Origin of the sequence: Rhizobium sophorae (assembly GCF_013087515.1) — a bacterium.
Lineage (GTDB): Bacteria > Pseudomonadota > Alphaproteobacteria > Rhizobiales > Rhizobiaceae > Rhizobium > Rhizobium sophorae.
The window spans coordinates 1-53641 of record NZ_JABFCN010000031.1; the positions used below are offsets into that span (position 1 = coordinate 1).

The 53641-nt window shown below is 59.0% G+C and carries 61 protein-coding genes and 8 pseudogenes (1 of these 69 cut by a window edge); 31 read left to right on the top strand and 38 right to left on the bottom strand.

Features of this window, described 5'->3' with window-relative positions; all coding sequences use genetic code 11:
• Window positions 1-231: 231 nt before the first annotated feature.
• On the top strand, window positions 232-633 hold the full coding sequence (locus tag G9X64_RS18960) for a carboxymuconolactone decarboxylase family protein (protein WP_171377182.1): 402 nt from the start codon (window positions 232-234) through the stop codon (window positions 631-633).
• A gap of 132 nt (window positions 634-765) precedes the next feature.
• Here G9X64_RS18960 and G9X64_RS36605 read toward each other — a convergent pair whose 3' ends face one another.
• The 3 genes from G9X64_RS36605 to G9X64_RS18975 all read right to left on the bottom strand — a co-directional run bounded on the left by G9X64_RS36605 (window position 766) and on the right by G9X64_RS18975 (window position 2421).
• Entirely contained in the window at window positions 766-1173 is a 408-nt protein-coding gene (locus tag G9X64_RS36605; protein ID WP_171377181.1) for a hypothetical protein, read from the bottom strand.
• Between the two features lie 319 nt (window positions 1174-1492).
• Window positions 1493-1981 carry a GNAT family N-acetyltransferase gene (locus G9X64_RS18970; RefSeq protein WP_171377183.1) on the bottom strand — a complete coding sequence of 163 codons (489 nt, stop codon included), beginning with the start codon at window positions 1979-1981 and terminating at the stop codon, window positions 1493-1495.
• Window positions 1982-2067: 86 nt separating this feature from the next.
• Window positions 2068-2421, bottom strand: coding sequence for a MarR family transcriptional regulator (locus G9X64_RS18975; protein WP_171377184.1), 354 nt, complete (start codon window positions 2419-2421; stop codon window positions 2068-2070).
• Between the two features lie 91 nt (window positions 2422-2512).
• Between G9X64_RS18975 and G9X64_RS18980 the strand changes: the two genes are divergently transcribed.
• From G9X64_RS18980 to G9X64_RS19000, 5 genes and pseudogenes are all read left to right on the top strand, one after another.
• Entirely contained in the window at window positions 2513-3049 is a 537-nt protein-coding gene (locus tag G9X64_RS18980; protein WP_171377185.1) for a hypothetical protein, read from the top strand.
• A 6-nt stretch (window positions 3050-3055) separates the two neighbouring features.
• Window positions 3056-3718, top strand: coding sequence for a transglycosylase SLT domain-containing protein (locus G9X64_RS18985; RefSeq protein ID WP_171377186.1), 663 nt, complete (start codon window positions 3056-3058; stop codon window positions 3716-3718).
• Window positions 3715-4014: a TrbC/VirB2 family protein gene (locus G9X64_RS18990; protein ID WP_129421155.1), complete on the top strand. Its 300-nt coding sequence runs from the start codon at window positions 3715-3717 to the stop codon at window positions 4012-4014. The genes G9X64_RS18985 and G9X64_RS18990 overlap by 4 nt, the downstream gene beginning before the upstream one ends.
• A gap of 5 nt (window positions 4015-4019) precedes the next feature.
• Window positions 4020-4358, top strand: a complete 339-nt coding sequence (locus G9X64_RS18995) for a VirB3 family type IV secretion system protein (RefSeq protein ID WP_171377187.1) — start codon at window positions 4020-4022, stop codon at window positions 4356-4358.
• Window positions 4351-4692 (top strand): annotated as a pseudogene (locus tag G9X64_RS19000) (transporter); the annotation flags it as partial. The gene G9X64_RS18995 and the pseudogene G9X64_RS19000, both read left to right, overlap by 8 nt.
• 54 nt (window positions 4693-4746) lie before the next feature.
• Here the strand turns inward: G9X64_RS19000 and G9X64_RS19005 are convergent.
• The gene (locus G9X64_RS19005) at window positions 4747-5082 is read right to left on the bottom strand and encodes a helix-turn-helix domain-containing protein (protein WP_130750940.1); all 336 of its coding nucleotides are present in this window, start codon (window positions 5080-5082) and stop codon (window positions 4747-4749) included.
• 342 nt (window positions 5083-5424) lie between these two features.
• Between G9X64_RS19005 and G9X64_RS19010 the strand changes: the two genes are divergently transcribed.
• The 3 genes from G9X64_RS19010 (at window position 5425) to G9X64_RS19020 (ending at window position 7541) form a co-directional block, all read left to right on the top strand.
• Entirely contained in the window at window positions 5425-5721 is a 297-nt protein-coding gene (locus tag G9X64_RS19010; protein WP_246270979.1) for a hypothetical protein, read from the top strand.
• A 352-nt stretch (window positions 5722-6073) separates the two neighbouring features.
• On the top strand, window positions 6074-6679 hold the full coding sequence (locus G9X64_RS19015) for a type IV toxin-antitoxin system AbiEi family antitoxin domain-containing protein (protein WP_171377188.1): 606 nt from the start codon (window positions 6074-6076) through the stop codon (window positions 6677-6679).
• Complete coding sequence (locus G9X64_RS19020) at window positions 6672-7541, top strand: nucleotidyl transferase AbiEii/AbiGii toxin family protein (RefSeq protein ID WP_171377189.1); 870 nt, start codon at window positions 6672-6674, stop codon at window positions 7539-7541. The genes G9X64_RS19015 and G9X64_RS19020 overlap by 8 nt, the downstream gene beginning before the upstream one ends.
• Window positions 7542-7667: 126 nt before the next feature.
• Here G9X64_RS19020 and G9X64_RS19025 read toward each other — a convergent pair.
• A pseudogene (locus G9X64_RS19025) lies at window positions 7668-7934 on the bottom strand (HEPN domain-containing protein); the annotation flags it as partial.
• Window positions 7935-7999: 65 nt separating this feature from the next.
• Between G9X64_RS19025 and G9X64_RS19030 the strand changes: the two are divergent.
• Window positions 8000-8644, top strand: coding sequence for a histidinol-phosphatase HisJ family protein (locus tag G9X64_RS19030; RefSeq protein ID WP_171377190.1), 645 nt, complete (start codon window positions 8000-8002; stop codon window positions 8642-8644).
• Between the two features lie 259 nt (window positions 8645-8903).
• Window positions 8904-9185 (top strand): GNAT family N-acetyltransferase, encoded by a 282-nt coding sequence (locus tag G9X64_RS37300; RefSeq protein ID WP_168311768.1) that lies wholly within the window; start codon window positions 8904-8906, stop codon window positions 9183-9185.
• Window positions 9186-9320: 135 nt separating this feature from the next.
• On the opposite strand, the pseudogene G9X64_RS19040 reads toward G9X64_RS37300, so the two are convergent.
• The 3 genes and pseudogenes from G9X64_RS19040 to G9X64_RS19050 form a co-directional block, all read right to left on the bottom strand.
• A pseudogene (locus tag G9X64_RS19040) lies at window positions 9321-10158 on the bottom strand (SDR family NAD(P)-dependent oxidoreductase).
• Window positions 10159-10198: 40 nt separating this feature from the next.
• Window positions 10199-11158: an SDR family NAD(P)-dependent oxidoreductase gene (locus G9X64_RS19045; RefSeq protein ID WP_246270981.1), complete on the bottom strand. Its 960-nt coding sequence runs from the start codon at window positions 11156-11158 to the stop codon at window positions 10199-10201.
• Window positions 11159-11220: 62 nt separating this feature from the next.
• Window positions 11221-11682, bottom strand: a complete 462-nt coding sequence (locus G9X64_RS19050) for a VOC family protein (RefSeq protein WP_171377191.1) — start codon at window positions 11680-11682, stop codon at window positions 11221-11223.
• 117 nt (window positions 11683-11799) lie between these two features.
• Between G9X64_RS19050 and G9X64_RS19055 the strand changes: the two genes are divergently transcribed.
• Complete coding sequence (locus G9X64_RS19055) at window positions 11800-12684, top strand: LysR family transcriptional regulator (protein ID WP_171377192.1); 885 nt, start codon at window positions 11800-11802, stop codon at window positions 12682-12684.
• Window positions 12685-12827: 143 nt separating this feature from the next.
• Here the strand turns inward: G9X64_RS19055 and G9X64_RS19060 are convergent, their stop codons facing one another.
• The gene (locus tag G9X64_RS19060; protein WP_246270982.1) at window positions 12828-13193 is read right to left on the bottom strand and encodes a winged helix-turn-helix transcriptional regulator; all 366 of its coding nucleotides are present in this window, start codon (window positions 13191-13193) and stop codon (window positions 12828-12830) included.
• Between the two features lie 96 nt (window positions 13194-13289).
• On the opposite strand from G9X64_RS19060, the gene G9X64_RS19065 reads away from it, so the two are divergent.
• A complete protein-coding gene (locus G9X64_RS19065; RefSeq protein ID WP_171377193.1) occupies window positions 13290-14132 on the top strand; it encodes an enoyl-CoA hydratase/isomerase family protein in 843 nt (280 codons plus the stop codon).
• A 277-nt stretch (window positions 14133-14409) separates the two neighbouring features.
• Here the strand turns inward: G9X64_RS19065 and G9X64_RS19070 are convergent, their stop codons facing one another.
• Window positions 14410-14808 carry a VOC family protein gene (locus G9X64_RS19070; RefSeq protein WP_168312809.1) on the bottom strand — a complete coding sequence of 133 codons (399 nt, stop codon included), beginning with the start codon at window positions 14806-14808 and terminating at the stop codon, window positions 14410-14412.
• Window positions 14809-14895: 87 nt separating this feature from the next.
• On the opposite strand from G9X64_RS19070, the gene G9X64_RS19075 reads away from it, so the two are divergent.
• The 4 genes from G9X64_RS19075 to G9X64_RS19090 all read left to right on the top strand — a co-directional run bounded on the left by G9X64_RS19075 (window position 14896) and on the right by G9X64_RS19090 (window position 16939).
• Window positions 14896-15603 carry a helix-turn-helix transcriptional regulator gene (locus tag G9X64_RS19075; protein WP_171377194.1) on the top strand — a complete coding sequence of 236 codons (708 nt, stop codon included), beginning with the start codon at window positions 14896-14898 and terminating at the stop codon, window positions 15601-15603.
• Between the two features lie 53 nt (window positions 15604-15656).
• Window positions 15657-16169, top strand: a complete 513-nt coding sequence (locus G9X64_RS19080; RefSeq protein ID WP_312864076.1) for a nucleoside hydrolase — start codon at window positions 15657-15659, stop codon at window positions 16167-16169.
• Between the two features lie 210 nt (window positions 16170-16379).
• The gene (locus G9X64_RS19085) at window positions 16380-16646 is read left to right on the top strand and encodes a type II toxin-antitoxin system ParD family antitoxin (RefSeq protein ID WP_168312807.1); all 267 of its coding nucleotides are present in this window, start codon (window positions 16380-16382) and stop codon (window positions 16644-16646) included.
• Window positions 16643-16939, top strand: a complete 297-nt coding sequence (locus G9X64_RS19090) for a type II toxin-antitoxin system RelE/ParE family toxin (protein ID WP_171377196.1) — start codon at window positions 16643-16645, stop codon at window positions 16937-16939. The genes G9X64_RS19085 and G9X64_RS19090 overlap by 4 nt, the downstream gene beginning before the upstream one ends.
• Here the strand turns inward: G9X64_RS19090 and G9X64_RS19095 are convergent.
• Together G9X64_RS19095 and G9X64_RS19100 are read right to left on the bottom strand one after the other, a co-directional pair.
• Window positions 16936-17719 (bottom strand): annotated as a pseudogene (locus G9X64_RS19095) (IS6 family transposase). The gene G9X64_RS19090 and the pseudogene G9X64_RS19095 overlap by 4 nt on opposite strands.
• 495 nt (window positions 17720-18214) lie before the next feature.
• Window positions 18215-18418 carry a cold-shock protein gene (locus tag G9X64_RS19100; RefSeq protein WP_060637425.1) on the bottom strand — a complete coding sequence of 68 codons (204 nt, stop codon included), beginning with the start codon at window positions 18416-18418 and terminating at the stop codon, window positions 18215-18217.
• A 136-nt stretch (window positions 18419-18554) separates the two neighbouring features.
• On the opposite strand from G9X64_RS19100, the gene G9X64_RS19105 reads away from it, so the two are divergent.
• From G9X64_RS19105 to G9X64_RS19125, 5 genes are all read left to right on the top strand, one after another.
• On the top strand, window positions 18555-18974 hold the full coding sequence (locus tag G9X64_RS19105; RefSeq protein WP_168316532.1) for a GNAT family N-acetyltransferase: 420 nt from the start codon (window positions 18555-18557) through the stop codon (window positions 18972-18974).
• 464 nt (window positions 18975-19438) lie between these two features.
• Entirely contained in the window at window positions 19439-19975 is a 537-nt protein-coding gene (locus G9X64_RS19110; RefSeq protein WP_171377197.1) for a SixA phosphatase family protein, read from the top strand.
• 677 nt (window positions 19976-20652) lie between these two features.
• On the top strand, window positions 20653-21057 hold the full coding sequence (locus tag G9X64_RS19115) for a transcriptional regulator (protein ID WP_171377198.1): 405 nt from the start codon (window positions 20653-20655) through the stop codon (window positions 21055-21057).
• Between the two features lie 122 nt (window positions 21058-21179).
• Window positions 21180-21791 carry a hypothetical protein gene (locus tag G9X64_RS19120; protein ID WP_171377199.1) on the top strand — a complete coding sequence of 204 codons (612 nt, stop codon included), beginning with the start codon at window positions 21180-21182 and terminating at the stop codon, window positions 21789-21791.
• 32 nt (window positions 21792-21823) lie between these two features.
• Complete coding sequence (locus tag G9X64_RS19125) at window positions 21824-22405, top strand: hypothetical protein (RefSeq protein WP_171377200.1); 582 nt, start codon at window positions 21824-21826, stop codon at window positions 22403-22405.
• Window positions 22406-22441: 36 nt separating this feature from the next.
• Here G9X64_RS19125 and G9X64_RS36615 read toward each other — a convergent pair.
• The 6 genes and pseudogenes from G9X64_RS36615 to G9X64_RS36620 all read right to left on the bottom strand — a co-directional run bounded on the left by G9X64_RS36615 (window position 22442) and on the right by G9X64_RS36620 (window position 26815).
• Window positions 22442-22629: pseudogene (locus G9X64_RS36615) on the bottom strand (BrnA antitoxin family protein).
• A gap of 274 nt (window positions 22630-22903) precedes the next feature.
• The gene (locus G9X64_RS19130) at window positions 22904-23671 is read right to left on the bottom strand and encodes an anti-sigma factor family protein (protein WP_171377201.1); all 768 of its coding nucleotides are present in this window, start codon (window positions 23669-23671) and stop codon (window positions 22904-22906) included.
• Window positions 23668-24195: an RNA polymerase sigma factor gene (locus G9X64_RS19135; RefSeq protein WP_171377202.1), complete on the bottom strand. Its 528-nt coding sequence runs from the start codon at window positions 24193-24195 to the stop codon at window positions 23668-23670. The genes G9X64_RS19130 and G9X64_RS19135 overlap by 4 nt, the downstream gene beginning before the upstream one ends.
• A 55-nt stretch (window positions 24196-24250) precedes the next feature.
• Window positions 24251-25708: a YncE family protein gene (locus G9X64_RS19140; RefSeq protein WP_171377203.1), complete on the bottom strand. Its 1458-nt coding sequence runs from the start codon at window positions 25706-25708 to the stop codon at window positions 24251-24253.
• Window positions 25709-25724: 16 nt separating this feature from the next.
• Window positions 25725-26201, bottom strand: a complete 477-nt coding sequence (locus G9X64_RS19145; RefSeq protein WP_171377204.1) for a DUF305 domain-containing protein — start codon at window positions 26199-26201, stop codon at window positions 25725-25727.
• A 71-nt stretch (window positions 26202-26272) separates the two neighbouring features.
• Complete coding sequence (locus G9X64_RS36620) at window positions 26273-26815, bottom strand: hypothetical protein (RefSeq protein ID WP_246270983.1); 543 nt, start codon at window positions 26813-26815, stop codon at window positions 26273-26275.
• Between G9X64_RS36620 and G9X64_RS36625 the strand changes: the two genes are divergently transcribed.
• A complete protein-coding gene (locus G9X64_RS36625; RefSeq protein WP_246270984.1) occupies window positions 26814-26993 on the top strand; it encodes a hypothetical protein in 180 nt (59 codons plus the stop codon). The two genes, G9X64_RS36620 and G9X64_RS36625, sit on opposite strands and share 2 nt — an antisense overlap.
• Before the next feature lie 39 nt (window positions 26994-27032).
• Complete coding sequence (locus G9X64_RS36630) at window positions 27033-27314, top strand: hypothetical protein (protein ID WP_246270985.1); 282 nt, start codon at window positions 27033-27035, stop codon at window positions 27312-27314.
• 293 nt (window positions 27315-27607) lie between these two features.
• Here G9X64_RS36630 and G9X64_RS19155 read toward each other — a convergent pair whose 3' ends face one another.
• Window positions 27608-28372: a slipin family protein gene (locus G9X64_RS19155; protein ID WP_003550345.1), complete on the bottom strand. Its 765-nt coding sequence runs from the start codon at window positions 28370-28372 to the stop codon at window positions 27608-27610.
• A gap of 28 nt (window positions 28373-28400) precedes the next feature.
• Window positions 28401-29750 (bottom strand): NfeD family protein, encoded by a 1350-nt coding sequence (locus tag G9X64_RS19160; RefSeq protein WP_171377205.1) that lies wholly within the window; start codon window positions 29748-29750, stop codon window positions 28401-28403.
• Window positions 29751-29971: 221 nt separating this feature from the next.
• Here G9X64_RS19160 and G9X64_RS19165 point away from each other — a divergent pair.
• Window positions 29972-30754 (top strand): annotated as a pseudogene (locus tag G9X64_RS19165) (IS6 family transposase).
• Window positions 30755-31044: 290 nt separating this feature from the next.
• Here G9X64_RS19165 and G9X64_RS19170 read toward each other — a convergent pair.
• Window positions 31045-32601 (bottom strand): phospholipase D family protein, encoded by a 1557-nt coding sequence (locus tag G9X64_RS19170; protein ID WP_171377206.1) that lies wholly within the window; start codon window positions 32599-32601, stop codon window positions 31045-31047.
• Window positions 32602-32789: 188 nt separating this feature from the next.
• Here G9X64_RS19170 and G9X64_RS19175 point away from each other — a divergent pair, with 188 nt between their 5' ends.
• Together G9X64_RS19175 and G9X64_RS36635 are read left to right on the top strand one after the other, a co-directional pair.
• Window positions 32790-33008, top strand: a complete 219-nt coding sequence (locus tag G9X64_RS19175) for a type II toxin-antitoxin system ParD family antitoxin (RefSeq protein ID WP_246270986.1) — start codon at window positions 32790-32792, stop codon at window positions 33006-33008.
• Window positions 33005-33274 (top strand): annotated as a pseudogene (locus G9X64_RS36635) (type II toxin-antitoxin system RelE/ParE family toxin). Before G9X64_RS19175 ends, G9X64_RS36635 begins: the two are co-directional and overlap by 4 nt.
• 92 nt (window positions 33275-33366) lie before the next feature.
• Here G9X64_RS36635 and G9X64_RS36640 read toward each other — a convergent pair.
• The 7 genes and pseudogenes from G9X64_RS36640 to G9X64_RS36650 form a co-directional block, all read right to left on the bottom strand.
• Window positions 33367-33735 carry a helix-turn-helix domain-containing protein gene (locus G9X64_RS36640; RefSeq protein ID WP_246270987.1) on the bottom strand — a complete coding sequence of 123 codons (369 nt, stop codon included), beginning with the start codon at window positions 33733-33735 and terminating at the stop codon, window positions 33367-33369.
• A complete protein-coding gene (locus G9X64_RS36645) occupies window positions 33638-34069 on the bottom strand; it encodes an AraC family transcriptional regulator N-terminal domain-containing protein (RefSeq protein ID WP_312864077.1) in 432 nt (143 codons plus the stop codon). Before G9X64_RS36645 ends, G9X64_RS36640 begins: the two co-directional genes overlap by 98 nt.
• Window positions 34070-34224: 155 nt before the next feature.
• A complete protein-coding gene (locus tag G9X64_RS19185) occupies window positions 34225-34608 on the bottom strand; it encodes a type II toxin-antitoxin system VapC family toxin (protein WP_168316424.1) in 384 nt (127 codons plus the stop codon).
• Entirely contained in the window at window positions 34605-34805 is a 201-nt protein-coding gene (locus G9X64_RS19190) for a type II toxin-antitoxin system VapB family antitoxin (protein WP_168316423.1), read from the bottom strand. The genes G9X64_RS19185 and G9X64_RS19190 overlap by 4 nt, the downstream gene beginning before the upstream one ends.
• Window positions 34806-35046: 241 nt before the next feature.
• Window positions 35047-35448: pseudogene (locus G9X64_RS19195) on the bottom strand (LysR substrate-binding domain-containing protein); the annotation flags it as partial.
• Entirely contained in the window at window positions 35393-35749 is a 357-nt protein-coding gene (locus tag G9X64_RS19200; RefSeq protein WP_312864078.1) for a helix-turn-helix domain-containing protein, read from the bottom strand. The gene G9X64_RS19200 and the pseudogene G9X64_RS19195, both read right to left, overlap by 56 nt.
• Before the next feature lie 3 nt (window positions 35750-35752).
• Window positions 35753-37066 carry an MFS transporter gene (locus G9X64_RS36650; protein WP_376766403.1) on the bottom strand — a complete coding sequence of 438 codons (1314 nt, stop codon included), beginning with the start codon at window positions 37064-37066 and terminating at the stop codon, window positions 35753-35755.
• A 162-nt stretch (window positions 37067-37228) separates the two neighbouring features.
• On the opposite strand from G9X64_RS36650, the gene G9X64_RS19210 reads away from it, so the two are divergent.
• Entirely contained in the window at window positions 37229-38152 is a 924-nt protein-coding gene (locus G9X64_RS19210; protein WP_171377238.1) for an AraC family transcriptional regulator, read from the top strand.
• 33 nt (window positions 38153-38185) lie between these two features.
• Here G9X64_RS19210 and G9X64_RS19215 read toward each other — a convergent pair whose 3' ends face one another.
• From G9X64_RS19215 to G9X64_RS19260, 10 genes are all read right to left on the bottom strand, one after another.
• A complete protein-coding gene (locus G9X64_RS19215; RefSeq protein ID WP_168311964.1) occupies window positions 38186-39343 on the bottom strand; it encodes an iron-containing alcohol dehydrogenase in 1158 nt (385 codons plus the stop codon).
• Window positions 39344-39355: 12 nt separating this feature from the next.
• Window positions 39356-41107, bottom strand: coding sequence for a nitrilase-related carbon-nitrogen hydrolase (locus G9X64_RS19220; protein WP_171377208.1), 1752 nt, complete (start codon window positions 41105-41107; stop codon window positions 39356-39358).
• Between the two features lie 27 nt (window positions 41108-41134).
• Entirely contained in the window at window positions 41135-41830 is a 696-nt protein-coding gene (gene urtE, locus G9X64_RS19225) for an urea ABC transporter ATP-binding subunit UrtE (RefSeq protein WP_168311966.1), read from the bottom strand.
• Window positions 41830-42579 carry an urea ABC transporter ATP-binding protein UrtD gene (urtD, locus tag G9X64_RS19230; protein WP_168311967.1) on the bottom strand — a complete coding sequence of 250 codons (750 nt, stop codon included), beginning with the start codon at window positions 42577-42579 and terminating at the stop codon, window positions 41830-41832. Before urtD ends, urtE begins: the two co-directional genes overlap by 1 nt.
• Window position 42580: 1 nt before the next feature.
• On the bottom strand, window positions 42581-43720 hold the full coding sequence (urtC, locus tag G9X64_RS19235; RefSeq protein WP_171377209.1) for an urea ABC transporter permease subunit UrtC: 1140 nt from the start codon (window positions 43718-43720) through the stop codon (window positions 42581-42583).
• 1 nt (window position 43721) lies between these two features.
• The gene (gene urtB / locus G9X64_RS19240; RefSeq protein WP_171377210.1) at window positions 43722-44615 is read right to left on the bottom strand and encodes an urea ABC transporter permease subunit UrtB; all 894 of its coding nucleotides are present in this window, start codon (window positions 44613-44615) and stop codon (window positions 43722-43724) included.
• Between the two features lie 150 nt (window positions 44616-44765).
• Window positions 44766-46016, bottom strand: coding sequence for a transporter substrate-binding domain-containing protein (locus G9X64_RS19245; RefSeq protein ID WP_168311970.1), 1251 nt, complete (start codon window positions 46014-46016; stop codon window positions 44766-44768).
• 248 nt (window positions 46017-46264) lie between these two features.
• Window positions 46265-46873, bottom strand: a complete 609-nt coding sequence (locus G9X64_RS19250) for an ANTAR domain-containing response regulator (RefSeq protein ID WP_168311971.1) — start codon at window positions 46871-46873, stop codon at window positions 46265-46267.
• A gap of 12 nt (window positions 46874-46885) precedes the next feature.
• Complete coding sequence (locus tag G9X64_RS19255) at window positions 46886-48037, bottom strand: transporter substrate-binding domain-containing protein (protein WP_171377211.1); 1152 nt, start codon at window positions 48035-48037, stop codon at window positions 46886-46888.
• Window positions 48038-48184: 147 nt separating this feature from the next.
• Complete coding sequence (locus tag G9X64_RS19260) at window positions 48185-49795, bottom strand: GMC family oxidoreductase (RefSeq protein WP_171377212.1); 1611 nt, start codon at window positions 49793-49795, stop codon at window positions 48185-48187.
• Window positions 49796-49902: 107 nt separating this feature from the next.
• Between G9X64_RS19260 and G9X64_RS19265 the strand changes: the two genes are divergently transcribed.
• From G9X64_RS19265 to G9X64_RS19275, 3 genes are all read left to right on the top strand, one after another.
• A complete protein-coding gene (locus G9X64_RS19265; RefSeq protein WP_171377213.1) occupies window positions 49903-50823 on the top strand; it encodes a LysR family transcriptional regulator in 921 nt (306 codons plus the stop codon).
• A 559-nt stretch (window positions 50824-51382) separates the two neighbouring features.
• Entirely contained in the window at window positions 51383-52966 is a 1584-nt protein-coding gene (locus G9X64_RS19270; protein WP_168311975.1) for an ABC transporter substrate-binding protein, read from the top strand.
• Window positions 52967-53095: 129 nt separating this feature from the next.
• Window positions 53096-53641 carry the 5' portion of an ABC transporter permease gene (locus G9X64_RS19275; protein ID WP_171377214.1) on the top strand. The gene runs 435 nt beyond the window's last position, so the window shows 546 of its 981 coding nt (coding positions 1-546); its start codon is at window positions 53096-53098; the stop codon falls past the right edge of the window.

Consider the following 53641-nt stretch of genomic DNA (forward strand, 5'->3'; position numbering starts at 1 on the left):
TGCGATCAAACTCGCCGCAACACGCATCTGGATCAGGTCGTTATGAGTCTGTGCCCTAGGGAATAGGATAATCTATGAAGTCTATAAACAAAAAATTCTAATTTTGACTGCTTCCCCGAAACGGCTACCTTCGATATTTCCCTGTTGTCGGTGGATTCTCGCTTACGGACACAACCGAAGAGAAGATCATGTTTGCGGCCGTTCGTTGAGGCCGCCGGGAAGGAACTTTCGATGGTCAAGCTCCTGTCGGACCAAGAGGCTGCGGCCAATCCGGCCGTTCAAGCCGTGTTCGACGACATCAGGGCGACGCGCAAGACCGACTTCATCAACAACTTCTGGCGTGCGCTTGCGAACGATCCCGCAAACCTCAAGCGGGTATGGGAAACGCTTAAATCGGTCATGACCGTGGAAGGGGCGATCGATCCATTGACACGCGAAATGATCTACATAGCGGTGTCGACGGCGAATGCTTGCCAGTACTGCATTCAATCCCATACCGCGGCGGCCCGTTCGCGCGGCATGACGGATGCACAGCATGGCGAACTTCTAACGATCATCGGACTTGCTGCGCAGACAAATCATCTTGCGCTGGCCATGCAGGTTCCGCCGGATCCGGAATTTGAGGTGCGGTAAAACCCGGCTCGGGATTGGGTCGCAACGCCAGCCGATCGATAATGGAAGCGGTCCACATGTCGATGATGGTGTTGATTGTCCCTTCTTGAGGGCTGACGGCGCTGTTTCATGGCATAAGGAGCGGAAGCGCTTTTAATGGCGGGGCCTATACTGTCGCGACGAGACTTCGATGGTGAGCTCCGCGCATGTCGATTGAAGTTCCCTATCCGTGCCGTCTTCGAAATAGTCGTCGAGAAGCAGGCAGCGATAGTCTTGAGCAAGCAACCTCGTTTCGAGATCGTCGCGGAGCGCAGAGAGCCGGAAGAATTGGCGCAGCCTGCCCATGGTGTCTCTCCGATCAGGCGGCGAACGAATGCTGGCTTGTGATGGCGACATCAATTTGTGGATTGCCCGCAGCACGTCCGATGGCGCGGCGAAGTGCTGGCCGTCGAGGTCATGCACAAGAAACTTCACGGCGATGGACTTCAGCAGGTCCTTGTCTGGAACGACGATGCCGACCGGAACGCCGGCGAAGGGGATGACCATTCCGATTGATTTCAAATAACTCCGATAATCGGAGAAAATAATGCTAGAGCCGCGGGGACGGGCGCTACCGAAAGCGAATCACGTCGACCCCCGGGCTCAGCCGGATCGTGCTAAAAGCGCGTTCAGATCCTTATTCCCCGCGCCAATCAAGGCGTCGGGAGCGCGACGGATGCAAGAATACAGGCATGGGCGCCTGATCGGCGCCGGCGGAGAGCTAAAGCCGTGCTGTGTCCAGCGCCTCGTGAGTCGGCTTTCTAAGCCTGTCCCGGGTCGGATGGCGACGCTGTAAAGAAGGTCTGCTACGCGGACACAGCTGCCGTGGATTGCCAGCCGCTTAGCGCCTGGCAATCATTGGCAAGATCAGGCCCCACCGAGTTTCCTGAGGCGGTCCGACCGGTTCGAAACCCAGTTTTTTGTAGACGGCAATCGCCCGTTCGTTGCCAGGGTGAGGATCGGTTGCAATCACGGGCGCTTTCTCATCAAAGAGAGCCTGCATTCTGGCGCCGATAAACGCTGAACCGTGCCCAACACCGATCATTTCGGGGTCTCCAATGTATTGGTCAATTCCCCGCGAACCCTTGGGGAGTTTGGCAAAATGGTGATCTTCCCAGCCATGGACTGTGTAGTCCTGCATGAACGCGAAGGGACGTCCGAAGGATGAGACAATCCAGCGCGCTACCCGAGGATCAGTTAATTCCTCTTCATCGTATGGCTCATCCGAGTCCCACCATTTACGGACATGAGGCTTCGATTGCCATTCCATGAGCAAATCAAGGTCATCCAGTGTCGCTCTGCGAAAACTGTATTGATCGGGTGTCATCATGAGATCAGTTTAGCAGATCATCCGCCGGGAGGTATGCCAGCCGAATGCTGGACGAAAATCTAGAAATCGTCACTTAAATCCGCTGCTCATCCGGTTCCGAACGAACTTAGCTTCCCTAGAAGGGCTTCCGAAATCTCGAACTGACGCGCCGTTCCACGACCCATCGAGTTCTTGACGATCGTCTCGGTCAACATTCCTCGCCTCACCAGAAGGTCGACAGTCTCCTTGACGCCGCTGCGCGTCAGAGCCGTGATTTCCATGATGCTGGAGAGAGTTAGCTTCTGGTGCGCTTGGTTCATGCTGTAGAGGACGGTCATCATGCCGACCTGCTTCAGCCTTGCCTGAGGCGTCTCGTCTTCGAGGGGGTGATCGAGGATCTCGTGCAGGATAAGACCTGAGAAAGCCAGATTACGCCAATGGGTTGCAATTGCTCTTGTCATGTCATTTTAATGTGTTGTATAAATCAGTATAATTCGCTTTACAGGCAACCTACCTCTTCCGCAATGGGATGTCCTTCGAAGGGTCGTGCTCATGAAAAACCTTCTGTTCAACACGGTTGTCGCGGCCTGCTGCATGTTGCCACCCTATCTTAATTCACCTGGCAGGGCGCTAGCAAATGAGTGGGGTTGTGAGGTTATTCTGTGCCTTTCCAACCCCGGAGGCCCGACGCAGTTTGCAGAATGCCGCCCGCCGATCGAGAAGCTCTGGCGCGAACTTGCCGAGGGGCATTCGTTCCCGACCTGTAGCGGCGCCACCTTCCACAGTTCGCGCCCGGGCTATGAGCCGTATTACTGCGAAACCGGATACCGGCTGGAAAGCGATCATGGTCCGCGCGGGCAGGAAATAACCTGCGTTTCGATCTCTCTCCAGCCGGTAAGCGACGCGTTCTGCCCCCATCTCGGAGGGAGCAACAGTTCCAGCAACCATTCGGTTCTGTCCCCGCGATGGCAGCTGCTCGATGGTCGGCGCCAATGCATGGGCTATCCGACCGACCGCCCGATGGTGAGATCGCAGCCCCACTATGTCGACGTCACCATCGATGGGATGGGCACGCAACGGGTCTGGTAATGATCAATGGCGGTGGCATTCGTTGATCTCGCCCAGAACTGCGCACCCATGGTGGAAATCAGAACGCTCGCCGCTGTCGTCAGTCTCGAGAGCGGCTTTAAACCACTCGCCATTGCTATCAACAACGGTCCGCCGCTTGAGCGCCAACCCGCGACGAAGGCGGAGGCGATTGAACGCGCGACCTCCCTTGTTGCCGATCGGCAGGACGTCCGGATCGGCCTGGGCGGCATTGGCGAGAAGGAGTTGCGCAGGCTCAAGCTTTCGATCTCGGATGCGTTCGATCCTTGCCTGAACCTCAAGGCGACGGCCACTCTGCTCGACGGCTATTATCGTCTGGCCTTGCGCGCCGGCGCCGATGCGATCCGAGCCGAAAACGTCATGCTTCAGTCCTACTACGGGCGTGACGATCCGTCCGTTGGCGAAATGATCAAATATGACCAGCAGGTCCGCCAGGAAATGGTCCGTCTGCCTTCCGACCTTGCGTCTCTCACTATCGCCGAGCCGCGTGAAGAAGCCCCTCGCGCGGACCCGTCAGCCAGCCGGGAGACATCGCCGGCTGCGCAATTCCTTTCCCAATTCGGCGGAGCTGCATCGTGGGACGTCTTCAACGTCCGGCGGTCATCCCAGGTTCTCGTGTTTCAAGACGAACGATCGGAGCAAAGAAAATGATCTCAAGAGCAGACTTTCGCCCTGTCGCAGCCTCACTTCTGATGGCCGCCGTCATCAGCGCCTGCCTGGCGGAGCCGGCCTTCGCGCAAGCGGCCGGCGTCGAAACCGTCCTGCAGAACATCGTCGACATGCTGACCGGCAATATCGCCCGGCTGCTTGCGGTCATCGCCGTCATCATCATCTGCATCGCCTGGATGTTCGGCTACATGGATCTGCGCCGCGCCGGTTTCTGGATTATCGGCATCGGCGGAATTTTCGGTGCGACGGAACTCGTCAATACGATCGTCGGAAGCTGATCATCATGCAAACAGCCGCCGCTAGCGAGGAAGATACCTTGTTTCTTGCCTGCACGCGCCCGGCGATGATCGCCGGCGTGACGATGGAGGCGATGGGCGTCAACGTCATGCTGACGACCATCCTCTATATCACCGCGGGATCGATCGCCTACGCCCTTGTCGGCGTCGTCTTCCATTTCATATTCCGCACGCTCGTCAAGCACGATCACAACATGTTCCGGATCCTGATCTCCTGGATCGAGACCCGCGGCCGGTCGCGCAACGCCGCCTATTGGGGCGGTGCCAGCTTGTCGCCCCTGAGGCTCATCCGGCGCTATGACGAAAAGGATTTGAGCCTTGCCTAGCATCGCAACGCTTCGCTCGCGCGAACTCGGGCCGGAAACCTTCATTCCACACGTCCGTCACGTCGACGAGACGACGATCGCGCTCGAATCCAGAGCGTTGATGGTAATGGTCGCGCTTGAAGGCATATCCTTCGAAACCGCCGATGTCCTGGACCTCAACAGCCTGCATGGCGACCTCAATACGCTCTATCGCAACATCGCCGACGACCATCTGGCGCTCTGGACTCATGTCATCCGCCGCCGCGACAATGCCTACCCGGACGGAGCCTTCGCCAATCGTTTCTCGCAGGGGCTGAATGCAAGATACCGCGACCGCATGATCGGAGAGGATCTCCGGGCCAGTCCGATCGGACGTGCGCGGCCGTGTAGGTCGAGATGAACTTCGAAATCAGCCATTACGCGACGATCCCGGCGATCGTTTCGGGTGCGCGTGCTTAGGTAGTTCCGCACTGGCGAGCGACTGACCGACGCTGTCGTTACTGATGTCGGCGACTTGGCTCAGTCCCTCTAGCAAACCGAGTGCCTGTAGAACACCTGCATAGATGCCGATGCTGACATTGGTGTCTCCGGCTTCGATCTTCTGAAGCGTTGAGCGTGAGGTAAAGGCGCGTTCGGCCACTACAGCCATAGGCAGGCGGCGACGTCGACGAGCGTCGCGAATGTCTGCGCCCAGTTTGCGCAGCGCGCGCCGCACAGCGGCGGGAGGATTATGAGGTGTTGGCATTTGCCACCTTCGCACTACAGATTTGAGGGATATGTATCACGAAGCTTACAATTATTCCAGAGGGAGGCGTTTAGTGAACCTCGGGCGTCGCTCACTGCTACCCAACCTTGTGGTCGGTCCGCCGGGGATCTGAGCTCTAGCCTATAGCCTTGATCTTGGAAGGCGGGAGGCCATCCGAATTTGGTGGCCCCCAGAGCCCCGGCAACCTTTGACGGCATCGCATGGACGTCAAGGACATGGTGAGCTGGGTTCCCGGACAATGGAACTATTGCCGTTTGCCGAGGTTGGCCATGTCGCCGGGCATGGCCTGCGATAACCATCTGGCAGGGCATGGAAGACCGGGTGGTCAAGCCCGTCAATGCGCTCGCGTGTGTTGCTCAGTGGCTCGAAGTCCAAGGCATTGCAGAAAACAGCGGCCGTTTGGAGGAAAAACCATGGGGCAGGTTGCAGTCATGGAAGGTGAGCGGCAAGCTGAAAGTGGCCCTCTATTCGGTCAGCAACATGGGCCACGGGCTTCCGATCAAGAAGCGCAAGAGCGCCACGGCGCTAAGGTCTGCAGACCCCTACGTGATCCCGGTAGAAATCTCAGCTCCAGCGGAGATGATGCGATTGTGGGGTTTGTCGAGGCTTCGAACATAATCAGCTCGCAGCAAGTTCGGCGGTAGCTGGCAAATTCGCTCCCAGCGAAGGGTGCTACGGATACACCGTCTCGCGGGCAACGAAATGCCAAGCTTGCATTCGAGCAGCTGACACTGCTGGTGACCCGCGCCCTCCTGCAACCCCTCGTTATAGACCTGTCCGCCACGGGGCTTCGGGCAACCACGCCGACCACGCTGACGACATAATGCGTGATCGGTTCCTGTCTCCCTGCTTTGAGCCTCGAACCAGGGCAGCCTATTCAATCGGGCACCTTTCCTTGCCATACGAAGAATGATACGAATCCTCGGAGAATAGGTCCTGTGTTCCGAGCTTTCGTATCGTGCCACCATCCATGTCCCAACGCCAGATTGCCCATACCGTGCTGACCGCGTGCGGAATTTCGCGCCTGGCAGAGCTGCGCGAGGCGGGCGTAACAGCCGCAACCATGAGCCGCATGGAACGCGACGGCGAGGTGATTCGGCTCGCGCGAGGACTTTATCAACTTTCCGATGCGCCCCTCGACGTTCACCACAGTCTCGCAGAGGCCGCCAAACGGGTTCCCAAAGGCGTGGTTTGCCTCGTTTCGGCCCTGGCTTTCCATGGTCTGACTGATCAGCTCCCGAGGCAGGTTTGGCTCGCCGTGGGTCAGAAGGACTGGTCCCCGAAAGCCGAAGGCACGCCCATTCGGCTGGTACGTTTCACCGCTCGTCTGCTGACGGAGGGTGTTGAAACCCACGCTGTCGAGGGGGTGACCGTGAAAGTCTTCGGTGTCGCAAAGACGATCGCCGATTGCTTCCGATATCGGAACAAGATTGGCCTATCCGTGGCGATAGAAGGCCTTCAGGAAGCGCTGCGCCAGCGCAAGACGACGCCGGGCGAGATCGCTAGGCAGGCTGAGCGAGGAACGGTTGCCACGGTCGTTCGGCCCTATCTCGAGGCACTGACCGCCAATGGCTAAGGAGATCAAGAACATCGGCGCCTCGGTTCGCGCCCGCCTGTTGCAGGTCTCCAAGACGAGCGGCCAGACCTTCGATCTTGTCCTGACCCGCTTCGCCTTGGAGCGGCTCCTCTTCCGGCTCAGCCAGTCACCCCACGCCGACCGCTTCGTGCTGAAGGGCGCGATGCTGATGATGAGTTGGTTTGATGACCCCCACCGCGGCACGCGCGACCTTGATCTGCTAGGCTTCGGCGATCCGCGCGGGGAGCCGATGCTGGCGACGTTTCGGGAGATCCTGGCGCAGGGTGCTGCCGACGGCGTGGAGTTCGACGACGATGGGCTTCGTGTCGATCGAAGCCGCGAGGAACTGGAGTATGGCGGCCTGCGACTGCGGACCACAGCATCGATCGGCGGCGCCCGGATCAGTCTGACGATCGACATCGGCTTTGGCGATGCGGTGGAACCTGACGCCGAAGAGCTGGACTATCCTTCCATGCTGGACTTTCCGATGCCCCGGCTGCGGGGCTATGCCCGGGAGACCGTCATTGCCGAGAAATTCCAGGCGATGGTGGCACTGGGGCGAGCCAACAGCCGGATGAAGGATTTCTACGACATCTGGATTCTCAGCCGGTCGTTCAGCTTCGACGGCGACAGGTTGCCCCGGGCGATTGCCGCCACCTTCGCGCGGCGTGGGACAATGATACCTCGGGACTTGCCCGATGCACTGACGCCGGCCTTTGCCGAGGATGCGCAAAAGCAGCGACAGTGGCGCGCGTTTGTCGGAGACGTCACCCATGATCCGGGTGATCTCGCGAATGTAATTGCAGATATAGCCGAATTCCTCATGCCGCGCGCCGCAGCAGCAGCGAGCTTGGGCCAATGAGTGGCTTGATTTCCACTGTGGCGTTGTGGAGGGTGTTTTCTCGCTATGCCGGGGAAGGTTGAGTTGATGCTATCTGGCGGGCAGGAGTGGTGGGTTAGAGTTGCGTGAGCCGTGCCGTCTCGCTCCCTAATGGCTGTCATGTTTGAGCTTTTCGAGATGTTCGGAGCAAACGGCTCTGACCAATTCAAGCAGCACGGTTGTCCGCTCGCCGAGCCAGATAAGCGCCTCCTCGCTGATCTCGTAATGTTTTGAATAGCGCGCCTTGACATATGCCTCGTTCAATGTGTTGAACCAGGCGCGTTCCTTGTGCTGATCACGCGGGAAGGCTTCGGCCAGCCGACGGTCCTGCTCCTCGGCGAGCGAGCGCAGGAACTTGATGTTGTGCGATGGTGGGTGACCTTGCCCCGTTGAAATAATCCATTTTGAAGTAAGCTCTGGCCCATTGAGAGGACCAGAGAATGAAGCGCAACCGTTTCACAGACGAACTGCTCGTTGGCTTTGAAACGGAAACGCTTCCGCCCGAAGGATGGCTCGAGGCCATGGCAAGACTGCGGTCGGCCTATCCTTTCGACTATATCGTCGGCAGCGTCCACGACATCTGCGGCCGCTGGCTCGACTTCTCTCCGGCTGACACGGCCGTGCTGGCTGGCGATCTCGGCGGACCGGAAGCATTGCGGGTCGCCTATTTCGATGCGGTCACCAATATGGTCGAGACCCTCCGTCCCGACGTCGTGGCGCATCTCGATCTGGTGCGAAAATACGAGCCAGACGGCTTCAGCTTCTCGCCGCGTGTGCTGCGCTCGATCGAGACGACGCTTGAGGCGATCCGGGCTTCTGGAGGTGTTCTGGACGTCAATTGCGCTGCGTTTCGCAACGGCCACGGGTCGGTCTATCCACTGCCACAGATCCTGGATCGGGCACTGGCCATGGGCATTCGCGTGACGCTCGGCGATGATAGCCACGGGGTGCAGACCGTGGGCGTCGGGCTTGAACAGTCGATGGCTGCCATTGCTGCTGCGGGTTACGAGCGCCTCTCCCATCTAACCCGGGGGAGCGGGTGGCGCGAAGCGGCACTTGAATCAATCGCTCCCTGCCGGCGCTGATCATGGACGAGAAAGAGATGCTCGAGCATGCTGTTGCATCGTCCCTGACAGTCGAGCAGGCAAGTGCCGCCGACATTCCCCTCATCATGTCGATCGAGCGCAGTCCCGGCTATCCGACTCTGGTCGGAAGCTACGGCGCCGACGAGCATCGCCGGCGAATGGAGGCGCCGATCTGTAATTATCTTCTTTGCCGCAGCGCCGGCGAATTGGTGGGGTTTGCCGTCATTCGCCGCGACGATGATGGCATGGGAACAGCCCAGTGCACCGGATCGCGGTATCGCCACCGGGAAAGGGATATGGCGCGTCGTTCCTGCAGGAAATCTGCCAATGGATTTTCGCCGAGGATGATATTCATCGTTTGTGGCTCGACTTGCTTCCTTCAAACGAGCGTGCTGCTCGCCTCTACCGAAGCATGGGTTTTGTCAGGGAGGGTGTGATGCGCTCGGCTTTAAGGGTGCCAGGAGGACGTCAAGATCTTGTTTTGATGTCACTCCTTCGCGAGGATTGGGAGCAATTGTACTTTCGGGCTGGAGGCCTGTAGTCGTGGTGCGGGATGCAAAAATCAAAAACTTCTTCAGTCTAGTAAACAGGGTCTAGGGTTCAAATCAGCTCAATGCGTAGGCGCAGCACCAACTAACGAGAAGTCTAAGGTCCTGCGCTAAAATTGTTTTGCTGTTCACGGTATTGATGGAAAGTCGGTCGACACCGAGACTGCTCGCCACTCTTTCAGGATCACTGCGTCCTTCCGATGCTTCTCCTCGATCGCGTAAACGGTGTCGCTGCCAAGCGGAAGCCGGACCGGAGGATTGGGGGCGTCCGCGAACTTCACAAGCACGTCCGCAAGCCTGTCCGGATCGCCGGGCTGATTATGGCTCAGTCCCGTGGCGACAGTGCGAACTCTGCCAGCCGTGTCGGCATAGTCCGAGATAATCGCCGGGCTGACGGACAACGACGAGGCGTCAAGGAAGTCTGTGCGGAAATAGCCGGGCTCGACGACCGTAACGTGAATACCGAGCGGGGCCAGCTCGTCGTGCGTGGCCTCACTTAGTCCCGCTACGGCGAACTTTGTGGAGGAGTGGACGCCGAAGCCGGCAGCGCCGCGATACCCGCCGGTCGAGGAGATGTTGAGGATGCGGCCGGAGCGCGCGCCTCGCATGTACGGCAGCACGGCGCGCGTGACCACCAGCAGGCCGAAGACATTGGTGCGGTAGACTGCCTCGACCTCTGCGGCAGTTGCCTCTTCGACCGCCCCCATCAGGCCGAAGCCCGCATTGTCAAGGAGGAGGTCGATATGGCCGAAGCGGTCGACCGCAGCCTGCGCCGCCGCAATCGCCTGTGCCTCGTCTGCGACGTCGAGGGCGACTGGCAGCAGGTTCGGATGCTCGCCGAGGCGATCGGTGATCGCCCCCCGGATTGCGGGCTGTAGCGACGACGGCATCACCATTTTCGAGTGCCTTTCCGGCGACGAGGGCGCCGAAGCCCCTCGACGCGCCGGTGATGAACCAGACTCTCATGGTGGGATTCCTTTCGTTGTTCGAAATGGGACTAGACTGCTCAAGAACGCGGAGGGACCGGGGTGGAGAAGGTCAGCTCCATCTCGCGGGCCAGCAGTTGGGGGAACCGTTCCAGGACGGCCTTCGTGTATGGCTGGGCGAAATGCGCATCGAGATCGGTCCGTGAGCGCCAGGTCTCGTAGAGTATCCAGACGTTCGGATCGTTGTTGTCACGGTGAAGCCGGTATTCGATGGCCCCCGCTTCGGCGAGGGTCGGCTCGACGAGACCCCGCAGGACTGCGCCGAGCGTTTCAGCCTGATCCGGCTTGGCGGTGAGACGAGCGACCAGCGTCAGTCGGTCGGGATCGGAGGTGGGCGTCGGATAGACGGTCTCCCAGTGCTCGGCCGGACCGGTCGCTTGCCTCCAAACAATCTCTGCGACGTCTGCCGCTTCTCCGGATCCTGGATCGACCAGTGTTGCCACCGTCGCTAGACCGATGCGGATGCCGCGCTCTGCGAGCGGGGCAGCCAGTCCTTCTACAAGATTGCGCAGTGCGGCCTTACCGAGGCCGAGGCTGGCGTAGTCGGCATGCGGTGCAGTCGCGAGGCCGCCGCCCGTCACGAGGAGCGTGCCGCCGGCATCGCCGAACCGCTCGACGGCCACACGGATCGTGTTGAGGCCGGCGGCGATGTTGATGGCGAGATCGCTCACGATCTCCTCATCGCTCATGCTGAACAGGTCCTGCTGTCGGACAACGGCAGCGTTGAAGTGCACAACGCTCAGCTCGCCAGCAAGACGTGCGGCCTCGGCGAGCGCGGCACGGATTTCTTCAGGCCGCGTTGCGTCTGCAGGAAGGGCGAACGCTTTGATGCCGTTCGCTTGCAGTTCGGCCGCCATCGCGGACAAGCGGGTTGTGCTGCGAGCAATCAGAATGACGCTCCAGCCTTGGCGGCCGAACTTCTCGGCGACTGCCTGGCCGATACCTGGACCAGCCCCGACGATGGTGATGGACTTGGACATGGAATCTCCTCCGGATGTGTTGGCCACCGCGATGTCGGGATGACCAAACGGGTGGGAAATGCTCACGGCAGGACTTCTGCCAGCTCGATCAGATTGCCGAAGGGATCGCAGAAGAAGGCAAGGCGCCGGCTGATCGCCAAAAGCTCGAACGGCTCGGTGACGATGGTGACGCCGCGTGCACGTAGTTCCTCGACGGTGGCATCAACGCTTGCGACATTCAGGCAGAAATGGTGGTAGCCGGCATATTTGAGGCTGTCGCCGAGATCGGTATAGGGGCGGACATCTTTCGGCGACGGATCGCCGCCGCCAAGGATTTCCACATAGAAATGGTCGTCGGTGGCGGGTGCCAGATAGGCGAGTTGCTCGTCGGCATAGTCCCATTCGGCAACGACACGAAAGTCGAGCTTCTCGACATACCAGCGCTTGGCGGTTTTGAGGTCCGGCGTGCGGACGGCGACGTGATGACCGCGCATGTCAGCGAAGGGCGATGCAGTGTTGTGGGCGGGAGGAATGAAGTCGGCCATTGTCTTGTCTCCTGTGTGGTCCGGCACCAGCGCCGGTTTGCGAAGGGAAATCTGGACCTTTTCGAGATTAAGAATTAGAGAGATAATCTTCCTCTCAATGATGAGTGAGATTTGACAATGCGCAGCACGGATCTCTCGGAACTGGCCGCCTTCGATGCGGTTGCCCGTCACCGTAACTTTCGCCGCGCCGGCGAAGAGCGCGGGGTGACCGCCTCGGCGATCAGCCATGCGGTGGGCAATCTCGAGGCACGCGTGGGCATTCGTCTGCTCAACCGGACGACCCGCAGCGTGGCCCTGACCGATGCCGGCGCGATGTTGCTTGCGCAACTGTCGCCGGCCTTCGGGGAAATCGGCTCGGCGCTCGATGCCCTCAACCAGTTTCGTGACACGCCGTTCGGAAAGGTTCGCATCAACGCGCCCAATTCGGTGGCACGGTTCGTGTTCCGATCGGTCATTGGCCCGCTGATCTCAAAAAACCCCGGTCTCCAGCTTGAAATCGTCGCCACCGACCGCCTCGTCGATATCGTGGAGGACGGGTTCGACGCTGGCATCCGTCTCGGTGAAAGCCTGCGCGATGGCATGACGGCTGTGAAGATCAAGCCTCGGCTGCGGTTTGCCGTCGTGGGTTCGTCAAGCTATTTCGAGCGTCATCCACTCCCCAAAACTCTGGATGATCTGCGTGACCATGTCTGCATCCGCAATATCTATCCAAGCGGCAAGCCATACGCTTGGGAGTTCAGCCGCGCCGGCAAGATCATCGAATTCGAGCCGACCGGGTCTCTGTCGCTCGATGACCATGAACTGATGGTCGAGGCCGCACTTTCAGGCGTGGGGCTGGCCTATGTCTGGGAGGAACGGGCGCGTCCCTATGTCCAGAACGGCAGCCTGATCGAATGCCTGGCATCCTGGAGTGCGCCCGAGGACTGGCTCTATCTCTACTACCCGACGCGAAAATACCTGTCGGCCGGCCTGCGCGCGGTCATCAATGCGCTTCGTGTATGAGTGGACTGGCGCACCGACGGTTCGATTCCTATCAAGGCGAACCTGATTGTGTAAGATTCAAACGTGCGCAATTGCTGCGCTTAACAACACGGTCACGCCGAGCACCGTTGGATGCATCTGATCTGCAGATGAATGATTGTCCTTCAGTCGGCCTTGTAGCGTTCACGAGCCTGCATCACCTCGGCACGATGCTGTAGGGTCCAGGTATGTAGCGCCCGAAGGGGAGCTTCCAGAGTGCGACCCAGCGCAGAGATTTCGTAGGCAACGGCGATCGGCGAAAGGCTCACGATATGCCGTTCGATAATCCCATTGGCCTCCAGGCGCCTGAGGCACTGTGTCAGCGCCTTTTGCGTGACGCCGTCCAGTCTTCGTTTCAATTCATTAAAACGCAGCGGGCCATCGCATAGAGCGCCCAGCACCAGGATAGTCCATTTGCTGGCGATCTCATCGAGCAACAATCGGTCCTCGACGAGGTTTTCATTCGCAGATTCGAGGGGCAAGCTTCGCATGGGATACTCCAGGCTACCAGGTAGCATCAAGGTGCATAATTGACTGCTAGTATACAGATTATACTTAAGGGCGCCTGACATGAAAAGGAGTTTAAAATGTCCGCCCCAAAATATGAGACCATTCACGTCCACCGCGAAGGCGCTTGCGCCTGGGTGACGATCAACAATCCCCCTCTCAATATCCTCGATGCGCGCCTGATGACGGACATCAACGATTTCGCCGGACATGCCGCCAAGGACGACACTCTGACCGTCATCGTTTTCCAGAGCGCCGATCCGGATTTCTTTATCATCCATGGCGACATGAATTTCGTGAAACAGCCCGACGCGCTGATGTCGCTTCAGCTTGGTGATGCAGGGACCGAGGGGCTCAACCCGATGATGCGGTTGCACGAGAGGCTTCGCGCTCTGCCCCAGATCACGATCGGCAAGCTCGCCGGCTATGCACGGGGTGGTGGCGCAGAGTTCCTGTCGGCGCTCGATATGCGTTTCGCTGCCAGAGGGATCGGTGGCATTGCCCAGATGGAGGCCTTGATCGGAATCATTCCCGGTGCGGGGGGAACGGCCTATCTCCCCCAGCTTGTCGGGCGGGCGCGGAGCCTGGAAATTACCGTGGGTGCGGAATTGTTCGATGCCGACCTGGCTGAGCGTTATGGCTGGATAAACCGGGCACTCCCACCTGAAGAGCTTGATGCCTTCGTTGACGGTCTGGCCAAGGCAATCGCATCACGAGCCCGGGGAGTGGTGCGTGCCGCTAAACAGGCGATCGATGCAAGTTCCAAAGATCTGACGCAAGCATTGCAGACCAACAACGAACTGCTCGGCCAGACTTTTTCTGCCCCGATAGCGACTACGCTCACTCTGGCCGCATTGGAGGCCGGAGCTCAAACACGTGACGGCGAGAAGACGCTGGAGGAAACCCTATCTGCCTTGAGTTAAAGGGTTGCTGGCGGTCTGACCGCCAGCGATTACCACAGGCAGCATTTCTGTCGCCAAGCCTTGCAAATTCGATCCTTCCCAAGGCGGCGAGAGGCCGAGAGCGGCCTCCCGTTGGAAGCTCGAGCATCTTTGCGCCTTCTTGTCGGTCATGAAGAATGCGGCGCATCACGCCTAACGCGGACATCGTCGCGGGTACGGTCTCGTCCCTTTGGCGCAATGGCGGTCATATGCGTCGGCCCTGACCGAGCAATGATCCTTGGCAGACTGTGTCAGCCAATCAACGACCACTGAAGCGTCGTCTCGCCGCATCGGTCACGGGCGTATAAAGGGCGACGCGGGTGCCCTCGGGGTCGCAGAACTGGACCGTGCGATTTCCCCATGGCAAATCCTTAGGCTCATGCACCACCTCGACCTGATCTTTCAGCCGTGCGAATTCCGCATCGACATCTGACACCATGAACTCGAGAATAGCGGTCTTATTGGCGCAGGGCTCCGCACTGCCCTCCTTGAACAGTGCGACCGTCTCGACGCTGCCTATTGCCAAAGCGGCACCCGGCGTGACGATCTCGGCGAAGACGGGGGCAAGCCAGTCCGCACGGGCGCCTGTCACCAGTTCATAGAAGGCCACCATCCTTTTGATGTCGGCGGCGACGAGGCGGGTGGATGCAAATTTCATAATTTTCTCCTTCAGTCGTAACGATCTCTTGGCTTGCTTTTGTGACACAGTTCTGCTGACAGCGTAGTGGCAGCAGGAGTCAGCAGAATGCGAAAAGCGGAGCGGCTTTTTCAGATCATCCAGATACTTCGAAGGTCGAACCGCCCAGTGACCTCGGCGCAGCTTGCGGATGAACTCGAGGTTGCGCGACGAACCATCTACCGTGACATCGCGCACCTGATTGGCCAGCGCGTTCCCATCGAGGGCGAGGCAGGGTTTGGTTACGTCCTCGATCCGCGATACGACATGCCGCCGCTGATGCTGACATCAGAGGAAATCGAGGCCGTCCTGCTCGGCATTCAATTGGTGGAAAAGCTGGGTGACCCGGCCATCACCAATGCCGCCCGGGATGTCATCTCAAAGATCGCATCCGCAATACCGAGCGACCTGCTTCCCTTCATCGCGGAACCCGCAGTCGGCCTGAAACCCGGCGAGATCACCAACGGCGCGACCTTCGACACCCGCCCGCTCAGGCGGGCAATCAGAGACGGCCGAAAGATTCAGCTCGACTATTGCGCGGCAAATAGCGAGGTAACGCACCGCATCGTTTGGCCCGTGCTTCTGGGCTATGAGGAGGCACGCTGCCTGTTGATTGCATGGTGTGAATCGAAGAAGGCTTTTCGCCATTTTCGCACCGAACGCGTCCTCAATCTTGAGGTTCTGGAAGAAACCATCGGTGTTTCCAAACGCAAGCTCAGACAGCAATGGCTACAATGGCGTGAAACCGAGCTGTCCCGTTTGCGCCCCACTCCATGACTACAGTGGGGCAATCCCGGATCTTAGCGTCAGAAAGTTCGCAGTCCACTTTCGTGTCGGGCGCTCTACGAGCGGAGAGGCCGGAGGCTGCGCGCATCGTGCTCAATGCCGATGTCGACAAGGTCCTCGTGCCGCTCGACGTCTGCGAGGATAATCGTGTGGCCGACAGCATGCTGACGCGCGACGGCTTGGCCGACATGACGGCCGTTATGCGAGACAATCCGGTCGTCGCCATGATCCGCGACACCTTCCCGATCTATATCGACATCTGGCGGGAATTCTTCGGCCTCGTCGGCTTTCCGATGGACGACGTCATCACCGTGGCGCTTTGCTTCGCGCCCGATCTCGTCACAACCACTGAGCCACTGTTTGCCGACGTGGTGCTCGACAAGGGCGTCGCGCGCGGCCAGACGGTTGCCTATCGTGGTCACCAGATCCTGCCGGGCGGCGAGGGGGCCAAGACCACGCGCATCGCCAATGGGCTCGACGGTCGCCGTTTCCTCTCGATCTTCAAGGCGGCCATGGCGTGCTACGAGCGCACCGCTGCCCCCACAACCAAAGCCTGAAGGATTGTTCTGACATGCCGACCCCTATTCTCTACCCCAATAATGTACTGGGGCCTAGCTGGTTCGTATGGCTCCAGGCCGCGCCCTTCGAAGCAGCGTAGGGTTAGTACAGATTCTATCTCACACTTTCGGAATGAGGATAATCTCGAGCATTGATAATAGTTGATAAACATTCTATCTTGTCTTCCATCACATTCGATGGAGTACCACATGATCAGCGCCGATCTGGGAAAGCAGCTCGAAAGCTATATCCAGCAGCTCGTCGACACGGGTCGTTATGGCTCGAAAAGCGAAGTGCTGCGGGAAGGCGTGCGACTTGTCCAGGACCGCGAGACCCGTCTTGCCGCGCTGGATGCTTCAATCATGCGCGGTATTGCCGATGCCGACGCCGGCCGAACAAAGCCGGCGAGCGATGTTTTCGAGCGGCTCGAGGCAAAATACCGGGCAATGTCTGACCAGGCCGAAAAATCGGCATGATCCTTCAGTTTTCCAACGAGGCGGAAAGCGATCTTGAGCAGATCGCCGATTATATCGCGCGGGACAATCCCCGACGCGCCCTTTCATTCGTCCGGGAGTTGCGCAGCAAGTGTGAGGATCTCGTCGATAGTCCGGACGGTTTCGCCCTCGTCCCCCGCTACGAACCCCACGGTATCCGCCGGCGCATTCATGGCAATTATCTGATCTTTTACCGCGTCGAAAACGCAAAGGTGGTCATCGTCCATGTACTGCATGGCGCCACCGACTATGGCGCCAACCTGTTCGGTGATTAGTTTCGGTCTGTCGATCTGAGCTGAGGTGATGTCAGGTTAACTCGATCACGTAAGCTTTCGGCATGCCGGTTGGAGCAGGCCGCTGTCGCGGTGACCGCCTTCCAATGTGCCATCGCCGTGAGGCGATGCAGATGAACAGCGATGGCAGAGTGGTTGGAGCGTGCCGGGACGAAGAGGATTTCGGATCGCGGAGAACACACTGACGAAACGTTGCAGCGAACCCGGCGAGCGAAATCGCTGCACGATCCGTTTCCGTTTCCGCAGAGGAAGATGCGAGTTTTCGGCGCGGTTATTCAGGCCCTTGTGTGATCGATGCTCCACAGTGGGCATCACATGCCGCCGTGCTGCGCCATAAGAGCGAAGCTTGTCGGTGACGATCCGCTTCGGCAGACATCCCTGCTTCTTCATCAACCGCGTTAGCAGACGCTTGGCAGCCTTGGTGTTGCGGCAGGTCTGGACGATCTCGTCGAGAACGTAGCCATCCTGATCGACGGCGCGCCAGAGCCAGTGTTTGCGTCCGCCGATCGTCACGACCACCTCGTCCAGATGCCACACATCATCTGGGCTTGGCGCCTTCCGCCGCAAGCGGCGCGCATAATCCAGGCCGAACTTCCTCGCCCAACACCGGGTCGTCTCATAGGAAACCATGATGCCGCGCTCCAGCAGCATTTCTTCGACCAGTCGCAAGTTCAGCGGAAATCGGGTGTAGAGCCAGACCGCATGGGCGATCAAAGAGGGCGCAAAGCGATGCCGTTTGTAGCTGATAGGATTCAGGTTCATGGCGGCGAGCTAATAGCGAACGCCTTCAAGGAAAGTTAATCTGACATCACCCGCTGGATCTAAGCGAGATCCGCAGGTCACTGCGAGAGCAGCGCAAACTGCGCATCACATTATCTCTGAAAGATGTGAACCTTGGAAAGGAGATCATCTGGCCCGTGATGCATGGGTTCATAGAATTGAAACGTTTTATAGCGGCTTGGTGCGAGCTGGACGAAAAGTTTCGTGCCAAGGAATGGCGTGCACAAGAGATTAGGCCTTGCAATAGCGAAGGTGAAGTTTGTTGAGCTTAGCTATTATGCATCGATGTTTTTGCGCGGGGCTAAACCATCTCCGACGGGCCGTCGCTGGATTTCATCTGGGTACATGCAAGGCATTCGGCGTCGAAGTTCCATAAATTAGCGTTACGCGCCAGACTAGCGGCAGCGAGGCCCAGCAAGGCACGGGCTTGAACGGCAACATGCAATCTCCATCCGGCACGAGCGAGCCTCCCTAGAATTAAAGCACGCTGACGTTCTCGGCCTTTGACTTCCCGGTCTTGCGGTCTTGGCCGATCTCGAAGCTGACCTTGTCACCCTCTCTGAGCGAGCTGCCACGCTGCAACGAGGACACGTGAACGAAGACATCCTGCCCTCCATTCTCCGGCGTGATAAAACCAAATCCCTTGTCGTCGTTGAAAAATTTAACGGTACCGGTAGCCATGACAGTTCCTCTTGAATTCCCAGAGCCTTTTGACTCCGTGACCGGCTTTTACAGCGCCAATGCTTGCCTATCAACCACTGGAGACGCGATAGTGCTGGTGAGACATTTTAAGAGACCTGTATTGAAAGGCATCCCATTGACCCAGCATGGCGACTACCGCATCGAGTCCCACGTCCCAGGTATTGACGATTATTTGCGCCTGCGCCAAGCCTCTGGCCTCAGCCCTTTTACGAGAGAGGCTGCCGAAAAGGGGCTGCCCAATTCGATATTTGGCGTCTGCCTGATGAGCGGTGACACGGTAATCGGCATGGGTCGCATCATCGGCGACGGAGGCTGCTTCTTTCAGGTCACCGACATCGCGATCATGCCCGAACACCAGGGCAGGGGGCTCGGCAAGATGATCATGGCTGCACTGACGGACCATATCGAGAACCAGTTGCCGAAGACCGCCTATGTCAGCCTGATCGCCGACGGCCCGGCAAATCACCTTTACCGACAGTTCGGTTTCGTCGAAACCGCGCCGCGTTCGGTCGGGATGGCAAGGAACGTTGCCTGATCTGGGCACTGGGCGAACTCCCATGGCCGTGACGCCGCCATCCGCTCGATCCATCCGATACAACGCAAGCGGTGTGCCACTCGCACCTCGTCAGTGAATTTTAGATTTGACGTTGGGTAGCGTGGTGGGACACGCGAAGGCTGACTGAGGAGCTTGATCGACAACCTTGTGATGCGCCGTTCAGTCTGAGAGTGGGCGGCGAAGCCAGGGGTGGCCTGCGCTCATCTTGACGTAGGCAATTAAGGCGATTAAGCCTCAAAAAATGCCGAAAACGCTCGCTTTGGGTTGCGGTTCACCAAGCAGATCGGAACTCGGGACTAGGTCCAGAGTTTCGTCAGCGCGGTCGAGCTTGATTTCGATTTCGGACAAGACGCGCTCCACGTCCGATCGAGCATCGCCAACGCCGAAATCCGCGGGATGCCTAAGTTTCGCAAATGCAGGACAGGCATCGGCCTCGCGATAAAATGACGCTGAACCCCATGCTGCCGAAACACCGCCTCATCCTTCTGCGCCACGCCAAATCTGCTTGGCCCGATGGTGTGGCCGACCGTGAACGGCCATTGACGGATCGCGGGCGCAAGGCAGCACCCGTCATCGGCGCCTATATGGCGCGCGAGAAGCTGATCCCTGATCTCGCCCTCGTCTCGCCGGCCCGCCGAGCGCGGGAAACCTGGAAGCTCGTCCGCGGGGCCTTTTCGAAAAAGGTCTCCGAACGCGAGGCGGCGGATATCTACGAGGTGTCGGCCGAGCGCATCCTCGATATGATCCGGGCCGTCGAACCTGGCATCCGCACGCTGCTCATCATCGGCCACAATCCCGGCATGGAGAATGCGGCCTCGCTTATCGTGGCGGACGGCGATGTCGATGCCGTGGGGCGCATGCGGGAGAAGTTCCCGACTGCGGCACTCGCCGTCATCGACTTCGATCTCGACAGATGGGACGAGATTGGGACGGGCACCGGTTATCTCGCACGGTTCGTAACCCCGCGCTCCTTGGGATAATATTGTCACTTTCCGGTTTATTTGGTGGAGGTGCGCGGCGCTGATTCTACCCTGCGCCGGTTCCGAACGGGCTGTTCGTAGACAGCCGCCGAAAAGGCCGGTGGGGTGTCCCGAAGGGGCCTACTGAGGGCCGCGAGCCGAGTAGCGCGGCTGGCTTGAGGGAGGCGTTCGAGGAGGCTGGCATCATCGGCGTCGTCGACAGCACGCCGTTTGGCAATTTACCTATCGCAAGGACACGAGCACAAACCGATACAATGTCACGGTTCATCTCCTGAAGGTGTCGAAGGTCGCCAGCACGTTTCCGGAAAAAGGCATCCGCAGGACGCAGTGGTTCCTGCTGAAGGACGCTGTCCGCGATGCCGCGCAGCCGGGTCTCGGGACACTCTTGTCGCGGCTTGAGGCCTTGGGCGTATGAAGTTCGGCTTCGGCAAATCGCTCTCAAGGGCTTTCAAAGCCCAGAAAGAAATCAGCAGGCTGATTGAGAAGGCTTTCAAAGCGCCGCAACGCAAACCCATCCGTGCGAGGCTGCCACGAGTAAACCTTTAACGAGCGGTGCAGGCGGGAAACGACCCAAGCGTCCGCAGCCACGCAACAAAGCACAGAAAGTCCCGCACAAGCGCCTGTTGACAGAGTATCGCGCCCGGTCGAAAAGGGTTCGGCTGTAAAGGAGATGATCGATGGCTGAAGAGAATAACACCGCCCCCGCTACTACCGTGGCGGCGCCGGTCGAGACACCCGCTGTGAAGAAAACGCGAGCACCCCGTCAGAAGAAGGCGGTTGACGCGCCGACAGACGTTTCGTCGCAAGCTGCAGCTGCACCGGCGGAGTCCGTAAAGGCTGCCATGGGTCGTGGCAGGAAGGCCAAAGCGGTCGTTGCAAAGCCCGATGCTGCAGCAAAGGCTACCAGAGCCAAGCGCACACCCAAGGCTGTCGTACAGCCGCAATCAACCCCTGTGGCAGTGCTTGATGAGATTGAAGATCTGATTAAGCTGGAAGAAGAGAACCAGCGTCTTCGCAAGCTGCTTGCCGAAAAGCTGCGCAACGAAAACGCCGATCTGCGCAGGCGGCTCGATCGCGTCTGACGCGAACAGTGCTGTCGTTTGCCTGTTTGACAGCGGCGAGCATACCGATCCGAGAAATTTGGCAAGCGGGATCTGCAAGGATCTCGCAGCGCTGTTGCGCATTCAGTCAGGGGTAAAGCAGTATGAAGTCACCATGGCGATTTCTCGCGGACCTGACGTCGCGCCGCAAAACGCAATCGTCGCCATTAGTCCCCGCGGAAGACAAACCGGCTGAGGACCAGGCAGGCGATCAGGACGTGGCGCCGGCGCGTTCTGCAACTACAGCTGAGCCGCCCGATCATTCGCTCGGAATGACAGACATCGCCGCCGTCGCTTCGCCGGTTGCGTCATCATCGGTGGTCAGTGCCACAGTCGAACCGAGCGAAGTCGCCTCCCATTTACCGTCGGAACCAACGGTTGACATAGTGGAGCCGGAAGTCGCGATCGAGCGACCAGATCCCACTGTGGTGGCAATTGCACCGGCAAACCTTGGCGATATGGAAGCCCTGTCGACCTCTGGCAAAAATCGGTCGAAGCGTATAAAGGCCGGTTCGGTTGAAGTCGTGACGCAGTCTCCGTTCAAGTCGAGTGACGACCCACAACCTGCATCTCTTCCGGCGCAGCCTCTGACATTTCTTCAGGAGGTGGCCGCTCTCGACGAAGAAATCGCGGCGCTAAAGGCTGCCTTGGCGCTGAAGCTGAAACTGCAGAACGCTCAATTGAAAAAGATGCTCGAGCGCTTTGATATTCGTTAGCCTGCCGGTCAGGCTGTTATGATTGGAATGACATGAAAACCCCGCAGAGAAATTTCGTTGTCGAGATCAAGTCGAAGGGCCGTCGATCGGCCGTCCGGCAGGGATCCATCTGGGGCAGCACAGATCTGAAGGCATTTGCCCGTCAGGCAGCCAGCGTGGCGCCGCAGCTTTTCGAGGACGCGCAGAAGGCTGAACCGGCGATCGAAGACATTTTCGTCGCGCCTGCCATGGAAAATGTGCCCGTTGGAGGGCCGCTCCTCGCGCCGGTGGCTGAGACTTCTGATGCCATCGCTGCGATCGCCGTGGCTACTGAGGAAGAGCGCTCAGAGCCTCAAGAACTGGCCGCCGGCGAAGTCCAGGCAAAAGCCGCCGTTGCGACAAGAAAACCCCATCGATCGGGGATGACAGGCCGTCAGTCGCCAACCACGCCCAAAGGCGGCGATAAGGTCGGTATCTCACTAACTTCCCACTTGGCTGCTCCCGGCGAAGCTTCAATTGATGAATTGCCCGCCCTCGAAGCCGAAAATCGCCGATTGAAGGCGCTTTTGGCCGATCGCCTTAGCCAACAGAATCTGCGGCTTCGAATGATGTTGCGTCGCTTCGGTGCTGTCTGAGCCCGACAGCATATCCTTGGCTTTACCCTGTCGTGACTAGCTCATTGTTTGGAAAACTCTTTCGATGGTGCGATAGCTAATTGCGTCGTTGATGCGCTCCTGCCAGCCTGGACCTTCTGCCTGAAAATAGGCAAGCAACTCGCTTTAGAGCTTCGGGACACTGGCTCCTTGACGCCTCGGCAGCGCTCGCGAGCCGCGACTACCTTCTTTGCCGGCTTGAACAAGACCTCTGCAGCGTCAAGTGGATTGGCCGGACGTCGTGGTGTGGCGGCTGCTGAAGAGGCGCTTGCTCAAGCGAAGTGGCAGAAATGGATATCGAGCAGAGGCTTCCGATTGTGATGGCGAAATCCCTACAGAACCCGCCACCCGATGATTTGGCTGCCCCAAACTGAATATATTCCATAAATGGACTTTATGCCTCGAGGTCCATTTACCATCACACACGTCGCCGGTTCGATACCTTTCAAGGCGCCGAATTCCTTTGTGACGGTAAGCCCTTTAAATCTGCGAGCGCATTTCATCAGCAATTGGATGAAGTTCCTGAGAACCAATTGCGCCGACGAGGCTATAACCCAACCCCCTGCTTGCCCAGCTCCAACCACGAATGTCCCGCTGTTCGCTGGCGACCATTTGCTTGTCCTGATCGACCTTCATGCGGCGGGTCAGCATGACAAGACGACTCCCTCTGTCGTTGTCGTACATGAGCATGAACCCCGATCCATGGAACGTCGGGATAACGCGTCCACCCATGAGCCGGTAACCTGCTTTGGTAAGGTCTGGAATGGCGACCGAGCCGCCGAGCGTTTCCGAGGCAAGGAGTTTCAGATCGTCGGTGCCATCCGCGCGCACTTCGACCGGTCTCAGCCGGTCGCCAGCAAAGGCACTGTAGCTCGCCGACGCCTCCTGAGCCAATGCCGAGACGCCCTCAGTCGGCGGCATGCTGTATCCTTTTACCAGCCATCCCCCCGAAGCGCCGATAGCCAACAGGACGATTGCCGCCGCGGCCGATTGTGCCACGCGCGGTCTGCCGGCCGGTCTCTGCATTTCAATGATATTCGCGAGGTTCAGCCGGCTTGGGACAGGTTCGGTCGCGGTCGGTTCCAGAGCAGACCTCAGTCCCGCTGCCTGCATCTGATAGGACGCCACACGCTTTGCCGCCTCCTCATTCGTATCAAGGAACGCCGCCACATCGCGATATCGTTCGGCATCGAGGGCCTTGTCGACAAATGCGTGGAGGTCGTCTTCGGTGATCGGTCTTTTGTTCATTTAACCCTCCGGATATACGGGCCGGCGCCTGCGGCGCCTTCCGGTTTGGTTTCGAGGATAAGTCTCAATTGCTCGCGTGCCCGCGACAGGCGCGACATGACCGTGCCGATCGGAACGTCTAGGACCGTCGCGGCTTCGGCGTAGCTTAAGTCCTCCACGGAGACCAGAAGCAAGATGCTTCGGTAATCCGGGGCAAGGCGCTCGATTGCCGCCAGAACGTCTTGGCCGAACAAGGTTTGTTCCTGGCCGGCGGTTACCGCCCCTGTCGCCTCCGGCATGTCCTCGATCGCGACGGTACCGGCGCGTCTGGCTTCCTGGCGTATTCGATTCACCGCGAGATTATGGAGGATCGCAAACACCCACGAGCGCGCGTCGGCATCCCGTCGACGCGACCAGTTCATGACGATCCGCTCGAGGCAATCTTGTACGATGTCGTCGGCAGTTTCCCGATCTCTGAGCAAGCCACGTGCATAGCGTCTCAATGCCGGGATCATTGGTTCCACCTGCGATAACAGATCATCCATGTCTTCAATCCTTCAGGCTGGATGGCCCGCGGTCGTGCGGCGCCATCCTATCCCATCAATCGGCTTGCACTTGCAAGACATCGCCTGGGTTGCCGTCGACCGAGGATGCAACAACGATATAGCGGCGCTCGTCCTTGTGCTTGGATTCTACAATCTGGCGGATCGGACCGACCGCGTTGACGATTGCCGAGCCGGCCGGGTTAGTCATGAAACTGGAAAGGCCCTGCAGCGGTCCGCTGCCATCTGCCTTATCCGAGAGTGCCAGAACGTACATCTTCTTCGGCTCCAGTCCTGTAACGGATGCCTGCAACACCTGGGTCAGACCCTGATCGAACAGAGAAACGCTGGTCGGAGCCTTCCTTTCCTTGTCGCCCTTCATTTCGAGCGTCAGGTGAGCGGCGACACCTGCCGTGCCGAGCGGCTGCAGGTTCTGTAAGCCATCGCCTTCCGGAACCGCGTTCGGCACGTAGGTGACCGCCTGGGCAGCCTGGCCGATCGGGATCGTGGCGATCACCTTGTTGGTCAGCGTATCGATCGCGGCCATGGCATCGGCATTTTCGAGGCCGACATAAACGCGTGTACCGTCACCCGATGGCCAGATGCCGTGCGGCAGATTGCCGACCGGGATCGTTGTGACCTGCTCGAAATTGTCAGTCCGGAAGACTTTCACTTCGTTCAGACCACCGACCGTTACATAGGCGAAGCTGCCATTCTTGTTCGTTACAAGATTAACGTGGTTGGTGATCGGGCCGGTATCTATCGTCTTAATCAGATCGAAAGGCGCCTGGGCGTTGAAGACCTGCGTCTTGCCGACATCCTTCAGCGTGAACCAGACCTGCTTGCCATCCGGGGATGCGGCGATGTTCGGGCAGAACGGGCTCGCCTGTTTCACATGGCCGACAATCTGGTGATTGGCGACATTGACGACGACCGTCTCCGGATTAAACGACGAGCAGATGTAGCCGTATTTTCCGTCCGGCGAGAAAATCTGCATGCCTGGGCCCGCGGGCACTTTGATTTGCGCCTTCTCTTCGTAGGTGCTCGCGTCGATGACCGAGATATAGTCCTCGCCGCGAACGGTAACCCAGACCTCCTTGCCGTCAGGCGTAAAGAAGGCCTCATGTGGCGAACGGCCGACATAGGTCGTATGCTTGACGGCATTGGTGACGGTATCAATGAAGGTCACCGAATTGGAGCCGATCGAAACGACGGCGATCGTCTTCTTGTCCGGCGAGAAACCCATGCCATGCACCAGGACCTGGCCCTTGTAGAGGGGGCTGAGGTTGCCAGGCTGAGGATCGCCAAGCTTGATGACGCCGAGAAGCTTGTTGGTGGCCGGGTCGCTGACCGACACAGTATTGGAGAACTGCTCCGCGGCGTAGACGCGGTCCTTGCGGCTGACCGGTATGTCAGGATCGGATGCCGCGAACGGCGCCTGGCCTGCGAAGGCAGAAAAAGGCAATAGCATGCTGCCCGCCAGCAAGCTGGCGGCAAAAGATGTCCGAATGTTCATGGGGAAGACCTTTGGGTTACATCTTCATTTTTGGATCCATGCTTTGCATGGATTCGGCGGGGGTATTCTCCGGTGCGACCTGGGTGGGGGCGGCGTCGGATGGGGGAAGCGGATCGCCGATCGCAAGCTTCATGGCTGCGATCTCCTGTTGCTGATCCACGATGATTTCCTGCGCAATGCGCTTGAGCTGTTCGTTCTTGCCGTATTTCAGGACGGCCAGCGCCATGTCGATGGCGCCTTGGTGATGGGGCGTCATCATCGCCACGAAGTCACGATCGACATCGCCGGTCGGCTTGACCTCCATGTCCGCCATCATCTTGTCCATCGCCGCATCATTCTCGGCGAGATAGGCAGCCTCCGAGCCGGCGTCGGCGGCCTGTAAGGTCGCGTGATCGTGCTGTGCCGGATCATGGGCAAATGCTGTGTATGCCTCGGCTGCAACCAGGATGGCGGCTGCAAGGGCCGTCGATTTTCGGGGGAACCAGATGTTCATCGACTTCTTCCTTCTTGTTACATCGAGGTAGACACCCGAGCTTGATGCCTATTCCCGAAGGGAGAGATTTTTTACGCGGTCTCAGAGGAACTGAGATATGCGTGTGCGAAGGCGGCGCTTGAAAAACCGCAAATCGCGATCGAAAGAGCGGCTGGAATGCTATGCGCATTGTGTTGTCCTTTTGGAGGGATCGCTGTTCGTGTCAGCACCTCGGTAGACATCGCCAAGCCGAATTTATTCCTGGCTGTGACATTGAACTGTCGCCCGTACGTCATTCCAGCTTCCGGAGCATCCAATCTTAGCCGCAGCTCCATCGCGACAGTGCCGATGTTACTCGCGACTGCGAGCGCGTCCTGGTTACGCTCTTCAGCGGCCTCGGCCCCTGGCGTGATTCCGTCTTTCTGGTCGGTGGGCTGGCACCGCGCTACATCGTCACCAAGCGGCCGCCTGACGTCCCGCCTCATGCAGGAACCGGCGATATCGATGTCGTCGTCGATCTGTCGATCCTCGCCGACACAGAGGCATACCGGACGCTCGAGCAGAACCTCAAAAAAAATAGGTTTCGAGCGTGCGCAAAATGACAAGGGCAATAAGGTCTGGTGTTGGCAGACCATGACCGAGCACGGTATTCTCGTCATTCTGGAGTTCTTGGCAGAGGATCCGAAGCTCCGGGGTGGCGCATTGCAGGAACTGCTGACGGAAGGAAATGTTTCTGCGGTGAATATGCCTCACGCGTTGCTCGTGTTCGGGCCCCATGATCGGATGGAAGTGACCGCTGATCTGTTGGGTTAAAAAGGCCGCTCGACAGAATCCATCCCCTACGCCGATATCGTGGCATTCACATGCCTCAAGGCGTTTGCCTTTGATCACCGGCGTGAGCGCAAAGATGCGCACGATCTCGTCTACTGCCTCGAACACGGAGAAGGCGGGCTCGCCGGTGCAATCGCCAAATTCCAAGAGGCTCTGAAAGGCAAGGATCGGGAGGTCATCGAACGTGCCCTGACGCTATTGCTCACCCGATTTTGTGATCCGGAGCCAGACGAAGGCTACCTGCGCGAAGGCAACGTTGCCGTGGCGCAATTCAAAATTGAAGGTGCTGCAGAAGACATGTAAATCAAAGAAGCCCGGATTTTGCGCCAGCGTGCCGTCAATGACATCATGCTCGAGTTTTTAAGCGCTCTTAGTATTGCGTTCAAGTGATGCGCTGAGCGCGGGATCTCGTTACCTGGATGAAGTTATCAGGTGTAGGCCTCTCACATCGTTCAAGGCGGGCATTTTGCACGACTCGATGATCGCCCACCGCTTCGCAGGTTATGGCGTTGCCGACGAAGATCTCAAACGCACTTCTTAGCTGACACCTTGACCGCAGGACCATTGCTCCATCGGCAAAAATAACGCAGGCGTCGTCATCGGTCCGGTTTGGGCGGCATCAAATTGCCGAACTCCATCGGAAATGGAAATATGATCGTCGAGGTTTTTTCGCCGGCGATGACGTTCAATGTACTCAAATAACGAAGTTGCATGGCCTCGGGTTGCCTGGCGAGGATTTCGGCTGCTTCAAGCAGTTTGGCTGCAGCCTGCTGCTCGCCTTCGGCATTGATGATCTTGGCGCGCCGCTCGCGCTCGGCTTCCGCCTGACGGGCAATTGCACGGATCATCGATTCGTTGATGTCGACATGTTTGATCTCCACATTGGCGACCTTGATGCCCCAGGCATCGGTCTGGGCGTCGAGAATTTCCTGAATGTCGATGTTGAGCTTGTCGCGTTCCGCCAGCATCTCGTCGAGGTCATGCTTGCCGAGCACCGAGCGCAGTGTCGTCTGGGCGAGCTGGCTCGTCGCCATCATGAAGTCCTCGACCTGGATCGTCGACCTCTCGGGATCGACGACCCTGAAATAGATCACCGCGCTGACGCGGACCGAAACATTGTCATGCGAAATGACATCCTGGCCGGGTACGTCGAGCACCCGCGTGCGCAAGTCGACCCGCATCATCTGCTGGACATAGGGGATGAGCAGGATCAAGCCGGGCCCCTTGACACCGGTGAAACGGCCAAGCGTGAAAACCACGCCGCGTTCGTATTCCCGCAGGATCTTGATCGCAGATGCGACGACGACGAGCAGAATAAAGATGATCACAAGATAGAAGGCGAGATCTGCAAACATCCCCATGACTTTTCCTCCTGCATTCTGCAGGCCGTTAGGCCTCCTGCGAACTGCGGACCACTTCGAGCGTCAACCCGTCCCGGCCGGTCACTTTCACGCGGTCGCCAGCGGCAAGCGGCTCAGTTGAAACGGCCTTCCAGCGCTCGCCGTGGGCGAGGACGTAGCCCGAGATGCCCGTCCAGCTGTCGACCTTGCCTGAAATTCCGATCATCTGCTCACTGCCGGTGACGACATCGTGCCGGCGCGAGATGAAGGCGAGACGGGCAATGACAAGGCTAAGAGCGAGGCAGGCGACGGCGATTGCGCCAAGCGCCGGCCAGGAAACCTTAAGCCCGGGTATGTCCGTGTCGAACAAGATGGTAGCGCCGAGCACCAGTGCGATGCCGCCGCCGACGCCGAGTGCGCCGAAGGACGGCGAATGCGCCTCGGCCACCGTCAGACCCACGCCGAGAATGATCAGCCCGAGGCCTGCAAAACTCACCGGCAGCAAGGCCAAAGCATAGAGACCAAGCAGCAGGCAGATGCCGCCGATCGTTCCCGGCACCAGGGTCCCGGGCGTCAGAAATTCAAAGATCAGGCCGTAGATACCGACCATCATCAAGATCAGCGCGATGTTCGGATCGGTGATCACCGAAAGCAGGCGGGTTCGCCAGTCCGGTTCAAGTTCTTGGACGATGAGACCCGATGTTTCGAGCCGGGCATCCGTTTGACCGACCCGCACGACCCGGCCCTGCGCCTGTGCCAGGAGATCGTTTATATCGGCCGCCGCGAAATCTATGACCTTCTCACGCAGAGCTGCGGCAGAGGAAAGGCTCGCGGCCTCGCGCACGGCGCGCTCCGCCCAGTCGGCGTTACGATTGCGCAGTTCCGCAAGCCCGCGGATATAGGCCACCGCATCGTTGATCGCCTTTGCCTCGCCGGCATCGCGCGGCACTTGCCGCTGCTTCCCGGTCGTATCAGGGCTGTCGTTCCGGTCATCATCGGATGGGCGGCCGCCAATTGCGATCGGCGTCGCCGCACCCAGATTGGTGCCCGGTGCCATTGCCGCGATATGGCTTGCGTAAAGAATATAGGTGCCGGCGCTGGCGGCTCGCGCTCCGCTGGGTGCAACGAAACTCGCGACCGGTATCGTGGAGGCAAGGATCGCACGAATGATATCGCGCATCGACGTGTCGAGACCGCCGGGCGTGTCGATCTGCAGGACAACCAGGCTGGCGCCACGTTCATTGGCCCGTTGAAGGCCGCGTCTTACATAGTCGGCCGTCGCCGGGCCAATCGCCCCGTTCATCTTCAGGACTATAGCGACACGCTCAGCTTCGGATGCGGCCGTCGCCAGGCCCAAAACCGAGAACAACGTCAGCAGCAAAGCAAGGATTGACGGCATCCACCGCCAAAGCTCCAAACGCCACACAATCGTCCGCCGGACTTTCATATTTTGAAATATATGGCAGAACTACGAAACGGTAAGAGACAAGTCTTTTCTCTGCCCGCATGCGCTCGATGTGGAGCGGCAGAAAATAGCCGGTGACGGTGTAGGTCACCCGCGAGGCACCGTAAAGTTAACCTGTCGGCGATCGATCTTTGCGATCTTTGCGATCTTTCAGCATGAGCCAAGTCCCTCGTGATCGCCTTTATCGCCGCCATAGGTTTCCAGCTGAAGTGATTGCCCATGCCGTGTGGCTCTAGCTTCGTTTTCCGCACAGCCTGCGCATGGTCGAAGATCTTCTGGCGGCGCGTGGGATCATCGTTTCGCACCAGACCGTGCGTCTCTGGGTGGAGAAATTCGGCAGGCATTTCGCCAATGACATCCGGAGGCGATCCGTTTGCAAGCTCGGCGACAAATGGTACCTCGATGAGGTTGTCATCACGATCGCCGGCAAGAAACACTGGCTTTGGCGCGCTGTCGATCAGGACGGTTTTGTTCTCGACGTGCTGGTGCAGAGCCGCCGCAACATCAAGGCCGCCAAACGCCTTATGCGAAAGCTTATGAAAGGACAGGGGCACCCGCCGCGCGTCATAATCACCGACAAGCTGCGATCCTATGGTGCGGCAAAGCGCGACATCATGCCCGGCGTCGAACATCGCTCACACAAAGGGCTGAACAACCGGGCGGAGAATTCCCATCAACCGACCCGGCGGCGAGAACGGATCATGAAGGGCTTCAAGTCAGCCCGACATCTCCAGCGTTTCGTTTCAATTCATGACCCTGTCGCCAACCTTTTCCACATTCCGCGCCACGAGATCTCATCAGACCATCACCGCGAACTGAGAATCGAAGCCACGGCTCATCACGACTTGGATAAAGCGCTCGACGTCAGCGGATGTGCTGAACATGCCAAGGGAGATACGTACGCCGTCTCGCTCGGGAGAAACGCGGACGCCATGTGATGCTAGATATTCCATCCACTCGTCAGCAGGCATTGCAGCAACATAGATATGAGGGGCGCGGCGAGCTGCGGGTGGATCGTAGAGGTCTGCGTATCGGCGAACCTTTGTCGCAGTTCCGGGGCGTGCTAACCCGGACGCCGGAATATCTGGGTTCCAAGGACCCCCAGCTGGAAGACGGTCGCAGCGGAGTAAATTTGTGGAAAGAACGGACCGCAAAGGAAGGAAGGCGATCGCAAGCGGCATCTTCGGACAGCTAAGCATGGCCTCTCCTAACGGAAGGTGCGCGGCGATTACAGCTGCGACTCGAGAGGCAGCCACTTGATCAGCCAGGCTGTAACGCGCCGAGCGATACCGGCATCCGGTTCGCTCCGGAGGAGCATGTGTTTCCCGTCGACGACTTTAAGCCAGCGCACGGCTCCCTTGTCGAGCCTTACGGGATAGCTCAGATCCGTCTGGCTCTCGTCGGCGAATATCGCATCCATTCGCTCGACCAGATACGGTGACTCGAACAGGACGCCCATCTCGGTGTTTAAGGATACAGACCTGGGATCAAGATTGAGAGATCCGATGAAGCCATATCTGCCATCCCTGGCAAAAGCCTTCGTGTGAAGGCTGGCCCGCTTGGAACCGCGCAAGGAGAAGGATCCCATGTCGGTGATCGATTTCAGCTCGTAGAGCGCAATGCCGGCTTTCAGCAGGGCGGGGCGGTAGCGCGAATATCCTGCGTGAACTGCGGCGACGTCGGTAGCTGCGAGCGAGTTTGTCAGGACGGAAACGTCGACTCCTTTGTTGCGGAGCTTTGTCAGGGCCTCGACGCCGCGTTCGCCGGGGATGAAGTAAGGCGAGGTGATATGGATGAACTCGGTCGTACCCGTGATGACGGGCAGCAGCGTTTCCATCAAAGTGTTTTGCCCGTTGCGCAGCTTGCCCGCAGCTTTTTCTGGGGGATCGGCCAGAAGGTCCACTTTATCGACCCATATGTAAGTGTCTTCGGCGACAGCGTCCTTCAGTGACGTTCCGTTTTGAACCCACTCCAGATAAGGCCGGGCACGCTGCTCGAGGTGAAGGCGTTCCATATTACGGCGGAGCTTCTTCAGCTTGTTGGTTCGGCGAGACAGGAGCGCGCGCACGGGCACGGAAACCGAACTGTTCCAGAAGTCATCGAACATACGCTCCGTCTTCGCAACAGCTTGACCGACCATCACGAGATCAAAATCCCGGAAGTTGGCGTCTTCGCCCGCATCGAAATACGGATCGCCGATATTGCGTCCCCCCACCATCGCGATCCGGCCGTCTGCAATCCATGCCTTGTTGTGCATGCGACGGTTGACGCTTCGAAACCGCAAGGCCATCTCGAGGCCGCGGCGAAGGATATTTTCCCGTGCCTTCGTGGGATTGAAGAGCCGCAAATCAATATTCGGATGGCAGTCTATCGCATAGAAGATCTTGTCGGACATGGAGACGCCGAGGTCGTCGAGAAGGATCCTCACGCGTACGCCACGGTCAGCGGCAGCGACGACTTCTCTCATGATCAGCATTCCGGTCAGGTCCGCATTCCACATATAATACATGAGGTCGAGGCTGCGCCCGGCGGAGCGGGCCGCAAGAAGCCGGGCTGCGAACGCTTCCAGGTTGGAGGTGATCAGGACGAGACCGCTTGCCGCCTCCCGCTCGTGGCAAAGCCTGGTGCCGTATCGGTCGAGTTCAGTGTCTGCAGAGGCGATCTTGAGGACGTGGGAATCGACTTTCTGGACCCGTTTCAGAAACCCGCCATGGCTTGATGCTGCCAGAGCCCATAGGACGACCAGCGCTACGGTCGCGATGATGGCAATGCTGAACCAACTCACATAATACCCCCGAGCCGCGTAGCATCCCGGCACATGGCACAGTTCCACAAATGTGGATATGCCTCAAGGCGTCGCTAAGTCATTGAAGTTGATGCTGTCGAGATGAACTGTTCCGCATCATCAACGCGTTCGCGCCTTTGACAAACTTTGCCAAAATCGGTTATGTTGCCTTCAAATGGAGGTTATCAATGGCCACGATGAAGGATTGGGTGGAGGCCCAGGCCAGGAGCGGGCGATATTCGAATGCTAACGACTACGTGCGCGACCTGATCCGACGCGACCAGACGCGAAACGACAAGATCGTCGCCATGCAAAGCTTCGTCGAGGCCGGGCTCCAAAGTGGTGTCGGCATCCGATCAAAGGATGAACTCTTCTCTGAAGCGATGGCTCGTGCCAGCAAGTCATGAGCTTTAAGCTTTCCACCGAAGCGGAAGAGGACATTATTGTGATCGCCGAGCAAGGTGTCCGTATCTTCGGGGCAGCCCAGGCAAAGCGATACCACGATGAACTTTTCGCATTATTGACCTGATAGCTGTCAATCCACGCACTGCGCGCGAACGGGATGAGATTGACCCACCCGTTAGAATCCCTTTATCGGATCGAAGATGATGGGACAATTTTTGTAATACGAATTCGCCACGCGCATGAAGATTGGGCAAGTGATTCAATTTAGCGCACCTCGGATGAAGCTGTGGGATTTGGTGTGTCTCAGGTTTGAATCGGTTCAAGACCTGAAACCTGCCAGTGCGAAAACCGTTTTGGCAGCTACGCCGCTTTCATCTCGTCCAATGCCCTTGCAAGATTCCTTGACGGGGGCAATCCGAACAGTCGCGCATACTCCCGACTGAACTGGTTCGGGCTTTCATATCCCACGCCATAAGCGATTGAAGTCGCGGAGCCTTGACCTGCGATCAGTTGGGAGCGTGCATGAAGAAGGCGGACGCGCTTCTGATACTGCAGAGGGCTGAGCGCCGTGACCGCCTTGAAGTGACGATGAAACGCCGATACGCTCAACGCTGCCATTTCAGCGAGCGCCTCAACCCTGATTGTCTCGGCAAAATTCTGACGAATCCAGTTGATCGCGATGCTGATACGCGAGAGCGCCGTGTCGGGCGAGGCGATGTCTCGTAACATCCACCCGAGTGGTCCCTGGAGGACGCGTAACAGGATTTCCCGCTCGTAAACAGGGGAGCACCGCGATCTCCTCAGGCTGTTCCATCAGTCGCAACATAGGGATCCAGGCATCAAGAAGATCCTTGTTGACCGGAGCCACCGAAAACCCGGATCCGAACAGTTCACTGGACACCTTGACCGGCAGGTCGCGGATCAGACCTGCGACGATGGTTGGGCCGAGTGTCAAGCTGACCGCCAGATAGGGTTCCCCTGCCGCCGAAGGGTGCACAGACCCGACGGCCGACAGATCTTCATTGCCCGTGTTGAGCGCGAGATGGTGATGGCGGCCGCCCACACAAACCCGGACTCCGCTCTTTATGCTTCATGCGCAGCGGTGCACTCAGCGAGTTGCTTCATCCCACGTGAAAGATACAACGGGGCACCGGTTCGTTATGATTCAGGCGTGGGATCGAAACTGTTCCGGTCCCCAGGAGCGGTATATTTAGGCATTCAGTTGGGCCCGTTGACCGATATGTATAGCGAAGCGCCCGCCTTTTCGGCCGCTGCCCTCAGGCGCTTGTCTCTAGTCCATAGGGCCGCGCGTCGGTCGAGAAGTACTGATGCCAGCAAGTGGGCATCTGTGTAACCAATACCCATGCTGAAAATGCTGTGGCGATCGATCATTGTCATGACTTCTTCGTGCGTTGCAACAACCGCTGAGCGTTGAGCGGCCAGAAAAGCCAATACACTGTCGCGACCCCGAAGGCTGCCGAGCGCGAGTTCGCCGATTACGCTCGGGTGGCAAAGCAGGCGGTCGTCCTCAATAACCTTACGCAGCTCGGCGTCGACTTGGCGAAAATGATCAATCCAAATCGAGGTATCAGCTAGTATCACTTGGCGGGGGCGCTCCGGCGGCGCGGGGCTGCTTCGGCATCGGGCATGGTTCCTCCAAGCGCGATAAGGCGTTTTCCGGACTCTACACGAACAAGCGTCTCCAACGCTTGGCGCACGAGAGCCGCCGTTTCCTTGGTCCCAGTTAATGACCTGGCCTTTTCCATAAGCGTGTCGTCGAGGTTGATAGTCGATCTCATGACCTGGCTCCCTTGTTGAGGCGCAAAAACTAGCACCAATTGGTGAAGAATTCCACGCCTAATTTCCGGCCCCATGTATTCGGAGTCCGATGAAGAGCCGCACGACACGGTAAATTCTCGGACAACCGGACCTCCATGAGCTACGGTCCGGAGCTTGAGCGCGCCCAGGAAGAATACGATCGGGTTCGAGACTAGCTCGACTGGTATCGGCCGACATTCGATTGCTTGGCCGGGCCGCTCATCACGCGGCCGCGTTCATGAGATGGTCCGAGACGGTCGAGATAAACGCACGAAGACGCTGAAGGCGTCGCAGGTCCCGGTGATATCCCATCCAGATGTCTCGCGCCGGCGGCGGCATCGGCATTTCCAGTCTGCGGATACCGGCAATCTGATCGCCGACGACGCGGGGCAGGACGGCGATCCCGACGCCTTGCCTGCACATGCGCCCCTGGACGTTGCGGTTGTTCGATCGCAGGATAGGTCTCGCGTTGGGGAAACTCTCTATAAGCCAAGCGATATCGGGGAACTGCCCGGTTGACGTATCGTGGGTGATCAGCCGGAAACCAGTCCCGTCGCCACATTTGGGATCAGGCGACTCCTCGGCGATATAGACGCCGTACTCCAGCCTGAAGAGCCGCCGCTGATCGCGTGCCGATCAAGGCGCTGATCGTCGTCAAGCAGTAAAGTAACTGTTTAAGTGTCTCCCGGACGGGGTGGAACCGGCGCGGCGAGCAGCCGACAGCGCGTGTGAAGGCAGTGCTGAACGCGCTTGCCGACTTGTAGCAAATCAAAAAGGCAACCTCCTCCATCATTGCCATCCCGGACTTGAGTGCCTCTTTGGCAAGCGCCATGCGCCACCGCAACAGGTACGAGATCTGGCCGATCCCGACGACGGCACGAAAGCGCGTCGCGAAGGCGGATCGCAAGACACCGCAGAGCCTCACTTCTCAATTAAGCCAGCTTTGCCTCAAAGGCGCTGATCCGAGACAATCCATCTGGGTGGTTCTTGCGCTCGGAAAGCGAAGGCTAAGCTGCGTCGCGAAGTCCGGGCCAGTTTCGATCAGCCCGAGATTTTCTACAGCCACGCCTTGATGCCGCAAGGCCTGTGTGAAAACGCCTGTCCCCGGGCCTAGTTTAATGACTGTGCCCGTCTCCGCAGATATTTCGGCTGTCATGAGAGAAGACGGCGCACGCCCTGACGGTGTAATGGAGGCGACCCGGAGGGGCGCGGAAAGCCACGCCCGAAAAAACAAAAAGGCATCGGCAGTCCTGTTCGTCATCGCTTGCTGGCTCCCGGATTCAGGCGCATCGAATACCGTCGCTGAAGCCGCCACACCAAGGCTGTGAGTACTTCCGCGACAACAAGCAGGACCAGTATTTTCAGGGCGAGCGCGGACGAATTGATGCCAGGAATGGCCAGCACAGCCAGGTAGCCGGCGGCGATGAACAAGCCGTTCCACAAAGGTGCGGATCAGGAACGGCATGGAGAAGGCGTAAAAAGGCGCTCCTGCGAAGCCCAGGAAAATGGTGCCCGTGAACAACCAGCGGAACGCCGGGGACGACAGTAGGTCAAGGCTGGTTCGCAGAAATGGTTCATCGCGAGCGGCTGTTGTTGGGAGAGGCGGAGTGGGACCGGCAACAAGAATGGTCAACAACCCGATCAAGATCCCGATGGCTCCAGCACCCATCAAAACGATACGCCAGCCAAATAGGTCTGCAATCGCGCCGCCTGCCGCAAACCCCACCATCGTGCCTAGTGGGATGCCCATTGCGAACAGACCGATTGCAAGACCGCGCCGCTCGAGCCCTATTTTGCGGACGATGAGAGCATGACCTGACGGGACGGCGCCAGCCTCCCCGAATGCGACGCCGAAGCGTGTGAGGGCAAGGAACATGAAACTGGCGGCAAAACCGCCGAGTGTCGTCATGACGCTCCAGATCAGGACGCAGGACACCAGTACGAACCTGGGCGATCCCCGATCTGCTGCACGGGCAAGCGGTAATGAGAGAAGGGCGTAGCAAACCGCAAAAGCGAGGCCCGTGAGTAAGCCCATCTGGGTGTCGGTCAGCGACAGGTCTGCTTTTATTTTTTCCGCCAGGATGAAGGGAAGTATCCGATCGATCTGCGAGAACGCGTTGATCAGGAGAAGCACGATGCATATTGCGGCCATTCGCAGGCCCTTTGCGTATTCCCGGCTGGACGCAACGGGTGGCGCTCGTGTCTCTGAAGGGTCTATTGACCGGGCGACAATTTCTGTCATCTTGAGGTCACTCCTCGCTTGGTTGCACCCTTAAGCTAGATGGAGTGTCCAATGACCAGAATGCCCGAACCTTCAAGAAACTTGCCTATTCCTGCAGAAGAGGCGATGATGCCGGCGAGGAGCCACATATTGCCGTGGCCCCTGAAACAGCCGGAGCCCCGTTTGAATACGCCATTGCTCTCTGCCGTCACGGCCTACATCGAAGACCAGGGTGGCGGGCAAGGCCTGTTCCCGACGGCCATAGAAGGTTTCAACATCGTCCGCTCGTTTCAGTCGATGATGCCTATGCGCAACATCTATCGGCCGTCGCTGTGCGTCGTGCTGGAAGGTGCGAAGGAGTTGCAGTTTGGCGATGAACATCTCAACTACCGCAGCATGGAGTGCTTGGTCGTCAGTGTCGGCGTCCCGGCGACCGGAAGGATCGTCGAGGCCAGTGCTGCAACGCCATATGTCGGCGTCATGGTCGATTTCGACGTGGCAACCGTGCGGGAGGTCCTCGAACAATTGGATATACCGCCAGTGCAGTCGGACACGACCGGTCCTTGCGCTTTTATCGCCAAAGTGGATCAACCACTAGCCGATTGCATTCTCCGCCTGGTTCGACTTCTGGCAACTCCGAAGGCGATTCCGATCCTGGCGCCTTCGATCGTGCGCGAGATTTGCTATTGGCTGTTGAGCGGCCCGCATGGCGGCGAGATTTGCAAACTTGCCTGCCCGGAATCAAACATCGAACGTGTGGTAAGGGCCGTATCCCTGTTGCATACCAACTTCGCCGACACTTTACGCGTCGATCAGTTGGCCGATGTTGCGCGGATGAGCCAGTCTTCGTTTCACCAGCATTTCAAGGCACTGACCTCGATGACTCCGCTCCAATTCCAGAAGCAATTACGGCTGCTAGAGGCGCGCCGCCTCATGGTCACGAAAGCTGCCAATGTGGCTGAAGCGGCCTACAAGGTCGGGTACGAGAGCGCGTCGCAGTTCAGCCGAGAATATTCGAGAACTTTTGGCGTCGCGCCTAAACAGGATGCTCTGAACCAACAGCGCCTCCACAACGAATATGCGAGCCGCACCGTACGATCCGCGTGATCTCTCAGGAAGCAGTTTCCGGCTAGGCACTTTTTACCAAGCTGCTTCGTAGATCCTCGCGGCATCCGACAGCGACACCGTGCGCGGGTTGTTGACCAGCAAGCGGGTCTGCTCCATCGCACTTTCCGCTAGCATAGGAAGCTCTTCCTTGGGAATTCCTACATCCCTTAGGCGTACAGGGAGGTTCAGGCGCACAGGCAGCATTGCCAACCCTTCGATAAAACCGGAAAGCCGCTCGGCCTGACCGGCTGGCTCAAGGTGAGGAAAGATACAAGGCGCCAGCTCGGCATAGGCATCGCCACACGCGGTTTCGTTGAAGCGCAGCACATGCGGCAGGACCAGACTGTTGGAAAGGCCGTGCGCAACGTGATAGCGGCCACCGATCGGGTAGGCGAGAGCATGGACGGCAGCGACCGGCGAATTGGCAAAGGCCTGGCCAGCCAGCATGGCGCCGAGCAGCATCGCCTGTCGGGCGGCCAGATCAGTTCCGTTCATGACTGCGACTTCGATATTCGCCCCGAGAAGCCGAAGAGCCTCTTTGGCAAGGGCACGGGAAACCGGATTGTTGTTCGTACTCGCGGAGGTAAAGGCCTCGATGGCGTGCACCATGGCGTCAATCCCCGTTGCAGCCGTCACGGCTGGAGGAAGGCCGAGGGTCAGCTCCGCGTCGAGAAGAGCTACGTCCGGTAAGAGCACCGGCGATACGATGCCCTTTTTTTCGTATGCGCCGGTTGTGACAATGGAAATCGGCGTGACTTCGGAGCCGGTGCCCGCCGTTGTCGGCACCAGCACCAGCGGCAGGCGCTGTCCGCTTACTTTGCCTACTCCATAGATATCATCGAGGGCTTCGCCGCTTTTGCAGAGCAGGGCCACCAGCTTTGCCACATCGAGCGACGAGCCGCCGCCAATGCCAAGTACACCCGTGGCGCCGAAACCGATCGCCTGCGCCATAGCCGAATGAATGATGGCTTCCGGCGGATCGGCGACAACGCCGGTAAAAAGCGACATTTCAGCGCCGCCGTCCGCAAGGCTTGCCAGGGCCGGCTGAACGAGCCCCGCCTTGGCGACCCCTTCGTCCGAAATCACCACGACGCGCGGCCCAAGTCGGGCTTTCGTCAGCTCCGAAAGCCTCGCGATGCAACCCGGTCCCGCGATGATCTGCGGGACGGTCGCGAATGTGAATGTGGACATCTTGCCGGTCTCTCACTGATGCCACTTGACGAGCGGCTGATAGTGATGCGGCTGGCGCATGACGACAAGATCCTTTCGCCGGACGATGTTCGTCGGATACGGCGTATCGAGATTGGTGGTGTCGACGGCTGCCGCCGCAATCCCGTCCTCGTCCAGGATTGCCGATTCCTGGCGCGGAAAGGCAAAGGAATCCGGCCCGAATACTGCGCTCTTGCCCAGGTACCCCCGCGCCGCATCCAGCACATTGGCGAAGGCGAAATAGAGGTTGTTCTCGCCGCCGCGCACGCGCAAGGCATGCCAGTGATAGGGATCGGCGCCCTTGGGGATCGGATAGTTATGCGGAATTTTCGTGCCGTTGTGGCTGCCGGTGAAAGTGCCTGCTATGGCTGATGGGCAAGCGACCACGTCGCATCCCATCAGCGCGAGCGAACGGATGGCTTCGGGATAGAGCGCATCATGGCCGACCGCCAGGCCGACCCGGCCGATGGCAAGATCGTAGACTTTCCATTCGTCGCCGGCCGTCGCCCAGCTGTCGGTAATGCCGAGATGCGTCTTGCGATAGCTGCCCACGAGCCCCTCGGGGCCAGCGAGAACAGCGCTGTTGTAGACCTTGTCCCCGTCCTCTTCGGCAAATCCGGCGACAAGATAGAAACCGAGCTTCATCGCCAGACGAACGAAGGCCGATACCGTCGGGCCCGAGAGCGGTTCCGCCCGGCCTTGCGGGGCCTCCAGTCCGGTCAGCGACAGTTCCGGGAAAACCAGAATATCCGGTGCTGTCGTTGCCTTCGCCTCGGCTGCCAGATCCGCGATGCGGGCGAGATTATCGGCGACGAGGGAGGTGGGGGCGAACTGGGCGACGGCGGCGCGGGATGCGCGTCCGCGCGGGATCGGCTGGTAGCCATAGAGACGGAAGTAATCGCCCGGATTCCAGGTGAAGCTGTTGGTCATCATGTTCATGTAGAGCTCGGGCCGGCGGGACTTGAATACCGGCTCGAACAAGACCTCGCGGCGGCGGGCGCGGGCAAGATCGACCGTGCCATAGGCGATCCCGTCGCCCGTATCGATCGATACGGCAACCGTACCGTCGGGCTCGATTAGGCAGCTTCCACCGGAAAACTGCACCGTTCTCTCCAGCCCCCAACGGTTGCTTTCGATGACATAGCAGGCGTTTTCGAAGGCGCGGTTGATCCAGTAGGGTGCCGGCGTGCGCTCCTGCAGCCAGTTGGAGATATGGCAGATGATGTCGGCACCGGCGAGTGCCTCCAGCCGCGCTGTCTCGAAGAAGTGCAGATCCATGCAGACCAGCATCGAGATCCGGCCGATCTCGGTTTCGAAGACCTCGTGGACGATGTCGCCGTTGGCAGCCCATTTCGGCTCGGCGATATAGGGATGCGATTTGCGATGCCGGCCAACGACGCCGTCTGGACCGATCAGGACGGCGGTATTGTAGTAAAGATCACTTGCCGGGTCGACTTCCGGCATGCCGACCACGATATAGCAGCGGTGTTTGCTGGCAATGGCCTGGAAAACATCCGTGGTCGCTCCGGGGATAGTCTCGACGAAAGGTTTCACCTCGGCCCTGTCGAACCAGCAATAGCCGGTCGTGCCCATTTCGGGCGTGACGATCAGGCGTGCGCCTGCCTCCGCTGCCTCTTCGCAAAGGGCTGCCAGCCGGCTGATATTGCGCGCCTTTTCGAACATGGTCGGCTCAAACTGGATGGTGGCCGCGGTATAGCTTTGGGTCGATGTCATGGTTGTTCCCATTGTCTCTATGAAAGAATATCGTCTGTTTCAGACAGCCATATGCCGATGAACAAGCGCGTCGGAGAGCGTGTCGATGGCGCCGGCCGCGACCACGCCTCCCTTCTCCAGCATTGCGAACTGGTGAGACGCGTGCCGCGCAAAGGCGACGTTTTGCTCAACAAGGATGATCGTCATGCCGATCTCGCGATTGAGCCGAATGATGATCTTTTCAATCTCCTCGACGATGGAAGGTTGGATGCCTTCGTTAGGTTCGTCGAGAAGCAGCACTTTCGGATCTGCGGCCAGCGCGCGGGCGATGGCGAGCTGCTGCTGCTGGCCGCCCGAAAGCACGCCGCCCGGCCGATCGAGATTGGCCATCAGGTATGGAAAGAGCTCCGGCACCAGCGCAGGAATCTCGCGTTTGCCATCGGTGCGGGCAAAGGCGCCCATCAGGATGTTCTCGCGGATGGTAAAATCGGGAATGATCTCCCGGCCCTGGGGGACGTAAGCAATACCGGCCCTTGCCCTTTCATGCGTTGGGGATGCGGCCATGTCCTTTCCCTGCAGACGCATCTCGCCCGTCATGCGGTCGGTCAATGCCATCAGGGTTTTCAACAGGGTCGTCTTGCCGGTGCCGTTGCGGCCGAGAATGCTTGTCACCTTGCCGGCCGGGACATCGAGCGTGATGCCGTGCAGGATATGGCTGCGGCCGTAAAAGCTGTGCACGTCTTTCAATGACAGCATCAGGATATTCCTTTTGAACCGAGATAGGCTTCGCGGACTTTCGGATTGCGTTCGATATCTTCGACGCTTCCTTCCGCCAGAACCTCTCCGAGATGGAGAACGGTGATGCGCTCGGCGATTTCGCGGACGAACCCCATGTCGTGTTCGACAACGAGAATCGTATGGCGACCTTTGAGATTGTTGATGATCTCCGCCGTCTTGCGGGTTTCCGCCTGGGTCATCCCGGCTGTTGGCTCGTCGAGCAGAACCACCTTAGGATCCTGAACGATGAGCATGCCGAGCTCCAGCCACTGTGTCTGACCGTGGCTCAAATAGGCGGCCATCACGTCGTGCTCGGCATCGAGGCCGATGAGGGCAAGGACGTCGTCGACGCGGTTTGCCTCCGCTCGTGAAAAGCCGAAGCGAAGATTGGCGAGCACCGAAGGATTGCGGCAATTGGCGACCTCCAGATTCTGTCGCACGGTAAGATCGCGAAAGACGCTGGGGATCTGGAATTTCCGGCCTATGCCGGCGCGTGCAATGCGATGTTCGGGCCAGTTGGTGATGTCGGTGTCGTAGACGAAGACCCTGCCTTGCGTGCTGCGCGTCTTGCCGCTGACCAAATCCATCAAAGTCGTCTTACCCGCGCCGTTTGCGCCAAGCAGCACACGCAGCTCGCCGTCGAAGACGGTGATGCTGACATTGTTGACGGCGCGGAAGCCGCCGAAATCGACGCTGAGACCGTCGATGGTCAATGCGATCGCACTCATATCACAATGCCTCGCTTTGTTGCTGCAGCGGTGAAGATGCCGCGCCGGGTTTGAGCCGGCGGATAAACTGCCGCAGCACATCATGCGCAACGCCGCCAAGGCCGCGCGGCATGAACAAAACGACCAGCACGAAGATGAGACCGATGATCGCCTTCCATGCCTCGACCAGCGCTTCGGTCTCGCTGACCTCCGCCTCGATCATGTTGATCAAGATCGCGCCGATGCAGGCGCCAAGTAGGGAGGAGCGGCCGCCGACGGCAGCCCAGACCACCATCGTCACGGAAAAGGACAGGTCCATGAACGTCGGAGACGCAAACTCCGCAACGACCACGTAGAGCATGCCGGCAACGCCGGCGATGCCCGCCGAAATCACGAAGAAGAACACCTGGTAAAGCGAGACGTCGAAGCCGAGATAGCGGGCCCGCACATGATCGTCGCGGATCGCCTGCAGGATCATGCCCGCGCGGGTTTCAACGATGAGACGGGCACCGATGAGCGTCAGCGACAGGCATGCGGCACACAGATAATAGGTCGCCCGGCTATAGGGATCGAATTCGATGCCACCGATCGTCAGCCAACCAAGATCCGTCAGACCGTTGAAGCCGTTTGTCACCGGTTGCGCATCGACCATGACGAGACGGACAAGCAGAACGAGCGCCAGCGTGATGATCGAGACGAAAACCCCGGAAATGCGCTTGCGGAAAACCAGCATGCCGAGTGCTCCGGCAATTACCACCGGAAGCAGGATGCCGAGCACAAGACCCACCGACTGACTTTGAAATGGAAGCCAGAGGAAGGAGCCCTTGTTGATGCAGCAAAGCTCCGTCGGCGCGCCGGGCTCGGCATTCCAGAGCATGAAATCAGGAACCGGCTTGTCGGAGCCCTGTTGCAGACTGGTCAGGCTCGACAGCTTCAGCGACATGGCCAGCATGTAGGCGCCGAGACCGAAAAACAATCCCTGGCCGAGATTGAGAATACCGGCATATCCCCATGTGAGCGCGATGGCGACGCCCAGCATGCCGTAGACCAGGTACTTCGAAATGCGGTTCAGCCAGAATTCGTCGCCAAAAACGGGCGCTGCAAATATCACCGCGATGAAGAGCACATAGGCGGCGACCTGGAATTTCCGTTCGATGCTCATGTCAGCGCCCCTTGAACGAGAACAGCCCGCTGGGCTTGACGAGAATGACGAGAATGACGACCCCGAACACGACGGCACGTGCCAGGATGTCGTTCGTACCGATGGCGACCAGCGCATTGATTTCGCCGAGAAGCCCTGACGACAGGATGGTGCCGAAAAGGCTGCCGACCCCGCCGGTGACGACGACCATGAAGCCGTCGACGACCATCGTCGTGCCCATGTCGGGAAAGACCGTTTTGAAGCCGGACATCATGACGCCGGCGACGCCGGCAAGGCCGGAACCGAAAGCAAATGTCATAGCGTTGACGCGTTTCACGTCGATTCCGCAGGCTGCCGCCATTTTCGGGTTCCGGATGATGGCGCGAACCTGCATGCCGGCCGCCGTCCGGTAGAGAATGAACCATGTCGCCAGTGTCAGCGCGGCGGTAACGGCGATGATGAAGGTGCGATAGGCGTTGATGTCAGTGCCGGCGAGCCTGAACGTGCCCTGCAGGTAGGCAGGCACCGCGACGTTCTGCAGGCCGGCCCCAAGACCTTCGACATGAAGGCCGAAAAAGGACAGGCCGAATTCGAGCCGCACCGCCTGCTGCAGGAGGATGGCGATCCCCCAGGTGGCGAGAAGCGTGTCCAGCAGACGGCCATAAAGCCGCCGCACAACCACCCGCTCGATCAGCAGACCGAGCAGGGCCGTCACGACGAAGGCCAGCGGGATCGCAAGCAGAAGGCTTGCCTTCAGCCAGATGCCGGAGAGGACGGCGACATAGGCGCCGATCATCACCATCTCTCCATGAGCCATGTTGATGACGCCCATGGCGCCGTAGGTGATGGCAAGGCCGAGCGCCACCAAAAGAAGGATCGAGCCGAGACTGAGGCCGATAAACAGAATGTCGAGCATAACGCCACCGTTCGTGAGAAGGGTGGGCCGAACTCTGCTGCGCCTTGCCCATCCTGAAGGCAGGATGGCAGCTTGGGGAGAAGAGTGGAGGCCCGCCTTAACGAGACATGATCCCGCCACCCATGGATGGCGGGACGACGCGGGGAGGGGTCAGCCCTTGAGCTTTGCGGCGTCGAGACCGTTGCTGGTGCAGAACAGATTGCTCTCCGTCTCGCCATAGGCCGAATAGGGCAGAGGCTTGATCGGCGCCGGGTAGGCGTTCACCACCTTGCTCTGGCCGTCCGCTTGCCATTGCCCGATGCGCGGCGTCAGCCAGCAATGCAAGTTGTCGGGGTCGGTGGTCACCTTGCCGCCGGGCGCTTCGTAGGTTTGGCCGCGGATGCCGGCCCTGATCGCGTCCGCGGACAGATCGCCGGATTTTTCGACGGCCTGCTTCCACAGGAAAACCTGGAAATAGGCGGCTTCGAGTGAGTGGTAGGTGACGGCTTTCGGATCGTTGACGAAGGTCCTGAAGCGGTCGATGAAGCTCTTGTTCGCCGGCGTGTCGATCGACATGAAATAGGGGAAGGAGGTGTAGCTTCCGGCCGCATATTCGGCGCCCATCGCCGCGATTTCGATTTCGGAGGTGACCGTCGCGCAGATCGGCAGAACCTCCTGCGAGAGCCCTTGGTTCTTGAACTCGCGGTAGAAGGCGATGATGGAGTCTCCGACCACGTTGGACAGAACCACGTCGGCGCCGGATTCCTTGATCTTGCTGACCATGACGGCCCATTCCGAATGGCCGAGTTCCAGATATTCGTCCGCTACCCATTCGGCGCCGGCCGCCTCGATCAGCTTCTTGGAAACCTTGGCCATCTCGCGCGGATAGACATAGTTCGAGCCGACGATGAAGAATTTCTTCTTGCCCAGTTTCTCGACGATCCAGGGAATGTAGTTGGCGAGCTGCTGGTTCGGAACGGCGCCGGAATAGACCACGTTGCGCGAGCACTCGAAGCCTTCGTAATGTGTCTGATAGAACAGCATCGCGCCACGTCGCTCGAAGATCGGCAGCACGGCCTTGCGGCTGGCCGACGTGTGGCAGCCGAACACGGTCGAAATCTTGTCCTTGAGGATCAGTTTCGAAGCCTTCTCGCTGAAGGTTTTCGGATCGGATGCACCGTCTTCGACGACCACCTCGACTGGGCGACCGAGAACGCCGCCGGTCGCGTTGATTTCGGCCACGGCCATCATGACGCCGTTTGCCAGAAGTTTCTCGGCAACGGAAAGCCCGCCCGTCTGCGAGTAGAGCGCACCGACTTTGATGGCATCGGCTGCCAGGGCGCGGCTGCCCAAAGCCGGCAAGGCGAGTGCGGCGGAAGCGGTCGCTGCGGTTTTCAGAAATTCACGTCTGTTGAACACCATCTTGGTTCCCCTTTTTTTGATTGGCGCACGCGGCGGCACTGCCCGCCAAACGGCAAGGCTCTCATGCCGGAAATGAGTAGAGAACTGACGTCACTGTCAGCAGACAACAAAAAACCCGCGAGGCCTGTCACAGCCTGCGGGCATCCTTGCCATCACCGCATCACGGCTGCGCCGCGTGCAACAGCGGCACATGGCTTCGTTAAACGAAGGGATGTGCCGGAGGTGTTTTGTTCGAAACACGTGAAAAACTAATCATGTTTTTGGGACGGGCGCAAGAGCTGTTCGGCGTTGATAATCGAATTGGCAATTTCATCGATCGGCACGCGCCGAGCCATCGCTTGCTCGCGCATTTCACGATACGCCTCATTCTCGCTGGTGCCGCGATTGGCCATCAAAATGGCTTTGGCCCGAGCAAGTTTTTGGTCTCCCATTACCTTGCGCTTGTATTTGCGTGCTTCCTTGACGAGCTTTTGCCGCTCCAGCCAGAGGTTGCGGGCGATGGCGAGATTGGTCAGCAGACCAAAGGGTTTGATTGGTCTCTCGACAATGGCGAGCGCCCCGCTTTCCAGAACGATCTGCAACGTCGAGGGGTTTTCGTAACCGACGATGGCAAGCATTGTCGGGGCAGGATTGGGGAAAGACTTCAGCAGGCGTTCGATTTCCGGTCGCGCCTCATCTTCCATGGCAAGGAAGACGACATCCGTGCCGTGTGGCAGTTCGGGTGGCACCGGCCAGAGGCAACTGACCGTACAGCCGATACGGCGCAGGTGATCGACGAGAAACTCCCCCTCGGATGTCCAAGGATGGATGACCAGAACCTTGAGATCCCGCAAATCTCTGAGAAGGGCGAAAGACATCGTCGCTCCCTCTCAAACCTGAACACGATGCGGGAAAGTCCGCGTCAAGTCCGGACGATATTCTCGCATGAACGGGTCCGGCGCCACTCGGAGCGACGGATCATAGACGATGTCGTAGCCGCCCTGTGGATTCACCCTTGCCACTCTTGGCCACAGATGCGTGTGGTTTGTCATCCGGTCTATCTTCACCGCACCCTGCGGGGCATCGTACTCGACATCATAGAGAGCCGGCAGAAGCTGCTCAAGTCCGTCGCCACCGGCGCGCTGCAAAGCAGCCGCATAGAGATAAACCTGGAAATAAGCCGCTTCGGCCGGCGCGGTTGGCAGCATCTGCAGGCCGTATCGCTGTTGGTAAGCCGAGACGAAAGCCCGGGCGCGGGGCGTATCCAGAGAGGCGAAGAAGGGGGCTGCGGTGATATGCCCCTCGGCCACATCCGGCCGCATACGGATCACATCCGCCTCGCTGGTCGACTGGCTCGCGATCGGCATTGTCGCCGCATCGAAACCGGCCTCCTTGAACGCCGTGTAGAAGGGAATGATACCGTCGCCGACAATCGTCGAATAAATGACATCCGGCTGTGCCGCGCGAATATGCCGGATGATCTTGGCAACGTCCTCGGTTTTGAGGTTCAGGGGAACATACATCTCGTCCAGGACCTGTCCGCCCACCTGAAGAAACAGGTCACTGATCGTCCGGTTGGATTCATAAGGATAGACGTAGTTCGAACCCACAAGGAAAACCCGCTTTCCGTAGTGCTCGGTCAGGAAGTCGACGAGCTGGACGGAGTTTTGATTGGGGGCAGCACCCGTATAGATGCAGTGCCGGGAGTATTCGAACCCCTCGTAGAGCGTCGGGTAAAACAGCAGTGCATCACGGGCCTCGATGACGGGCAGAGCGGCTTTGCGGGTGCTCGACATATGGCAACCGAAAACGACCCGGACCCGGTCTTCGTCGCAAAGCTTGACTGCAAGTTCCTTGTAGAGATTGGGCGTCGATTGCGGATCGTACACGACGGGCTCGATCGTCCTGCCGAGCACGCCGCCGGCCGCGTTGATTTCGTCGATCGCCAGCAAGGCCGCGGCCCTCTGGGTTGTTTCCACGGCTCCCGTCACACCCGTTTCTGAGAACAGCACGCCGACCCGCCAGTTTTCTGAATGCATCATCGCCCACCAAAAAATAAAAAAGCTCCCGCCCGTTTCCGGTCGAGAGCTACCCTGCTCATGGGATATCAGCGGCTCATTGAAGCCTGCCGACCCATGATGTCAGTTTCCGTGTCCGGTGACAATAGCGGAACGAAAGGCCGTGCATGGTTATCGGCGTGCATCCTCAAGGACCATCGCAGCACCTTTCATCGCGATCATCGCCGTCGGCGTATTGGTATTGCCGGAGGTGATCGTCGGCATGATCGACGCATCGATCACGCGAAGACCCGCTATCCCGTGGAAGCGCAGGCGTGCATCGACGACGGACAGCGGATCGTCCGCGCGACCCATCTTCGCAGTCCCGACCGGATGGAAGATGGTGGTGCCGATATCGCCGGCGGCCTTCGCAAGCGATGCGTCGTCGTCGCCGATGGCAATGCCCGGCAGAACTTCCTCCGGCCGGTACGGTCTCAGCGCGGGCTGTGCCATCAGCCGCCGCGTCGCGCGGATAGCGTCCGCTGCCACGCGCCTGTCTTCCGCTGTCGTCAGATAGTGCGGGGCGATGAGTGGCGGTGCGTGGGGATCGGCTGAGCGCAGCCGCACCTCGCCGCGCGACGTTGGCCGCAGATTGCAGGCGCTGACGGTGATCGCAGGAAAACGATGCAACGGTTCGCCGAACCTGTCCAAAGACAGGGGCTGGACGTGAAACTGGATGTTGGCGCGATCGTGCGACTGATCGGAGCGCATGAACAGGCCGAGCTGGGATGGCGCCATGGTCAGCGGTCCACGGCGACGCAGGGCATAGTCGATTCCCATCAGGCCACGGCGCAGAAGCGAGTGATAGGTTTCATTAAGCGTACGGGCGCCGCTGATCCTGTAGACGGAGCGCTGCTGCAGATGATCCTGGAGATTGCGCCCGACGCCGGGCCGTGCGAGAGCCGGTTCGATGCCCGCGGCAGAAAGCCATTCAGCCGGCCCGATGCCCGACCGGTGCAACAGCTGGACGGAGCCGATGGCGCCGGCACTCAGCACGACTTCGCCCCTTGCCGTCGCCGTTCTTAAGACGCCGTCGCGAATATAGCGCACCCCAGTTGCCCGCCCGTCTTCGATGACCAGCCTGTCCACCAGAACACCTGTTTCAAGCCGCAGGTTCGCCCGCGCTAAGACCGGCTTCAGAAAACCCCTTGCCGAAGACCACCGACGACCACGTTTCTGATTGACGTGAAAATAGCCGGATCCTTCATTGTCACCCGTATTGAAATCCGCGATCTTGGCGACGCCGAGTTCCGCTGCAGCCTCCCGAACGGCGTCGAGGATCGGCCAGGAGACACGCGGGGCCTCGACGCGCCAGCCGCCGCCTATGCCGTGATGCGCGCTTTCCCCCATAAAATGATCTTCCATCTGCCGGAAATGGGGCAGAACGTCCTGCCAGCCCCAGCCCGCAAGACCAAGGCTCGCCCATCCATCATAGTCCGCCGCCTGACCACGCATGGCGATCATTGCGTTGATCGCGGAGGAGCCGCCGATGACTTTGCCGCGCGGGTAGGACAACGAACGGCCGTTCAGGCCGGCTTCAGCCTCCGTCTTGAACATCCAATCGGAGCGGGGATTGCCTATGGTGAATAGATAACCGACGGGAATATGAAACCAGATCCAGTTGTCCTTGCTGCCGGCCTCAAGGAGCAGCACGCGGTTTCTTGGGGTTTCAGACAGCATGTTCGCAAGGATACACCCTGCCGTCCCCGCCCCCACGACAATGTAATCATAATCCCCCTCCATCGCTTTTCTCCGCCTTATGTCGATATCCCAAACCGGTTTATCGGCGACGCCACTGAAGACAAGGCGCGAAGAAGCACATACCATGTGCAAAAAGGAGTTCTGGGAAGATGGATTGGGACAATATCAGGGTATTTCTGCACATCGCTCGCACTGGCCGGATCATCGATGCGGCAAAGGCCCTGGCGCTTGACCACTCAACTATCAGCCGCCGTCTCGCCAAGCTCGAGGAGAGCCTTGGAGTTCAGCTATTCGAACGGGCCGGGCGGCGGTTGTGCATCACCTCGGCCGGTGAAGATCTCAGACGATCGGCGGTCAAGCTGGAATCGATCGTCCTTCAGGAGATCGGCGGGCTCGGTGCCGAGACGACGACCGGCATGACGGGCCGCGTGCGGATCGGTGCACCGGAGGGGCTCGGCGTAGGTTACCTCGGCGGACGCATTGCAGCCATCATGCAAGACTATCCGAACCTTGACATCGAGCTTGTTGCTTTACCTCAGACCTATTCGCTTTCTTCGCGGGAAGCCGACATCGCTATTTCGCTCGATCGCCCGGAAGAAGGCAGCCTGGCAACACGCAAGCTGACCGATTATGAGTTGGGCTTTTACGCCACCCGTGACTATCTCGGGCGAAACGGCCTTCCCCAGACGCTGGACGATTTGACCGGCCACACGCTCTGCGGCTACATCGCGGGGCTTCTCCACACGAGGGAGCTTGCCTATCTCGACATTGCGGATCTGAAGCCGGCGATGCGGTTCACGAGTACGAGCATCATTGCTCAATGCGCCATGATTGAAAGCGGCATGGCAATGGGCGTTCTGCCGGCCTATCTTGCTGCAGGAAAACACCTGCTTGTCCCGGTCCTGCAGCCGTCGTTCCTCTTGCGCCGCAGCTACTGGCTGTCGGTTCATGAGGACCTTCGGCGTCATGCCCGAATTCGCAAGACTGTCGACTTACTCACCGCGGCAGTTCGAAGGGAAAGATCGTTGTTTGCTAAGGCTTCTTCGACACGCGATACGTCAGCGCCGTAACATGCCTCTATCCGGACGATCAAAAAGGTTTCAACATAGCGTACTATATTGTCCGCCAGCAGATGCATTCTGTTCTTGGGAATGCCGATATCCCTCAGGCGCACGGGCAGGTTCCGGTGTACAGGCAAGAATCCCAATCCTTCGCTGAAGATCAAGAGCCGGAATTTTCAATGATGCCGAAGGTGGAGGACAGGGTTTCGGGTTCGAATCTCTTCAAGAGCTTTTAAACGATCGTCCGCTTCCTTTCCCTGGGTATTTTTTAGGCGCCGAGATGTGATTTTGTGATATTTATAGAAATATCTGATCCGCCTATTCCGCCTACGCAATAGATAAATGCTGAAAAATTCGCCACTCTTGAGTTTTTAGCGAGCGCCGCGCCGATCGGATTTTCCGAAATTGCACTTATAATCAACAGAATAGAAATCGCCGGAACCGGCTTACGGCGGGAGTATGGCATTGCAATTTTCTAATTTACGAGAGCCCATTGAAAAAGGAAAAAATGCCCGATATCGTGGAATAATAAGAAAGCCACATAAAACCACAAAAAGGGAAACAGCTTATGAATGACATCAGCAGACGCAATTTCCTCGCCGGACTTGGTGCGGCTGGCACGGGTGCCGGTCTCCTGCAGATCAACCCGGATTTCCTGTTCTCCTCGGCCTTGGCCCAGTCGGGCAAGACGGTGGTGTTCCTGTCGGCGGAAAACATTACGGGCAACTGGGACCCGACCGGTCACACGACGCTGTCGCAGAAGAATATCGAAGGCTTCGTCATGGGTTTCCTGACGCGGACGCCGATGACTGTCGAAAAGCCCGATGAAGTGGTCTATGAACTGGCCACCAGCATCAAGCTTCTCGATCCGAACAAGCTCGAGATCAAGCTGCGCGAGGGCGTCAAATTCCACGACGGCAAACCCTTCAAGGCCGAAGACGTCAAGGCGACCTTCGAATACGGCTCCGGGCCGGACCGCCCGGCCCAATTCTATCCCGGCCCGACCGAGACGCTTGTTATCACCACCCCTGACGACTACACGGTCATCGTCGATACCTCCAAGGGCGGATATCCGGCCCATCTGTTCATCTTCCTCGCCTCATACCTGCCGATCATGTCGGCGACCGATGTCGCCGGCGGCCCGACCGGCCCGCTGACGCAGCGCCTGAACGGCACCGGCCCGTTCAAGTTCGTCAAGCAGGAAGGCAATGCCACGATCCTCGAAGCCTATCCTGATTATTTCCTCGGTACGCCGAAGATTCCTGGCATCAGCTTCAATTTCGTCGGCGACAGCACGACACGCATGCTGTCCCTGCTCAATGGCCAGGCCTCGATCGTCGAGCGTCTGGAACCGGAACAGGTGACCTCGCTCGAGGGCAATGATAAAATCGCCATCAGCAGCGTCGTTTCGGTCGAGAATAAATATCTCTGGTTCCGCTGCTCGAAGGCGCCGTTCGACAACCCGCTCATCCGCAAGGCGGCCTGCCACGCGATCGACCGCTCGATGATCGTCGAAATTCTGGGCTCGGCCGGTCATGTTTCATCCAACTATGTGTCGCCGGTGAAGTTTGGCTATGTCGACCTGCCGAACTACCCGGAATACAGCCCGGAAAAATGCCAGGCGCTGCTGGCCGAGGCCGGTTTCCCGAAGGGCGAGGGTCTGCCGCCGCTGGAATACATCACCTCCGTCGGATTCTACCCGAAGACCAAGGAATACGGCGAGGTCATCACCGCCATGCTGCAGGAACAGGGTTTTCAGGTGTCGCTCTCCGTTCTGGAGATCGCCGCCTGGAACGAACGCCTCTACGATCGGCCGGGCGGCGGCCCCGGCCATATGGTCGATTGCGGCTGGTCCACCGGTTCGCCCGAACCCGACCTCGTATTGCGCACGCATTTCCATTCGACCTCGAAGCGCATCACCGGCATCGTCGACAAGGAACTCGACGCGACACTCGACAAGGAGCGCAGTGCCCCGTCGCTCGATGAGCGCAAGAAAATCCTACAGACAGAAACCATGCCCATGCTTGCCGAAAAGGTGCCGGCCCTGTCACTGTTCACTTCGGTGATGATCCACGCAATGGACAAGTCGCTGGCTGGCCTATTCATCTATCCTGACGGGTCCATGGACGCCTCGAAGGCCGCATTCAGCTGATGCTGGCTTGCGTTTTCCGCGGCGCTGGAGGCCGGCGCCGCGGAGGTTTTCGTTCGCTCATGATGTCAACAAGCGACCGCGACCGTCACCGCTCAGGACGGATCACTCCGATTGCTGCCAGGATATGACATGTTCATTCTCAGTTTTCTGGTTCGACGGCTGGCGCAAGGTGCACTGATCGTCTTTCTGGTGACGCTGCTTATCTTCACGCTGCTGCGTGTGGTTCCCGGCGATCCTGTCCGGCTGATGGCCGGCGGTATGGCGCCGGAAGCGCTGATCGAGCAGATCGCCAAGGACATGGGCCTGCGTGATCCCATCCTCGTGCAGTTCGGCCGCTACATGAGCGGCGTCGTCAGGGGGGATCTCGGGCAATCCTTCGTGCGGCCTGCAAGCGGTGCTTCCACCGGCGGTTCCAGTTTCGGCGATTCCACCCGCGGCGAGCGGGCCGAAGTGCTGACCCTGATCGGGGACACCCTGCCGATGACGCTGCAACTCGGCGGACTGGCAATATTCTTCGCCCTGGTCTTCTCCTTTCTCGTCGGTATTCCCGGCGGACTGGCGCCCGGACGATGGCCGGATCGCGTCGCATTCTACATTTCCTCGATCTTCATATCGCTGCCGAACTTCTGGCTCGGCATCGTCCTTGCCATGCTTCTGTCGGTCAAGCTCGGTTGG

What these genes read in the sequence shown, in the direction of transcription:
- G9X64_RS19100 (WP_060637425.1), bottom strand. Translation starts at nt 18,418, where the DNA reads ATGGCTACCGGTACCGTTAAATTTTTCAACGACGACAAGGGATTTGGT.
- G9X64_RS19005 (WP_130750940.1), bottom strand. Translation starts at nt 5,082, where the DNA reads ATGCCAACACCTCATAATCCTCCCGCCGCTGTGCGGCGCGCGCTGCGC.
- G9X64_RS19115 (WP_171377198.1), top strand. Translation starts at nt 20,653, where the DNA reads ATGGCTGAAGAGAATAACACCGCCCCCGCTACTACCGTGGCGGCGCCG.
- G9X64_RS19075 (WP_171377194.1), top strand. Translation starts at nt 14,896, where the DNA reads ATGCGAAAAGCGGAGCGGCTTTTTCAGATCATCCAGATACTTCGAAGG.
- G9X64_RS19030 (WP_171377190.1), top strand. Translation starts at nt 8,000, where the DNA reads ATGAAGCGCAACCGTTTCACAGACGAACTGCTCGTTGGCTTTGAAACG.
- G9X64_RS19090 (WP_171377196.1), top strand. Translation starts at nt 16,643, where the DNA reads ATGATCCTTCAGTTTTCCAACGAGGCGGAAAGCGATCTTGAGCAGATC.
- G9X64_RS19140 (WP_171377203.1), bottom strand. Translation starts at nt 25,708, where the DNA reads ATGAACATTCGGACATCTTTTGCCGCCAGCTTGCTGGCGGGCAGCATG.
- urtD (WP_168311967.1), bottom strand. Translation starts at nt 42,579, where the DNA reads ATGAGTGCGATCGCATTGACCATCGACGGTCTCAGCGTCGATTTCGGC.
- G9X64_RS19245 (WP_168311970.1), bottom strand. Translation starts at nt 46,016, where the DNA reads ATGGTGTTCAACAGACGTGAATTTCTGAAAACCGCAGCGACCGCTTCC.
- G9X64_RS18970 (WP_171377183.1), bottom strand. Translation starts at nt 1,981, where the DNA reads ATGATGACACCCGATCAATACAGTTTTCGCAGAGCGACACTGGATGAC.
- G9X64_RS18975 (WP_171377184.1), bottom strand. Translation starts at nt 2,421, where the DNA reads ATGACAAGAGCAATTGCAACCCATTGGCGTAATCTGGCTTTCTCAGGT.
- G9X64_RS19070 (WP_168312809.1), bottom strand. Translation starts at nt 14,808, where the DNA reads ATGAAATTTGCATCCACCCGCCTCGTCGCCGCCGACATCAAAAGGATG.
- G9X64_RS18990 (WP_129421155.1), top strand. Translation starts at nt 3,715, where the DNA reads ATGATCTCAAGAGCAGACTTTCGCCCTGTCGCAGCCTCACTTCTGATG.
- G9X64_RS19265 (WP_171377213.1), top strand. Translation starts at nt 49,903, where the DNA reads ATGGATTGGGACAATATCAGGGTATTTCTGCACATCGCTCGCACTGGC.
- G9X64_RS18980 (WP_171377185.1), top strand. Translation starts at nt 2,513, where the DNA reads ATGAAAAACCTTCTGTTCAACACGGTTGTCGCGGCCTGCTGCATGTTG.
- G9X64_RS19260 (WP_171377212.1), bottom strand. Translation starts at nt 49,795, where the DNA reads ATGGAGGGGGATTATGATTACATTGTCGTGGGGGCGGGGACGGCAGGG.
- G9X64_RS19145 (WP_171377204.1), bottom strand. Translation starts at nt 26,201, where the DNA reads ATGAACATCTGGTTCCCCCGAAAATCGACGGCCCTTGCAGCCGCCATC.
- G9X64_RS19190 (WP_168316423.1), bottom strand. Translation starts at nt 34,805, where the DNA reads ATGAGATCGACTATCAACCTCGACGACACGCTTATGGAAAAGGCCAGG.
- G9X64_RS19255 (WP_171377211.1), bottom strand. Translation starts at nt 48,037, where the DNA reads ATGATGCATTCAGAAAACTGGCGGGTCGGCGTGCTGTTCTCAGAAACG.
- G9X64_RS19055 (WP_171377192.1), top strand. Translation starts at nt 11,800, where the DNA reads ATGCGCAGCACGGATCTCTCGGAACTGGCCGCCTTCGATGCGGTTGCC.
- G9X64_RS19250 (WP_168311971.1), bottom strand. Translation starts at nt 46,873, where the DNA reads ATGTCTTTCGCCCTTCTCAGAGATTTGCGGGATCTCAAGGTTCTGGTC.
- G9X64_RS19120 (WP_171377199.1), top strand. Translation starts at nt 21,180, where the DNA reads ATGAAGTCACCATGGCGATTTCTCGCGGACCTGACGTCGCGCCGCAAA.
- G9X64_RS36620 (WP_246270983.1), bottom strand. Translation starts at nt 26,815, where the DNA reads ATGGTCTGCCAACACCAGACCTTATTGCCCTTGTCATTTTGCGCACGC.
- urtC (WP_171377209.1), bottom strand. Translation starts at nt 43,720, where the DNA reads ATGAGCATCGAACGGAAATTCCAGGTCGCCGCCTATGTGCTCTTCATC.
- urtE (WP_168311966.1), bottom strand. Translation starts at nt 41,830, where the DNA reads ATGCTGTCATTGAAAGACGTGCACAGCTTTTACGGCCGCAGCCATATC.
- G9X64_RS19130 (WP_171377201.1), bottom strand. Translation starts at nt 23,671, where the DNA reads ATGAACAAAAGACCGATCACCGAAGACGACCTCCACGCATTTGTCGAC.
- G9X64_RS19065 (WP_171377193.1), top strand. Translation starts at nt 13,290, where the DNA reads ATGTCCGCCCCAAAATATGAGACCATTCACGTCCACCGCGAAGGCGCT.
- G9X64_RS19085 (WP_168312807.1), top strand. Translation starts at nt 16,380, where the DNA reads ATGATCAGCGCCGATCTGGGAAAGCAGCTCGAAAGCTATATCCAGCAG.
- G9X64_RS19060 (WP_246270982.1), bottom strand. Translation starts at nt 13,193, where the DNA reads ATGCGAAGCTTGCCCCTCGAATCTGCGAATGAAAACCTCGTCGAGGAC.
- G9X64_RS19020 (WP_171377189.1), top strand. Translation starts at nt 6,672, where the DNA reads ATGGCTAAGGAGATCAAGAACATCGGCGCCTCGGTTCGCGCCCGCCTG.
- G9X64_RS19050 (WP_171377191.1), bottom strand. Translation starts at nt 11,682, where the DNA reads ATGGCCGACTTCATTCCTCCCGCCCACAACACTGCATCGCCCTTCGCT.
- G9X64_RS19045 (WP_246270981.1), bottom strand. Translation starts at nt 11,158, where the DNA reads ATGTCCAAGTCCATCACCATCGTCGGGGCTGGTCCAGGTATCGGCCAG.
- G9X64_RS19270 (WP_168311975.1), top strand. Translation starts at nt 51,383, where the DNA reads ATGAATGACATCAGCAGACGCAATTTCCTCGCCGGACTTGGTGCGGCT.
- G9X64_RS19160 (WP_171377205.1), bottom strand. Translation starts at nt 29,750, where the DNA reads ATGCCGTCAATCCTTGCTTTGCTGCTGACGTTGTTCTCGGTTTTGGGC.
- G9X64_RS36650 (WP_376766403.1), bottom strand. Translation starts at nt 37,066, where the DNA reads ATGACAGAAATTGTCGCCCGGTCAATAGACCCTTCAGAGACACGAGCG.
- G9X64_RS19220 (WP_171377208.1), bottom strand. Translation starts at nt 41,107, where the DNA reads ATGGGAACAACCATGACATCGACCCAAAGCTATACCGCGGCCACCATC.
- G9X64_RS19155 (WP_003550345.1), bottom strand. Translation starts at nt 28,372, where the DNA reads ATGGGGATGTTTGCAGATCTCGCCTTCTATCTTGTGATCATCTTTATT.
- urtB (WP_171377210.1), bottom strand. Translation starts at nt 44,615, where the DNA reads ATGCTCGACATTCTGTTTATCGGCCTCAGTCTCGGCTCGATCCTTCTT.
- G9X64_RS36625 (WP_246270984.1), top strand. Translation starts at nt 26,814, where the DNA reads ATGACCGAGCACGGTATTCTCGTCATTCTGGAGTTCTTGGCAGAGGAT.
- G9X64_RS36640 (WP_246270987.1), bottom strand. Translation starts at nt 33,735, where the DNA reads ATGTTACGAGACATCGCCTCGCCCGACACGGCGCTCTCGCGTATCAGC.
- G9X64_RS19015 (WP_171377188.1), top strand. Translation starts at nt 6,074, where the DNA reads ATGTCCCAACGCCAGATTGCCCATACCGTGCTGACCGCGTGCGGAATT.
- G9X64_RS18960 (WP_171377182.1), top strand. Translation starts at nt 232, where the DNA reads ATGGTCAAGCTCCTGTCGGACCAAGAGGCTGCGGCCAATCCGGCCGTT.
- G9X64_RS19135 (WP_171377202.1), bottom strand. Translation starts at nt 24,195, where the DNA reads ATGGATGATCTGTTATCGCAGGTGGAACCAATGATCCCGGCATTGAGA.
- G9X64_RS19125 (WP_171377200.1), top strand. Translation starts at nt 21,824, where the DNA reads ATGAAAACCCCGCAGAGAAATTTCGTTGTCGAGATCAAGTCGAAGGGC.
- G9X64_RS18985 (WP_171377186.1), top strand. Translation starts at nt 3,056, where the DNA reads ATGGCGGTGGCATTCGTTGATCTCGCCCAGAACTGCGCACCCATGGTG.
- G9X64_RS19175 (WP_246270986.1), top strand. Translation starts at nt 32,790, where the DNA reads ATGGCCACGATGAAGGATTGGGTGGAGGCCCAGGCCAGGAGCGGGCGA.
- G9X64_RS18995 (WP_171377187.1), top strand. Translation starts at nt 4,020, where the DNA reads ATGCAAACAGCCGCCGCTAGCGAGGAAGATACCTTGTTTCTTGCCTGC.
- G9X64_RS19215 (WP_168311964.1), bottom strand. Translation starts at nt 39,343, where the DNA reads ATGTCCACATTCACATTCGCGACCGTCCCGCAGATCATCGCGGGACCG.
- G9X64_RS19110 (WP_171377197.1), top strand. Translation starts at nt 19,439, where the DNA reads ATGACGCTGAACCCCATGCTGCCGAAACACCGCCTCATCCTTCTGCGC.